Raw genomic sequence first — 56,165 nt, 5'->3', positions numbered from 1 at the left:
AATCCGCTGGTGGCGGCGACTGCGAAACGGCATCACGATCTGGTCAATACCTACTCGGGTCAGACATATTCTGACCTTGCCATTGCGTCAGAGGGTCTGTGGCTGCGGCAGGGCGGAACGGCGGGCCAGACAGTGATCTATGCTGCCCGTTCCAGTTCCGATCTCAGCACACTTTACGGCCCCAGCTTTTATGACTTTGCCCCCGATGGCCAACCTCTGCGCCGCATAAGCGCCAGCACCGCACGGCTTGAGACCGGGGCATGGCTGCTCGAAGATGCCAAGATTTGGGATTTGGCCGAGAACATCAATCCCGAGGCCATGGCCCGCCAAGAGGCGCAGTTGAGCGTGCCCTCTGATCTGACCCAGGATCGAATTCTCGACAGTTTCGGCAGCCCGGAGTACATCCCGATTTGGGAGTTGCCCAAGTTCATTGATCAATTGGAAGAGGCTGGGTTTTCTGCGCGACGTTACGCCATATGGTTCCAGAGCGAATTGGCGCAGCCGGTCTTTCTGGTGGCGCTTGTGTTGATTTCGGCGGCACTGACCATGGGGCACACGCGCGGTGCCAATGTCGGGCTTTCGGTATTGACGGCAGTTCTTTTGGGGTTCGGCCTGCATTATGTGCGCAATTTCGCGCATATCTTGGGTGAGAATGGTCAATTGCCGATCTTGCTGGCGGCTTGGGCTCCGCCCGTTGCCTCGCTGTTTATCGGTCTCGGCATCCTTCTGCATCTGGAGGATGGATGATCCGCCAAATACGCCTCTTTCTTGTTCTGCTGCTTTCGCTCGCAAGCCCGCTGACCGCGCAGGATGCCCCCTCTGATCCGGCGGTGTTGGTCGCAGATGACGTGCGCCTCACGGCGGACAACCGCCTGATTGCAACGGGCAATGTCGAGGCGCTCTATCAGGGGCGCCGTCTGACTGCGCGCGAAATCACTTATGACCATGGCACCGGCCAGTTGGCGATCACCGGACCGTTGACGCTCACGGATGTCGAAGGCGCGTTGGTCGTGGCCGACAGCGCCGAGCTGGACCGCGACCTGACCAATGGCATCCTGCGTGGGGCGCGGATCGTCATGCAGGATCAGTTGCAATTGGCGGCCGTGGAGATGCGCCGCACCGATGCGCGCTTTAATCAGCTTTACAAGACTGCCGTGACCTCTTGCCGGGTTTGCGACAACGGCCGCCCGCCGCTGTGGCAGATCCGGGCGCAGCGGGTGATCCATGATGAGCAAGAACGTCAGCTCTATTTTGACAACGCGCAGTTCCGCATCCTGAACACCACCGTGCTCTATCTGCCGCGTCTTCGCTTGCCGGACCCGACGCTTGATCGCGCGCGTGGGTTTCTGACCCCGTCGCTTGTCAATTCTTCGCTTTTGGGCACGGGCATCCGCGTTCCCTATTTCATCCCCATTGGCGATAGCCGCGACCTGACGCTGGCGCCGTTCCTTGCGACCAATTCCAAGCGGCTGGAATTCCGCTATCGTCAGGCGTTTCGCCAGGGTGAAATTGAATTCAACGGTGCCGTGGCCGAGGATGATTTCAGCCCCGACCCAACCCGTGGATATCTGTTTGGTACGGGTCGGTTCGAACTGCCGCGCGATTTCATCCTGCGGTTCAATGTCGAGCTGTCCAGCGACGATACGTTTCTGTTGGACCATGGATTTTCCGACAAGGACCGCCTGATCAATGAGGTGTCGGTCGAGCGTGCGCGCCGGGATGAGTATATCCGTGGCGCGATCACGCATTTTCAATCGCGACGGGTGGGCGAGAGCAACGCAACCCTGCCCACGTTGGCGGGCAATGCCGAATATGAGCGCCGGTTCTTTCCCACACGGATTGGGGGCGAATTGCGCTTTGGCGCGGCACTGCACAGCCATTACCGCAGCTCGGATTCCACGCTGGCCACGCTCGACCGCTTTGCGGACGGGCGCGATGTAACGCGGCTGACCACCCGGCTGGACTGGTATCGCGGTTGGACGCTGCCAGCAGGCGTGCTTGCCAGTTTCCAAACCGGCCTCATCCTGGATCATTTCGAGATTTCGCAGGCGGGGATTACGGCCGCCTCGCAGGCAACCGAACTGACCCCCACACTCGCGCTTGAACTTCGGTGGCCGCTGCTCAAATCCACGCGTCATGCCGTCACCCATGTGATCGAGCCTGTGGCGCAATTGTCGTGGAGCGGTGGATCGAACCCCGATATTCCCCTCGACGAGGCGACGCTGATCGAGTTTGACGAAGGCAACCTTTTCAATCCCTCGCGGTTCAATTCCCCTGACCGGCGCGAACGTGGGTATAGTGCCGCCTATGGGGTAAGCTATACCCGGTTTGATCCGGCGGGCTGGCAAGGAAGCCTTGCTCTCGGGCAGGTCTGGCGCGAAGAGCGTTTGCTGGAGAGGGATGGCCTGACCCCAAGCTTTGCCAAATCCTCGGGGTTGCGCGCCCGTGCCTCGGACTTGCTGATTGCGGGACAGTTCCGCAATGCCACTGGTTTGACCGTGACGGCGCGGGGCCTGTTTGATTCCATGTTCGACACGACCAAGGCAGAGGCCCGCGCCAGTTGGCGCAACGATGATACCAATATTGCGGCTACTTATGTCTGGCTCTCGGCTGATCCGGCTGAAAATCGACCGGCGAAAGTGTCCGAATGGGCGATTGATGGCAGCTATCGCTTTGCTCAGCATTGGACTGGCCATGCCGAGTGGCGGTTTGACGCGGCGGCAGAGCGCAGCGTGCGTGCAGGGGCGGGGCTGACATATTCCAACGAATGCGTGGACATCACGCTTTCGGTCTCGCGCCGGTTTACCTCTTCGACTATCCTTGAACCGGAAACCAACTTCGGCTTTACGGTAGGGTTTACGGGGTTCTCGTCCGCGACCCGTGACCGAAGCTTTACCCGGACCTGCAGGAACTGACCAGAATGACACCGATCTTTCGCCGCCTGATTGCCGCCCTGACCCTCGCCGTGACGGGCTTGCTGGTGTGGCCCCTGAGCGGGGGTATGGCGCAGGCGCAAAACCTGTTCTCGCCGCAAATCTATGTGAACGATCAGGCTATCACCGGCTACGAGTTGCAACAACGCGCGCGCCTTCTGACGCTGTTTCGCGCGCCCGGCGACCCGCAGCGACTGGCCCGGGAGCAGCTGATCGAGGAGCGTATCAAGATTGACGCCGCCAGAGCCTCGGGTCTTGTGCTTGAAGAGGATTTGGTGCGGGACGGGATGGAGGAATTTGCCGGTCGGGCAAATATGACCGCTGATCAGCTTATCGCGGCATTGGGAGATTCGGGCGTGTCGCAAGAATCCTTCCGAGAGTTTGTTCGCGCCGGGATCACATGGCGCGAGCTGACGCGCGCGCGGTTTGCTGCGCGTGTGTCGGTAAGCGAAGATGATCTGGAACGTGCAACGCGCGCCCTGACCGGGGGCGCTGCAGTGCGCGTTCTTTTGTCAGAAATCATCCTGCCGGTGACCAGTCTTGAGGATGCAGAGGCCAAGCAGGCCTTGGCCGCGTCTATTGCAGAATCCACCAGCGAAGGCGCATTCGCAGAGGCCGCGCGCCGTCACTCCGCGGCACCCTCGTCCTCGCGTGGGGGACGCATGGATTGGGTTGCGTTGTCTGAATTGCCCGCAGGGTTGCGGCCAATCGTGCTGGGGCTTGCCCCGGGCGAGGTGTCCGATCCGTTGCCTCTAGAAGGTGCTCTGGCGCTCTTTTACATGCGGGATATCGAGGAAATGACAGTGCCCTCTCCGGAATATGCCGCCATCGAATATGCCGCCTACTATATCCCCGGCGGGCGGAGTGAGGCGGCGTTGCAGCGTGCGGCACAGGTGCGCGCAGCGGTTGATACCTGCGATGACCTTTACGGCGTGGCGCATGGCCAGCCGCCTGAAGTGTTGGAGCGCGGGTCGAAGGCCCCAGAGGAAATTCCGCAGGATATCGCCATCGCGCTCGCCTCGCTTGATCCCGGCGAAACTTCGACCAGCTTGACGCGCGCCAATGGGCAAACACTGGTGTTCCTGATGCTCTGTGGTCGCTCGCCGAAACTTGACGGAGAGGCACCTTCGGTTGAGGATCTGTCGAATTTCATCCGCAACCAGCGGATCGAGTCCTTTGCCAATGGGTATCTCGAACAGTTACGCGCCGAGGCGCGGATCGTCGAGAAGTGAGCGCGCCCATCGCGCTCAGCTGTGGCGAGCCGGCTGGCATCGGTCCGGAAATTGCCGCCGCCGCATGGGACCGTCTGCGGGGTGCCCTGCCGTTCTTCTTGATTGGTGATCCGGCGCATCTGCCACCCGGAACACCTATCGCGCAAATTACAGATCCTGCCGAGGCATCCGCCGCCTGTGCCACTGCGCTGCCGGTTCTGGCGCATGCGTTTGATGGGCCGCTGACGCTTGGCACGCCCAACCCTGCTCATGCGCGTGGCGTGATCGACGTGATCGCGCGCGGTGTCGATCTGGTGCAATCCGGCGCGGCGTCGGCGCTCTGCACCGCGCCAATACACAAACAGGCGCTACAGGACGGGGCAGGTTTTGCCTTTCCGGGTCATACCGAGTTTCTTGCGCATCTGGCGGGTGTCGGGCGTGTGGTGATGATGCTGGCCTCGGATCAGTTGCGCGTCGTGCCCACGACCATCCACATACCGCTCAAGGACGTGCCGCAGGCGCTCTCGCCCGGTCTGCTGGAAGAGACGATCCGCATCACCCATGCCGCGCTGATCCGTGATTTCGGCCTGAGTGCCCCGCGATTGGCCATTGCAGGTCTCAATCCGCATGCTGGTGAGGGTGGCAAAATGGGGCGCGAGGAAATCGAGGTTATTGCCCCAGTGATCAGCCGCCTTCGCGCCCAGGGGTTTGATCTGCGCGGGCCGCTCTCAGCGGATACGATGTTTCACGCCTCCGCCCGCGCGACGTATGATGCTGCAGTCTGTATGTATCACGATCAGGCGCTCATTCCGATCAAAACGCTGGATTTCGACCGGGGCGTGAATGTTACGCTTGGCCTGCCGTTTATCCGCACCTCGCCGGATCACGGCACAGCACTGGACATTGCGGGGCAGGGGCGGGCCAATCCCACCTCGTTGATTGAGGCCCTTAAGCTCGCGCAGACCATGGGCGAGGCGCGCCGCGCATGAGAGCGCTTGAAGACCTTCCTCCACTGGCCAAGGTTATCGCGGCACATGGTCTTTCCGCCCGCAAATCCTTGGGTCAGAATTTCCTGCTCGATCTGAACCTCACCTCGAAAATTGCGCGGCAGGCGGGGGACCTTGGCGGTTGCGACGTGCTGGAGATTGGCCCCGGACCCGGCGGATTGACTCGCGGGCTTTTGATGGAGGGGGCGCGACATGTGCTGGCGATCGAAAAGGACTCGAGGTGCCTGCCCGCTTTGCAAGAGATTGCCGAGGCCGCACCGGGCCGCCTGGCGGTTCTAAATGCTGACGCGCTTGATCTTGATCCTCTGGCACATCTGACGCCGCCTATTCGCGTGGTGTCGAACCTGCCCTATAATGTGGGCACGGAGTTGTTGATTCGCTGGCTGACGCCGCCCGAATGGCCGCCCTTTTGGGAATCGCTTACCTTGATGTTTCAGCGCGAAGTCGCAGAGCGCATCGTGGCGCAGCCGGGGGGCAAGGCCTATGGGCGTCTGGCCCTTTTGGCGCAATGGCGCGCTGTGCCGCGCATCGTGATGCACCTGCCGCCGGGGGCCTTTACCCCACCACCCAAGGTGTCGAGCGCCGTGGTGCATCTGACCGCGTTGCCCGAGCCACGCTATCCCGCGGACCCCAAGATATTGGAGCGCGTGGTCGCCCGCGCCTTCAACCAGCGCCGCAAAATGCTGCGCGCAGCGCTCAAGGGGGCGGCACCCGATATCGAGGATCGGTTGCTCTCTGCGGGGATTAAACCCACGGATCGCGCTGAGACTGTGAGTTTAGAGCAGTTTTGCGCGCTTGCGCGCCGAATGCCGGGCGGAGTTGAGGCCTGAGGCTTTTGTTGTTTTGCTGGATGAGGGTGTCCGTGCTGCGGCATTTGGGCAGGGGTGTGCTGCACGACTTACTCTAGGTAAAATTCCCTCTCGCAACCGCGACGCGATTGGTGTATGAAATAGTTTAATGCTAAACTATATTCGCCAGCAAGGAGTCGCCATCCCATGGTTGCCCGGAAAAGCACTAAGAAATCCAACGTCTCAGCCGAAGATCTCAAGCAGTATTATCGCGATATGCTGCTCATTCGACGATTCGAGGAAAAGGCGGGCCAGCTTTATGGCATGGGTCTGATCGGCGGTTTCTGCCATCTCTACATCGGACAAGAGGCGGTTGTCGTCGGACTTGAGGCCGCCGCAGAAGAGGGCGACCGCCGCATCACCACATACCGCGATCATGGGCACATGCTGGCCTGCGGGATGGACCCCAACGGTGTGATGGCCGAACTCACCGGGCGTGAGGGGGGCTATAGTCGCGGCAAGGGCGGCTCGATGCATATGTTTTCGACCGAAAAGCGGTTCTATGGGGGCCATGGCATCGTGGGTGCCAACGTGCCGCTCGGGGCCGGTCTGGCCTTTGCCGACAAATACCTTGGAAATGATCGTGTGACCTTCACGTATTTCGGAGATGGTGCCGCCAATCAGGGACAGGTCTATGAGACCTTCAACATGGCCGCCCTTTGGCAATTGCCAGTGATCTTCGTGATCGAAAACAACCAATACGCCATGGGCACATCGCAGAAACGATCAACCTCTAGCCCTGACATCTACACGCGCGGGCAGGCCTTTGGCATTCCCGGCGAAGCGGTCGACGGGATGGACGTGCTGGCCGTGAAAGAGGCGGGCGACAAGGCCGTTGCGCACTGCCGCTCGGGCGCGGGCCCCTACATTCTAGAAATCAAGACCTACCGCTATCGTGGCCATTCCATGTCTGACCCGGCCAAATACCGCACCCGCGAAGAGGTGCAGAAAATGCGCGAGGAGAAAGACGCCATCGAGCACGTGCGCGACCTGCTGGTGTCGGGGGGCCATGCCACCGAAGAGGACCTCAAGGCGATCGACAAAGAGATCAAGGATGTGGTGAACGCCAGTGCCGAATTCGCCAAGGAAAGCCCCGAGCCCGCGCTTGATGAGCTTTGGACCGATATTATTGCCGACGCGGCACCGCAGAACACGTGAAGAGGAGAGACGACAATGGCAACCGAAATCCTGATGCCCGCCCTCTCTCCGACCATGGAAGAAGGCACACTGGCCAAATGGCTGGTTAAAGAAGGCGATACCGTCAAAGCTGGTGATATCCTCGCCGAGATTGAAACTGACAAGGCCACGATGGAATTCGAGGCGGTCGATGAGGGCGTGATGGGCAAAATCCTGATCGCCGAGGGCAGCGAAGGCGTCAAGGTCAACACCCCCATCGCCGTGATGCTGGAGGATGGCGAGAGCGCCGAAGACGTGGCAAGTGCCCCCGCCGCCAAGGCACCCGAGGCCGCCCCCGCGCCGAAAGCTGCCCCTGCTACTGCCAAGGCTCCCGAGGCACCGAAAGCGAATACCAGCCCCGATTGGCCTGAAGGCACCGAAATGCAGACCATGACAGTGCGCGAAGCGCTGAACACTGCCATGGCCGAGGAAATGCGCCGTGACGACACCGTGTTTGTCATGGGGGAAGAGGTTGCCGAATATCAGGGGGCCTATAAGATCACCCAGAACTTGCTCGAGGAATTCGGTGCCAAGCGCGTGATTGACACGCCGATCACCGAGCATGGCTTTGCCGGGATAGGTGTTGGCGCGTCTTGGGGGGGCTTGCGGCCCATCGTCGAATTCATGACGTGGAACTTTGCCATGCAGGCGATTGACCAGATCATCAACTCTGCGGCCAAAACGCTTTATATGTCTGGTGGTCAGATGGGCAGCCCGATCGTGTTCCGTGGTCCCAACGGGGCAGCCGCGCGCGTCGGCGCGCAGCACAGCCAGGATTACGCGGCGTGGTACGCCCAAGTGCCCGGTTTGCGCGTGGTGCAGCCTTATTCGGCGGCGGATGCTAAGGGCCTGTTGAAAACCGCCATTCGCGATCCCAACCCGGTGGTGTTCCTGGAGAACGAGATCCTCTATGGCCGCTCGTTCGAGGTGCCCAAGCTGGACGATTTCACCATCCCCTTTGGCAAGGCCAAGATCTGGCGCAAGGGCACGGATGTGACCATCGTCAGCTTTGGCATTGGCATGACCTATGCTTTGGAGGCGGCGGACAAGCTGGCCGAGGATGGGATCAGCGCCGAGGTGATCGACCTGCGCACGCTGCGCCCGATGGATACGGATACGGTCATCGCCTCTGTGATGAAAACCAATCGTTGCGTGACGGTGGAAGAAGGCTGGCCGGTGGCCTCAATCGGCAACCATATCTCGGCCGTGCTGATGCAAAAGGCGTTCGACTATCTCGATGCGCCGGTCATCAATTGCACGGGTAAGGATGTGCCGATGCCCTATGCCGCCAATCTGGAAAAGCTGGCGCTGACCTCTACCCAAGAGGTGATCGACGCCGTTCGCCAAGTGACCTATCGCTGAGGGAGACCCTAAGATGGCAACCGAAATTCTGATGCCCGCCCTCTCGCCCACGATGGAAGAGGGCACGCTGGCCAAATGGCTGGTCAAAGAGGGGGATACCGTTTCTGCGGGCGATCTCTTGGCCGAGATTGAGACTGACAAGGCCACGATGGAATTCGAGGCAGTGGAAGAGGGCGTTGTTGGCAAGATCCTGGTGGCCGAAGGCACCGAAGGGGTCAAGGTCAACACCCCCATCGCGGTGATGCTGGATGAGGGCGAAAGCGCTGCGGATATATCCAGTGCCCCTGCCAAGGCCGAGGCTCCGGTAGCCAAACAGGCCGAGGCCACGCCACAAGCCGAAGCTGCGGCCAAACCTGCCCCCGCTGCGCCGAAAACGGGCGATGGGGATCGCATTTTCGCCTCGCCGCTTGCGCGTCGCATCGCGGCAGACAAGGGGATTGATCTGGCAGGCATCACCGGTTCGGGCCCGCATGGCCGGATCGTCAAGGCGGATGTGGAAGGGGCCAAGGCTGGCGCTGCCCCCGTTGCAAGCGCTGCCGAGGCTCCGGCAAGTAAGGCTGCAACCCCGGCACCTGCTGCAGCCCCTTCTGGTCCGTCGTCGGATGCCGTGGTTGCCATGTATCAGGGCCGCGCCTATGAAGAGGTCAAGCTCGACGGCATGCGCAAGACCATTGCTGCGCGCCTGACCGAGGCCAAGCAAACCGTGCCGCATTTCTACCTGCGGCGTGAAATCCGCCTTGATGCACTGATGAAATTCCGCGCGGAGTTGAACAAACAGTTGGAGCCACGGGGCGTCAAGCTGTCGGTCAATGACTTTATCATCAAGGCCTGTGCGCTCGCCCTTCAGGCGGTGCCGGATGCCAATGCCGTCTGGGCCGGTGACAAGGTGCTGCGCCTGAAACCCTCTGACGTGGCGGTGGCGGTGGCCATTGAAGGTGGGCTCTTTACGCCGGTTCTAAAGGACGCCGAGATGAAATCTCTTTCGGCGCTATCGGCAGAGATGAAAGACCTCGCCAAACGCGCCCGTGACCGCAAGTTGGCACCACAGGAATATCAGGGCGGCACCTTTGCGATTTCCAACCTTGGCATGTTCGGGATCGAGAATTTCGATGCCGTCATCAACCCGCCGCATGGTGCGATCCTTGCCGTTGGCGCAGGGCTGAAAAAGCCGGTGGTGGGCAAGGATGGCGAATTGACCGTGGCCACGGTCATGTCGGTGACGCTCTCGGTGGATCACCGTGTGATCGACGGCGCACTTGGTGCGGAGCTCTTGACGAAAATCGTCGAGAACCTTGAAAATCCGATGGTCATGTTGGCCTAAAGATCAGCGCCCCGGCTCTTAGTCGGGGCGTTACACCTTGCTCAGCGGGTCAGCACAAGACGCCCGCCAGTGATCTCGATGCTGGAAAAGCGTTGCAGATACTCCATCCCCAACAGGGATTGGCCCATTTCGCCCTGATTGACCACGGCCCGCAGGTTTTCATGCCGCACCGGCCCAACCGCGAGGCTTTCAAGACGCACCGGCGCTGTGCGCACCTCGCCATTGGCGGTATAGGCGCGGCCCAGATAGGCCAAACTCTTGGTATCAAGCCCGATCCGTTCCGCGTCACTCTGGCTGAGCACGATCTGACTGGCCCCAGTATCGACGACAAACCGCACAGGCACGCCCTCGATCTCGACAGTTAGGTAGTAATGCCCGTCCGGCGCGCGCGGCACTTCGATCCGGTCGCCCGCGACGACGCTTTGCATTGGGCGCACCGTCTGGCGAATATCCTCCCAGAGGCCCACCGCCGCCAAGGCACCAACAAAGATAAGACCCCAGATCAACGCCTGCTGCGCCAATTTGCCCAAGGACGCGCGGTTCTGAGCCACAAACCAAACCAAAAGCACTGATCCAAGGATCATAAGATAGGTCAGTCGGGCGAAATCAAAATCCTGCATGGCCGCTATATAGGCGCTCAGCCAGCCAAACCAAAGCCGCGCAAGCCATCAAGCACGAATTGTACGGCAAGCGCCGCCAGCAGCATGCCCAAAAGCCGTGTCACCACGTTGATCCCTACCTTGCCAAGGGCGCGCTCTAAAAGACCAGAGGTCAGAAACATCACGAAAACCAAAGCGATGACCGACAGCATAACACCGATGACCCAGAGCAGCCCCTCTGCCCCCGGCTTTTGCCCAGCCAATAGGATCACCGTTGCAATCGACCCCGGCCCGGCAATGAGCGGGATCGCGATGGGAAAAATCGACGGATCGTCGCTGTCGTCTTCTTCGGCCGCGTCGGCCTGTCCCTTGCGCCGCTGTCCGCGCCGTTCAAAAAGCATGTCGAGCGCCGTGAGAAACAGCAGCAAACCACCTGCAATGCGAAAGGCAGGCATCGAAATGCCGATAAAGCCCAACACCGCCTCGCCGAGCGCAGCAAACAGGATGAGCAACAGCGCAGAGGTGACGCAGGCCCGAATGGCAATCGCGCGCCGTCGCGCCGTGCTCATCCCTTGGGTCAGCGCCACAAAGAGCGGTGTCATCCCGATAGGATCAATGATCACGAAGAGCGTGACAAAGGCCGTGATGAGAAACGCAGTATCCATAAGGGTCTTGCACCATTTTCAGGCTGAAATGCCAAGGGTAAAGTCCCCTGATCCAAAAACCTGAGTGCCCGCAAAGGTAGATGCTCGTAAGGGCGATCAGCGCTCTGCCGTTTCCAGCCGCTCCAATGCCTCCATCCAGAGGGTCTCAGCCAAAGACAGGCCATCCTCGATCTCGGCGTATTTCTTTTGCCATTGGGTCAGCCCGTGGATGTCATCGTAGATCGCGGGATCGGCCAATTTCGCGGCGACCTTGCTCTCCATGTCCTGCAGCTTGGCGATGCGCTCTTCGCAGCGTTTCACATCTTGTCGCAGCTTGAGGATCGCATCGCGCGAGGGCTTTTTGACCTTGATTTCCTTGGGTTTTTCACTTGGCTTTTCGGTGTCCGAGCCGCTGAGCAGCATGGCGCGATAGCTTTCCAGATCACCCTCATAGGGGGCCACAGCACCGTCCCGTACCAGCCACAGGCGATCCGCCACCAGCCCCAGCAGGTGCATATCATGGCTGACCAGAATGATCGCGCCGGAATAGGCGGTCAGCGCCTCAACAAGGGCCTCACGGCTTTCGATATCGAGGTGGTTGGTCGGTTCATCGAGAATCAGCATATGCGGCGCATCGAGCGTGGCCAGCATCAGCGATAGCCGCGCCTTTTGCCCGCCCGAAAGCTTGCCGACCAGCGTTTCGGCCTGTTCGGCCCCGATTCCAAATCCGCCCAAACGCGCCCGCAGTTTCGCGGGCGCCTCTTCCGGGCGCAGGCGGCGGATGTGGTCAATGGGGGTTTCATCAAGGTGCAATTCCTCGACCTGATGCTGCGCAAAATAGCCGACGCGCAGCTTTGAGGCTTTGTGAATCTGGCCTTCAATTGGGTCAAGTTTGCCTGCCAAGAGCTTGGAAAGAGTGGATTTCCCTTCACCATTGCGCCCCAAGAGTGCGATCCGGTCATCTTGGTCGATCCGCAGGTTCAGCCGCCGCAGTACCGGCACGCCATCATACCCAACCGATCCGCTCTCGATCCGCAGGATGGGCGGTGACAGCTCTTCGGGCGTGGGAAAGGTAAAGCGTTTGAGTGCGGCCTCTTGCGGTGTTGTGATCGGCTTGAGTTTGGCAATCATCTTGAGGCGGGATTGTGCCTGCACGGCCTTGCTCGCCTTGGCGCGGAAGCGGTCGACAAAGCTCTGGAGATGCGCGCGGCGGGCGTCTTGCTTTTTCGCCTCAGAGGCGGCGGCGGCAAGACGGGCGGCACGGGTTTCGGCGAAAGTCTCGTAACCGCCTTGATAAAGCGTGAGTTTTTTATCCTCAAGATGCAGGATCGAGCCCACGGCGCGGTTCAAAAGCCCGCGATCATGGCTGATGATGAGCACCGTATGGGGATAGCGCGCGAGGTAGGTTTCAAGCCACAGCGCGCCTTCAAGGTCGAGATAGTTGGTGGGTTCGTCCAGCAGCAAGAGGTCGGGTTGCGAGAAAAGCACACCTGCCAAGGCCACGCGCATCCGCCAGCCGCCAGAAAAGGCGGAGCAGGGCATAAGCTGTTCTTCGTCGGTAAACCCCAGTCCTTTGAGGATGCTAGAGGCGCGCGCCTCGGCGGACCAAGCGTCGATATCTGCGAGCCGCGTCTGGATTTCGGCGATCCGCGCGCCATCGGTCGAGTGCTCGGATTCTTCCATGAGTTCAGCACGTTCCGTGTCATAGCTCAGAACGGTGTTGACCAGTGACACCTCGTTTCCGGGCACCTCTTGGGCCACGCCGCCGATGCGCGCGCGCGACGGCAGGCTGATGCTACCACCTTCCAGTGCCAATTCGCCCCGGATCAGGCGGAATAGGGTGGTTTTGCCCGTGCCATTGCGGCCCACGATGCCAACCTTGTGGCCATCGGGGATAGAGGCAGAGGCGCTCTCGATCAGGGTTCGGCCCGCGACCGAATAGGTGATATCATCTATGTGCAACATGGCCCCCGCATGCCGTATGTGCGCGCCGCCGTCAATCGCGGCTTTTCAAGGCGCGGTGTGCATGTTATCGGACCCGCGATCAAACGCGGTCGGGCAAGGGGCCGGGCCGGTGAAACCTACGGAAAAGAGGCTGAAATGGCTGTTGAACGCACGCTGAGCATTATCAAACCCGACGCGACCAAGCGCAACCTGACCGGCAAGATCAATGCCAAGTTCGAGGATGCAGGTCTGCGCATCGTCGCGCAGAAGCGCATTCAACTGACACCGGAACAGGCGGGTGTTTTCTATGCCGTGCACAAAGAGCGCCCCTTCTACGGCGAACTGTGCGAATTCATGGCGTCTGGCCCGGTTGTGGTGCAGGTTCTGGAAGGCGAGGGCGCTGTGGCCAAGAACCGCGAAGTGATGGGCGCAACCAATCCTGCGGATGCTGCAGCGGGCACGATCCGTGCGGAATTCGCCGAGTCGGTCGGTGAAAATTCTGTCCACGGTTCGGATGCGGCAGAGACTGCAGCGGTCGAGATCGCCTATTTCTTTTCGGGTCTCGAACTGGTCGGCTGATCTTAAGGCGATAGATAAAGAAAGGGCCGTATCCTGTTGGGATGCGGCCTTTTTCTTTTATATGCTTGCGTAGTCCTGATAGACCGGCGCGGCATTTGGTTTGGGCTGCGGTCGCGCAGAGGGTTGCGGGGGCGCGGATTTGGCCCCGGATGTCGGGGGGGTGGCCTGTGGCATGGGACTGCTCCATTATGGGGTGGCAAACCTTGAACGGCTTGGCCTTTGATTATCCTTACAGGATCGGTAAGTTTCACGGCGCGGTTAGGGCGCGATTGTGGCGAAACTAAGGCGAATCAGGCGCTTAACTGGTCGACCACGGTGACGCCATAGCCCTGAAAGCCGTCCATTGCGATCAAGGCATTGTTAAGTCCCGATAATCCGATGCGTTGGGTGATCAGGCGTTCAGGGTCGAGATGCCCGGCGGAGATCATGGCGAAGAGGGGGGCGAAGCGGTCAGCCCCCATGCCACGGGTGCCGTGCAACGTGATCTGGCGAGAATAGACCAGCTCTAACAGGGGTAATTCGGGTGTGGCGTGGCGGCCAAGGGGCATGCCGATTTGAACGTGACGCCCCATTTTGCGAAGGCTTTTCAAAGAGTTGTGAAAAGTGTCCGTGATCCCGAGCGCGTCTAGAGAGACATGCGCGCCGCCGTCGGTCACGTCGCGCACGGCGGCACCGACATCTGGGGATTGGCTGGCATCAAGGGTGGCTGTCGCGCCGAGGGATTTGGCGATGCGCAGCGCCTCGGGGTTGACGTCGATGGCCAGAACACGGGCCCCGATGGCTGCGCCGATCATGATGGCCGAGAGACCGACGCCACCGCAGCCGTGGACGCTAAGCCATTCACCGGGTTGAGTTTTTGCGCGATCCACGACGGCGCGAAAGGCCGTGGTGACGCGGCATCCCATGCCAGCGGCGGCGGCATAGCCCATCGTATCGGGCAGGCGCACGAGGTTGAAATCGGCGCGCGGAATGGCGAGACGTTCCGCAAAGGCCCCCCAGCCGGTAAAGCCGATCACCTGCTGGTGATTGCAGACTGTGGGCTCTCCGCCCCGGCAATCGGGGCAGGTGCCGCACCCCAGAATGAACGGGGCCGTGACCCGGTCACCCACGGCGAAGGCCCGACATTCTGGCCCGATTTCAAGGACTTCGCCCGCGAATTCATGCCCCATGACATGCGGCAGGATGACATCGGGATCGGCGCCTTTCCACGCGTGATGATCTGAGCGACACACACCGCAGGCGCGCACAGCGATGATCGCGCCGTCGCGGGGACAGTCGGGATCGGGCACTTCGGTGATGTCGGTGGGGGTATTGTAGCGGGTCAGGAGGGCTGCGCGCATCGGGCACCTGTAGCTGGAATTGTCGGCAGCCTAGGGGCGGGGTTTGGCGGGTGCAAGCCTGTAAGGTCTGTAAGGTTCTCAAGTCGATTTTGTAAGGTCCGGCAGGGTCGGGGCCGCCACAGGGAGAAGCGGCCCCAAGGTCGGGCGGGTCAGGCGACCATCCGCGCGACCACCTCGCCAAAGGAGGAGGGGGTCGGGACGATTGTGACACCCGCCTCGGAGAGGATCTCGACCTTTTCTTGCGCCGATTCGCCGAAGGCCGACACGATCGCCCCGGCATGGCCCATGCGCCGACCTTTGGGGGCGGACAGACCGGCGATATAGGCCGCGACCGGCTTGCTCATATGGTCGCGGATGTAAGCGGCGGCTTCGGCCTCTTGCGGGCCACCGATTTCGCCGACCATGACCACGGCATCGGTGCCCTCGTCATTCTCGAACAACTCCAGAATGTCGCGAAAGGAGGAGCCGTTGATCGGGTCGCCGCCGATGCCGACGGAGGTGGACACACCGATGCCACGCTCTTTCATCTGGCTGGCGGCCTCGTATCCCAAGGTGCCCGACCGCCCGATGATGCCCACCCGGCCCGGTTTGTAGATATGCGGCGGCATGAGGCCGGCAAAGGCCTGACCGGGGGTGATGATGCCCGCGCAGTTGGGGCCGATGAGGCGCATGCGTTTTTCCGCCTTGTAGCGGCGCATGTAGCGTTTGACCTTGATCATGTCGCTGGCGGGGATGCCATCGGCGATGCAGACGCAGGTGGTGATGCCTGCATCCGCCGCTTCCATGATGCTGTCGGCGGCAAAGGGGGGCGGGACGAAGCAGATCACGAGATCGGCGCCGGTTTCGGCGACGGCCCCTTTGACCGTGTTGAACACGGGCAGGCCGTTATGTTTGGTGCCGCCCTTGCCCGGTGTCACGCCGCCCACGACGTTGGTGCCGTGGTTGATCATGTCCTGCGTATGAAAGCTGCCGATGCGACCGGTGAGGCCGGTCACGAGCACGCGACTGTTCTTGTCGATGATAATGGCCATCATGCGGCTCCCTTGACGGTGTTTTTGGTGTCGGACCAGGCGCGGACCACCAGATCGGCGGCTTCGGCCAGGGTTTCGGCGGTCAGGATCGGCAGGCCGCTGTCGGCGATGAGGCGGCGACCCTCTTCGACATTGGTGCCCGAGAGGCGCACGACGAGGGGCAGGGTGAGGTTCAATTCGCGCACCGCGCGGATCACGCCCTCGGCGATCCAGTCGCAGCGGTTGATGCCTGCGAAGATATTGACCAATATCGCCTCGACGTTGCGGTCGTTGAGCACGGCGTTGAAGGACATCAGCACCCTATCGGGGCTGGCCCCGCCGCCCACGTCGAGAAAGTTGGCCGGTTCGCCGCCCGCCATCTTGATCATGTCGAGCGTCGCCATGGCGAGACCCGCGCCGTTGACGATACAGCCGATTTCGCCGGTCAGACCGATGTAGTTGAGGCCACGGTCAGAGGCGAAGGTTTCGCGCGAGTCCTCTTGGCTTTTGTCGCGGAGTTCCGAGATTTCGGGGCGGCGGAAAAGGGCGTTGTCATCAAAGCTGACCTTGGCGTCGAGCGCCATGATCTCGCCCGAGGTGGTGACGACGAGCGGGTTGATTTCCACCATATTGGCGTCGGTTTCCTCCATCATGCGGTAACAGCCGATGATGGTCTTGACCGCCTGCGGGATGAGGGCGGCATCAAGGCCCAGGGAAAAGGCAATCTCGCGGGCCTGAAACGCCTGCATGCCCACGGCTGGATCGACCACGGAGCGGATGATCGATTCGGGCTCTTGCGCGGAAATCTCTTCGATCTCCATGCCGCCTTGGCCTGAGGCCACGACGACAACGCGCTCTTCTTTACGGTCCATCACGAAGGCCAGATAGATTTCCTGCGCGATGCTGGTGGCCTCTTCGATATAGAGGCGGCTGACGAGTTTCCCTTGGGGGCCGGTCTGATGGGTGACGAGCATGCGCCCGAGCATCCATTGTGCGGCCTCGGAAATCTCGGTCTCGTTTTTGCAGATGCGCACGCCGCCTGCCTTGCCGCGCGCGCCGGAGTGGATCTGGGCCTTGACCACCCAACGGTCGCCGGACAATTCCGAGGCGCGGTAGACCGCCTGTTCGGGGCTATAGGCGATGCCGCCGCGCGGCACCTGCACGCCAAAGCGTTTCAAGAGTTCCTTGGCTTGGAATTCGTGGATATCCATTTGGTAGTCCTCCCTATCGTGGTTGGCCTTTTGGGTTGGCCCTCAGCCTTTGGCGGCGATGGCGTCGGCGACGCTGATGACGTTGTTGGCCATACGCTCGGATGCGGCGTCGATCATCTTGCCATCAAGGCTCGCGGCCCCTTTGCCTTGGGCCTCGGCCTTGCGCAGTTCTTCGATGATTCGGCGGGCGCGGGTGACTTCGGCCTCGGGGGGCGAGAAGACATCATTGGCGAGCGCGATCTGGCTGGGGTGGATGGCCCATTTCCCCTCGATCCCCAAGGTGGCGGCGCGTTTTGCGCTGAGCGTATAGCCGTCAGGGTCGGAGAAATCGCCAAACGGGCCGTCGATGGCGCGCAGGCCGTAAGCGCGGCAGGCGACGGTCATACGGCTGAGGGCAAAATGCCACTGGTCACCGGGATAATCGGGGTTGAGGCCGCCGATGACCACGGTGCGGGCGCGGTTGGAGGCGGCATAATCGGCCACGCCAAAATGCAGCGCCTCGAGCCGTCCGGGGGCCGAGGCGATCGCCTCGACATTGGCCATGCCGAGGGCGGTTTCAATCAGCGCCTCAAGGCCGATCTGATGGGTAAAGCCCATCGCCGTCTCGATCTGGCTGACCATGGTTTCGACGGTGTAGAGATCGGCGGGCACGCCCACCTTGGGGACAAGGATGGTATCAAGGTGCTGACCTGCCTGTTCCACAATCTCGACCACGTCGCGATACATGTAATGGGTATCAAGGCCGTTGATGCGGATCGAAATGGTCTTGCCCTTGGCTTTCCAGTCGATGTCGTTGAGGGCCTGAATGATATTGGCGCGGGCCTGCACCTTGTCCGGGGGGGCGACGGCATCCTCTAGGTCAAAGAAGATGTAGTCGACATCCGAGTCCGCCGCCTTGTCGATCATCGAGGGGCTGGAGCCGGGAACGGCGAGTTCCGAGCGTTGCAGGCGTTGCTTTTTCAGCGGGTGAAGCGTGTAGCTCATAAAGATGTCCGATCAGGCGGCGCGGGCGGGTGCGACGCGCACCTGCATTGTGGGGGTGGAGGCGCGGAAATGTTCCTGAGCGGCGGCGATGCCACAGCCCGGTTCGATCACAGCCCCGGCATCGCGCAGCGCCATTTCAGCCGCCGATATGGCACCGCAGAGCATCACCGGGTTGAGCGAGCCTAAGTGACCGATGCGAAAGGCGCGACCGGCCAGTTTGGCAAGGCCAGAGCCAAGTGAGGTCTGGTATTTGTGATAGGCGGTGGCGATCACGTCGCGGGCATCGACGCCCTCGGGGGCATAGATGGCCGACACGGTATCGGAGTGCCATTCCGGGCCATGCGCCACGAGGCGGCAGCCCTGCCATTCGGCAATTGCCGCACGCACGCCCGAAGCGAGGCGGTGGTGACGGTCCCAGACGCTTTCCATTCCTGCCGCCAGCAGCATATCGAGCGAGCAGCGCAATCCGCGCAGGAGTTGGGTGGCGGGAGTATAGGGGAAATAGCCGGTGTCGTTCAGCTTGATCATATCGGCAAAGCTGAAGTAGCAGCGGGGCATTTTTGCGTGCTCATGGGCGGCGAGCGCCTTGTCGCTGACGCCCAAGAGACCAAGACCGGCGGGCAGCATGAAGCCTTTTTGCGAGCCTGCGACGGCGAGGTCGACGCCCCAATCCTCCATCTCGAATTCAATCGAGCCGATGGAGCTGACGCCATCGACAAAGAGAAGTGCGGGGTGGTTGGCCGCATCCATTGCGGCGCGAATGGCGGCGATGTTGGAGGTGACGCCAGTGGCTGTCTCGTTATGGGTGGCAAAGACCGCCTTGATCTTGTGCTCTTTATCGGCGGTCAGTTTGGCGGCGTAATCCTCGACCGGCACGCCCTTGCCCCAATCCACCTCGCAGAGGTCCACGTCGAGGCCCAAACGCTCGGCCATATCAACCCAAAGCATTGAGAACTGGCCAAACCGTGACATGAGCACGCGGTCGCCGGTGTTGAGCGTGTTGGAAATCGCGGCCTCCCAAGCGCCGGTGCCGGAGGTCGGGTAGACAAAGACGCGGCCATGGGTCAGGCGGAACACCTTTTTCAGGTCCGAGAGCAGCGGAAGGATGAAATCGCCGAAATCCGGCGCGCGCATATCCTCCATCGGGATATTCATCGCGCGGCGCACCTCCTCGGGTACATTGGTGGGTCCGGGAATGAAAAGATGCGAATGGCCGTTCATGATTGTCCTCCTCTTGGCTTGGCCCTTTATGCGGGGCGGTGGCGCATGCCGTAATGCCCGCGCGCATGGAAAAACGCGGCCATGCGGGGGGCTGATTGCCCCGGCGGGTAGGGGTGCCCTACCCGATGGGGGCGCGGCGGTATGCCGTTGCATTCTGAAAAATCGTTTGATTTCAGGACGTTCCTTGGTCTTGTATAGCGGGGCCGGAGGAGGAGACTGTGCGAGATATGATTGACGCGACCGTTCAGGACGCTGCATTGGAGCTGCCCGAGGTGATCGTGGCGGACCGGCAGGCAATTGTCTGTCAGGGCCTGGGATCATTGGTGGCGCAGATCGCGGCGGTGCGGCTTGGCCCCTTTGCCACCGATCTGGCCAGCCTGCGCAAGGCGCTGGGGGAGCGGCCGGGGCGGGTGGTGCTGGTGCTGGGGGTTCGGTTGGCGGATGCGGATCTGGGCCGGGTGTTGGACATGTTGCGGCGGGATCATCCGCGCGTGATGGTGGTGGTGGTTGCCGAGGAGGCAGAGTTTGCCTTTATCCGCACGGCGGTGAAGGCGGGGGCGCATTCGGTTTGTATGATGGGGCAGGTTCTGAGCAGTCTGCCGCGGGTGTTGGGCCATCTGGTTGAAGGCCACAGCATCCTGCCCGCCGAGATTCTCAAACGGTTGATGGGCGAGCAGGGCGATAGCCTGACGCGGCGCGAGCATGAGATATTGGGGCTGTTGGTGGATGGGTTGACCAATTTCCAGATTTCAGCGCGGCTGGGCCTGTCGGAGAATACGGTCAAATATTACCTCAAGGCGATTTACCAGAAACTGGACGTGAATTCACGGGGCGGCGCCATCGCGAAATATGTGGCGGGGACGTATTGAGGGGGCTATCGCTGATGTTCACGCCGATGGCGTGCCGCGCGGTGCCCGTCCGCCGGGAGGGCGCTGAAACAGAAGTGGATGGCACTTTATGACTGCCGAATACTTCCGCGCCATCAAGAAACTGCGACGTCGCAAAAGCGCCCGCCCGAGGGGGCGGACGGGCGCTGCGCGGCGGCGCTACGCGCCTTGATTCCGCGCGGGTTAAGTGCTGCGGATGACCGAGAAAATCCCCCTCAATCCACCACCGTCACCAGATGCCAGCGCAGCGCATCGTTGGGCACCGGATCGAAATGGGTCACGCGGTTGGAGAGCACCACGAGTTGCGTGACGTGAAAGGGGATGATCGTGCCGGAATTCATCGCCAGATATTCCTGCGCCTCGATATAGAGCGCGCGGCGGCGTTTGAAATCAAGCTCGGCGCGGGCGGTTTCGAGCAGCTGGTCGAATTTGGAATTCTTATAGAAAGTCTCGTTCCATTTGGCGGTGGAGTGAAACGCCTCATTCAGCGCCTGATCGGCGGGGCGTTCGCCCCAAGAGGTGCTGAACGCGTCCTTTTTCATCCAGACATTTGACCAATAGCCATCGGCGGCGGCGTTGATCAGGTTGACGCGGATGCCCGCGCGCGCGGCCTGTTCCTGAAACGCGACACCGATCACCGGCCAGCTGGGATCAAGGGCGGAGACATGCACATCGACATCGACCCCATCGGGATAGCCTGCCTCGGCGAGCAAGTGGCGCGCACGCTCGGGGTTGGCGGGGCACTCCATCTCGGCGCGGTATTGGTCATTGGGGGCCACGGGCGTGTCGCAGGAAATCACCCCGCCGCCATCCAGCGCCAGTTGCAGCATCTCGTCGCGGTCGACGGTCAGGTGCAGCGCCTCGCGCACGCGGGGGTCATCAAAGGGTGGCACATCGGTGCGAAAGGCCAGACCCATCCAGTTGCCGGTTGGGATCTCTAGGAGTTGGTAGCGCAGCGATTTATCAAGCGCGCGGCGCATCATGGGGGCGATGCCGCGCTCCATGTCGAGCTGTCCGCCGAGGAACGCCTGAAGCCGGGCTTGGGCATCGGGCACGCCGATCACCTCGATTCGGGCGAGGGCGGGGGGGCCTTCCCAATAGTCCTCATTGGCGACCAGCGTGGTGATGCCGTCTGGGTCGAATTTCTCGACCTTGAATGGTCCGGTACCAATTCCGGAATGGTGAATGGTATCGCCCGAGCCTTCTGGGATGATCCGAAGGCGGGGGTCCATCAATTGCAGCGGCAGATCGGCAAAGGGCGCGTCAAGGCGCAGTTCCACGCTGAGCGGCCCGGTGGTGGCAATGTGGGTGATCATCTTGACGGCTGCGCGGGCGGGGCTGCCGAAATCGGGGTCAATCACCCGCTTGATCGAATAGACCACATCGCCCGCATCCAGCGCGCTGCCATCGTGAAAGCGCACACCGTCGCGAATCTGAAAGCTCCAGACGGTGCCATCTGAATTGGGGGTCCAAGAGGTGGCGAGATCGGGTGCGGGTTTGCCGCCGGGACCGGGGCGCACAAGGCGGCTCTGGATTTTCTCGATGATCTGGAGCACGCGGCCCTGCGAGGCGGGATCAAGGCTCGAATGGGCGCCGAAGCCCACGTTATGCGCATGGCGAAAGGTGCCGGTGGGGGCGGCGCCTGCCGGCGCGGCAAGCAGCAGGCACAGGATCGGCAATAGGATGGGCCGCATCGACATCTCCCCGGGCTATTGGGGCAGAGTGTGCCAAGGCGGCGCGGGGAAATCAAACTATTCGGGATGCTGCGGAGATCACGATTTGGGCGCGGGGGGATGGGCATAGGAAAGTTGAAATTTCCGCCAGCCAGCGCTTGACGGGCGCGCAGCCCCGTCATAGAAGCGCCACACGTCGGGGGTTCGCCCCTGATTGTGCTGCGGGCGGTTGTAGCTCAGTTGGTTAGAGTACCGGCCTGTCACGCCGGGGGTCGCGGGTTCGAGCCCCGTCAACCGCGCCACCGCAGCCCTCAAAGGCCCTCGCCCCGGCGGGGGTTTTTGCGTTTTTGGGGGCTGGGTCTGAGGGCCTATCTGCCAATGCTTTCGATTCACGATTTTGGGATTGACGGGCGCGCGGGGGGCGCTTATGCAGCCTCCCACGCGCGGTTGTAGCTCAGTTGGTTAGAGTACCGGCCTGTCACGCCGGGGGTCGCGGGTTCGAGCCCCGTCAACCGCGCCACTTTCCCCTTAATGCCTGACAGACCAGCCTTGGCGGATCACTCTGCTGCGGCGATGGTTTGCTCGGCGAACTGCGGCATCACCTTGTCGATGAAGAGTTGCAGCGAGCGTTTTTGGCGATCCATATCGAGGCCCATGGATGCGTAGTAGATGAAGGCATCGACGCCCAAAGCCTCGTATTGGCGCACTTTGTCGGCCACGGTCTCGGGGCTGCCGAAGGCCAGATTTTCCTCGAGCATGGCGGGATCGGTGCGGGCGTTGCCCTCGAGTTCCGCGAGGGGGACGGGATCGGGGAAGCCATTGACCACTTCGCCGCGTTTCATCATCAGGTTGCCGAATTGGCCCAACACGCGGCGCAGGGCTGCCAAGGCGGCTTGCCGGTCGTCCTCGGTTTCATAGACCGCCGTGTGGCGCATGAGCGCCCAGCGTCCGTCATAGCGCCCGCCGTTCCGGGCAATCGCGGCGTCGAGCCGGGCGCGGTAATTCTCGGCCTCGGAAAATGGCATCGTGAGCGGCCAGCTCATGATGTCGCAGCCATGTTCCACGGCATAGTCAAAGGTGATGGGGGCGCGGGCGGCAACCCAGATCGGCACCTCGGATTGCACCGGCTTGGGGCAAGAGGTGGCGGTGGGGAATTGCCAGTACTCGCCGTCATGGGCGTAATCGCCCGCCCAGAGGTTTTGCACCACGGGCAGCGATTCCTGCATGTAGCGCCAGCTGTCGGGTTGCGCGAGCCCAGGCATCATGCGGTCGAATTCGCGCTGATAGGCACCCGAGCCGATGCCGAATTCGAGCCGCCCGTCGCTGAGAAGATCCAGCATCGCGGCCTCGCCAGCCAGCCGGATGGGGTGCCAATAGGCGGCGTTGACCACGCCCACGCCCAAGCGGATGCGGCTGGTATGTTCGCCCCACCATGTCAGGATCTGAAACGGGTTCGGCGCGATGGTCATTTCCAGCGCGTGATGTTCGGCGGCCCAAGCGATTTCAAAGCCGCCTGCCTCGGCCATTTGGACCATTTCGAGGGTGTGGTCGCGCAGGGCCTTCATGTCGGCGCTGGGATCGAGCCGTTCGAGATTGATTGCGAGGTGGAATTTCATGCCGGTCTCCTGTGATCAGCGCATTTGAAAGGGGTTGGCCATGGGATCGTCGGACATATTCATCCAGACGGTTTTGGGCCGTGTGTAATCGTAAAGCGCCTGAAAGCCGCTTTCGCGGCCATAGCCGCTGGATTTGGTGCCGCCGAATTCGGCGATGGGGCTGATGGCGCGGTAGGTGTTGACCCAGACGATACCGGCGCGCACGGCGCGCGACATCCGCAGGGCGCGGGCGCTGTCGCGGGTAAAGATGCCTGCGGCAAGGCCATGCTCGGAGCCGTTGGCGAGGGTCAGCGCCTCGGCCTCGGTTTTGAAGCGCAGGACCGAGAGGACCGGGCCGAAAAGCTCGGTATCCACAATGCGCAGGTCGGGGGAGGGGCAATCGAGGATCGTGGGTTCAAAGAACATCTCGCCCGCCGCAGACCGTTTGCCGCCGCAGATCAGGCGCGCGCCTTGGGTCTGGGCATGGGCCACCTCGCGTTCGATGTGATCCAGTTGCGCGCGGGTGCAGAGGGGGCCCATCTGCGTGGCCTCGTCCATCGGATCGCCAATGCGGATGCGGCTGGCGATGGCGCTGAGGCGGGTGAGGAAATCGTCGGCGATATCGGCGTGAACAATCAGGCGCGAGCCTGCGACGCAGCTTTGGCCGGAGGCCCCGAAGATGCCCGCGACAGCGCCGTTCACGGCACTTTCGATATCGGCATCGTCAAAGACGACAAAGGGGGATTTGCCGCCCAATTCAAGGCTGACTTGTGCGAAATTCTGGGTGGAGTTCGTGAGCACATGGCGCGCGGCGTTCGGGCCGCCGGTAAAGCTGATCCTTGCCACAAGCGGATGCGAGGTGAGCACGCGACCGCAGGGATCGCCGTGGCCGGTGACGATATTTACGACGCCATCGGGGATGCCCGCCTGCGCAACGAGCCGCCCGAATTCGAGAATCACGGCGGGGGCGTGTTCCGAGGTTTTGAGCACGAGGGTGTTGCCTGCGGCCAAGGCCGGGCCGAGTTTGACTGCCGTGAGGAACAGCTGGGAGTTCCACGGTACGATGGCGGCCACCACGCCCAAAGGTTCGCGGTGGGTGAAGACGAACATATCCGGCTTGTCGATGGGGAGGGTTTCGCCGGTGATCTTATCGGCGGCCCCGGCGTAGAACTGCAGGAATTCGGCGATATACTTGGCCTGCCAGCGGGTTTCCTTGAACATCTTGCCGGAATCGCGGGTCTCAATCTCGCCCAAGGATTCGCTGTGTTCGGCCAGAAGATCGCCCAAGCGGCGCAGGCATTGGCCGCGTTGGGTGGGGGTCATGCGCGACCATGGGCCGTCATAGCAGGCGCGATGCGCGGCCTCGACCGCGCGGATCACGTCGGCCGCGGTCGCCTCGGGGGCGGTGGCCCAGATTTCACCGTTGGCGGGGTTGAAGCTCTCGAACCGTCCACCGTCCGAGGCATCGACCCATGCGCCGTCGATCAGCATTTGGTACTCAGTGGTCATTCTTTGCCTCTTATTCTGCGGCACAGCGGGCGGCATCCTTGGGCACGACCCGGTGATAGCCACCGTCGCGCCATGCCAGTGGCGCGGTGCCTGCGTCAAACACGCTGGTGACATAGCCTATCACGATGAGATGGCTGCCCGATGGCACGCTCTGCGCCATATCGCAGGCAAAGCCTGTGGCCCCTTCGATCAGGGGGGCGGTGCCCGGCGTGCCGTAACAGTCGATGCCGGAAAAGCGGTCTGTGATCCAGCCGTCATGCCGCCCGGCAAAGCGGTCGGCGATGTCAGTGCTGCCTTCGGGCAGGATATTGACGCAGAAGCGGCCATTGGCGGCCACTGCCTGTGCGATGCGGCTTTGGCCGTGCAGGCAGACAAGGACCGAGGGTGGATCGGCGGAAACCGAGGCAAAGGCGCTGACCGTGGCCCCGAACCGGCCCATCGGCCCATCGGTTGTCACCACCGTGACAGAGGCTGCGACCTGACGCATGGCGCTGACAAAGCTGGCTCTGTCCACGGGGGCGGGGCTGGGGTGTTGCATGGGCTGTCCTTGGGTCTGGCGGGTGGTTTTGAATGGCAGGTACAGGCTGACATGAAAGGTGAATTTTTGAAAACGAATTGTTTTGCTGTATATGTTCGAATAATCCGAATTGATGCTCTGTGCAGGGCGTTTGCACCTGCAGCATTGCGGATTCCTGCCAAGTGATTGCGCTAACTTGGAAAAACGGGCTTGTTTGCGGGTTGCGAATCCGTATGAGGCTGGACTAGCTGACAGGAATGCGCCGCCGCGGCGGTGTCGGACAGGGTAGGGCGCCCACGCCCAAAAGGGAGAAAGACATGACGGCAGGACGGGTCAATCCGCGCTTTCGGTTGGAAGATCAGGGAATTTTGGGGCTGGGCAAGGTTCATTACAACCTGATGGAGCCCGCCTTGGTTGCGGCTTCGGTGCAGCGCGGCGAGGGGGAATTGGGGCAGGGCGGCACGCTCTTGGTCAGCACGGGTGAATTCACCGGCCGGTCGCCCAAGGATAAGTTCACGGTGCGCACACCGACCACGGAAAACACGATCTGGTGGGATAACAATCTGGCGATGTCGCCAGAGCATTTTGATCAGTTGCACAAAGACATGCTGGCCTATCTGGCGGGGCGCGAAGTGTTTGTGCAGGATCTGGTGGCGGGTGCGGACTCTGAGCACAGCATCAATGTGCGGCTGGTCAATGAGCTGGCATGGCACAACCTGTTCATCCGCCACATGCTGCGCCGTCCCGAGCGTGAGGCGCTGGATCATTTCGTGGCCGATTACACGGTCATCAACTGCCCCGGTTTCAAGGCGGACGCCGCGCGGCACGGCTGCCGGTCGGAGACGGTGATCGCGGTCAATATCGACGCCAAGCTGATCCTCATCGGCAATACCGAATATGCCGGGGAAAACAAGAAATCCATCTTTGGCCTGATGAATTACCTTCTGCCCGAAAAGGGCGTGATGCCAATGCATTGCTCGGCCAACCATGCCAAGGATGATCCCGAGGATGCGGCGGTGTTCTTTGGTCTGTCGGGCACCGGCAAGACCACACTGTCGGCTGATCCCAACCGGACCCTGCTGGGCGATGACGAGCATGGCTGGTCGGACACAGGCACGTTCAATTTCGAGGGTGGCTGCTATGCCAAGACGATCCATCTGAGTGCGGAAGCCGAGCCGGAAATCTATGCCACCTGCTCGATGTTCGGCACGGTGATCGAGAACATGGTCTATGACGCAGAGACGCGCGAACTGGACTATGAGGATTCGAGCCTTACAGAGAATATGCGCTGCGCCTATCCGCTGAACTATATCCCCAATGCGTCGGCCACCGGGCTGGCGGGACATCCGCGCAATGTGGTGATGCTGACCTGTGATGCGTTCGGCGTGCTGCCCCCGATTGCGCGTCTGACGCCGGCGCAGGCGATGTATCACTTCCTGTCCGGGTTCACCGCCAAGATGGCCGGGACCGAGCGGGGCCTGACCGAGCCGCAGCCGGTGTTTTCCACCTGTTTCGGCGCGCCCTTCATGCCGCGTCGCCCAGAGGTGTACGGCAATCTGCTGCGCGCCAAGATCGAGAGCCAAGGCGCGTCGTGCTGGCTGGTCAATTCGGGTTGGACGGGCGGGGCCTATGGCACCGGATCGCGGATGCCGATCAAGGCGACCCGTGCGCTTTTGACCGCAGCCCTTGATGGGTCGCTCAACGGGGTCGAGTTCCGCAAGGATGCGAATTTCGGCTTTGACGTGCCTGTGGCCGTTCCCGGCGTGGCGGATGTGCTGCTTGATCCGCGCCGCACATGGCATGATCCGGCGGCCTATGACGCGCAAGCGGCCAAGCTGGTGCGCATGTTTGCGGATAATTTTGCGCAATATCTGCCGCATGTCGATGAAGACCTGCGCGCGGTGGCGCTGGGCTAGGAGGCCTTGGCCGCCCTTTGAACCCGCGCGTGCGGTGTGCGACGGGCGGTCAAAACATGCCAAAGGCGTTTTGCACCGCAAATTAATGTGCTAGGACCGGGGCGACGCGGGCGTTACGACCCGCGCATCGCAACTGAGAGTGAGATCGCGCATGAAAATCGGCACGTCCCGAGCCAGGCTATTGGGTGCCCTTGCTGTGGCCATGGTCATAGCGGGCTGTGGTGAGAGAGAAAGCGTCGAGCGCGGCAACGTCAATTATGAGAATTACACCGCGCAGCAAATTTTCGAGCGGGGTGAGTACGATCTGGCGCAGCGCGATCCCGATTTGGCAGCCAAAAGCTTTGCCGAGGTCGAGCGGCTTTATCCCTATTCGGATCTTGCGAAGCGGGCGGTGATAATGCAGGCCTTTGCCCATCATCAGGACAAGGCCTATGAGGAAAGCCGCGCCGCGGCCCAACGCTTTATCGACTTTTACCCGACCGATGAGGACGCGGCCTATGCGCAGTATCTTCTGGCGCTGAGCTATTATGATCAGATCGACGAGGTCGGACGCGATCAGGGGCTGACCTTTCAGGCGTTGCAATCGCTGCGCGAAGTGATCGAGCGCTACCCCGACAGCGAATATGCCAATTCCGCGATCCTGAAATTCGATCTGGCCTTTGACCATCTGGCCTCGAAGGAAATGGAGATCGGGCGCTATTATCTCAAGCGCGATAATTTCGCCGCTGCTGCCAACCGGTTCCGGGTTGTGGTTGAGGATTTCCAGACCACGACGCATACCGCCGAGGCGCTGCACCGGCTGGTGGAATCCTATCTGTCGCTGGGGCTGGTGAACGAGGCGCGCACGGCGGGGGCCATTCTGGGCCACAATTTCCAAGGCACCGATTGGTATGAGGACAGCTACAAGCTCTTGACCGGGCGGGGCTATACGCTGGAGGCGGCCGGAGATGGCTGGTTGCAGCAGATCTATCGGCAGACCGTTCAGGGTCGCTGGATCTAGAGGGGGCGGGGATGCCCCTGCCTGACGGGATGGCCTGATGCTGCGCGCGCTTGAGATTCGCGACATGCTGATCATTGACCGGCTGGACCTTGTGTTTCAGCCGGGTCTTAACGTGCTGACCGGCGAGACGGGGGCGGGCAAATCAATCCTTTTGGACAGCCTGGGCTTTGTGCTGGGCTGGCGCGGGCGGGCGGAATTGGTGCGCCGGGGGGCGGATCAGGGCGAGGTTGTGGCCGAGTTTGAACTGCGCCCCGATCATCCGGCGCGCGCGGTGCTGCGCGAGGCGGGATTGCCCGACGAAGACGTGCTGATCCTGCGCCGGGTCAACAGCGCGGATGGGCGCAAGACGGCCTGGGTCAATGATCGGCGGGTGTCGGGCGAGGTGCTGCGGCAGCTATCGGATGTGTTGGTAGAGTTGCACGGACAACAGGATGATCGCGGCCTGCTCGACCCCAAGGCGCATCGCGATTTGCTGGATGCTTATGGTGATCTGGGCGCGCGGCGCGAGGGCGTGCGGGCGGCGTGGCGCGATCTGGGCGCGCAGCGCAAGGCGCGCGCGGCGGCAGAGGCGGCGCAGGCGGCGTTGCGGGCCGAGGAAGAATTCCTGCGCCATGCGGTGGCGGAACTGGATGCGCTTGACCCACAGCCGGGCGAAGAGGTGGAGTTGGACGCGCGCCGTCGCATGATGCAGGGCGCGGAACGCATTCGCGAAGACATTGCCAAGGCCGCCGAGGCGCTGGGCCTTAACGGGGCCGAAGGGGCGGCGGGCGACGCGCTGCGCTGGCTTGAGGGGGCGGCAGAGCGGGCCGAGGGGCAGCTGGACGAGGCGATTGCCGCCATCGGCCGGGCGCTGGTGGAGCTGGACGAGGCCGGGCGCGGCGTGCTGCGCTGCCTTGAGGCGCTGGATTTCAACCCGGTGGAGTTGGAAGCGGTGGAAGAGCGGCTGTTTGCGATCCGGGGACTGGCGCGCAAACATGGGGTTCTGGCGGATGATCTGGCAGGCTTTGCCGAGGGGCTGCGTGGGCAATTGGCAGCGCTCGACCGGGGTGATGCGGATATGCGCGCGTTGGCGGCGGCGGTGGCCGAGGCCGAGCGCGTCTATGGCGCAGAGGCCGAAGCGCTGAGTGTGGCGCGGGCCGAGGCCGCCGCGCGGCTTGATCGGGCGGTGATGGCGGAACTGGCCCCGCTCAAGATGGAGCGGGCGGTGTTCACCACCGAGATTGGCCGGGCGGAGCCAGGAGCATCCGGGCAGGACGAGGTGGTGTTTCGGGTGGCCACCAACCCCGGTGCGCCCTCTGGTCCGCTGGCCAAGATCGCCTCGGGCGGGGAGCTGAGCCGGTTTCTGCTGGCGCTCAAGGTCTGCCTGACGGGCACGGATAGTGGTGTCACGATGATCTTTGACGAGATCGACCGGGGTGTGGGCGGGGCCACGGCGGATGCTGTGGGCCGCAGGCTGGCGCAATTGGCGGCGGGTGGTCAGGTGCTGGTGGTCACGCACTCGCCGCAGGTGGCTGCGCGCGGCGCGCATCACTGGCGGGTGGAAAAGCGGGTCGAGGGGGAGGAGACGCTCTCGACCGTGCGGGCGATGCGCGGGGGCGACCGCGTGGACGAGATCGCGCGGATGCTGTCGGGCGAGCGGATCACGCCCGAAGCCCGCGCCGCCGCCGAGGCGCTGATGGAGGGCTGAGGTTTGGGGGCGCTGCCCCCGCCGCCCGTGCCGGGCGTCCCCCCCGAGGTATTTTTTGGCCAGATGAAAGTGGGGGCACCCTGCGGCTGAAGAATGGCACGTCATAGCCAGTTGCCTGCACATGGCACGGTTGAAATGAAAGCACGTGACTTGCGCGCAGCTTGTTGAAAAGCTGGGGGTGTTGGAATCAGTGACAGAAGGGGGTGACGTTGCGGACAGGCTTGCCCGAGGGAAGTTTGGCGCGGCGTTCGTGTTGTGATGCTTAAGAGCTGTTGGATCATCTCGGTTGTAATTGGGCTTGTGGCGATTTCGGCCATTGGGTGGGGAATTTACGGAACTGGGCTTACGTTGGGTGAAGTTAAAGCCAAAAATACCTATCATACGAGCCGATATGCCATAGATGCCGTTGACCAAATTGATCGGCTCTGTCTCAAGGGTGATCCAGCCAATATTTCTGAATGTGTAGTCGAAGTGGTTAAGGCTACCAATGAGAACCAGCGCGCTCAAGATGACCTTGAAGCGCAAACCAAAATGGCCCAGTGGGCTTTTTTTTCGGTTCTGTCTTCTTGTTTTGGCCTAATTTTGCTCGGTTTTACCCTCCGATACACCAAAAAGGCCGCTGACGCTGCCGCTGAACTTTATGAATTGGAAAGTCAGCCCTTTCTTTCTCTGGAGGTCATCGACGGGGCAAATTTTCGGATCATCGATGGCAAGGCTGGTTTCGTGCGTGACGATGAATTCAAAGAGGGTCCATTGTTCTGCAAAATCATCAATGGCGGTAGGTCGTCGGCAATCGCTACAAGAATTCATAGAGAGTGGAGTTTCTGCGAAAAAGGCAGCCCACCTGCGATAACTATCGGCGATCCGGACGACAGAAAGAATCCAGTGGATAATTCTAAACGGGACTTTCTTACGTCCATCCCGGTTGGGGCACAAAGCTCGTCGCCACCCATCACTACTTTCAATGATCAGACATCTATTTGTTTGGAGCCCAAGAACGCGTATTTTCACGGCTTCGTGGAGTTCTCGGATGCGTCTGGAAGAAGACGTGGAAGGACTGGGTTTTGCTTCGTATTTCTTCCGTCAATCAGCAGCAGAGGTATGAGCGTTGGCTTCCCCGAGGATACAAAAGGTCACTGGTATTATAATAAGATCGATGACTAGCGCCGTGACCGTCGTTCATCTCCTTTCGGGGCTGGTGCGTTCGATACATAAGGCCGGGTATCTCGGGCGAACCGCCCCCCCTCCCTCAATTCCTCGGTGGGACCAGTTTGCCGGGGTTGAGGATGTTGAGCGGGTCGAGGGCGTGTTTGAGCGCGCCCATCAGCGCCCAGCCGCCTCCGTGTTCGCGCTGCATATAGTCTAGTTTTCCCACGCCGATGCCGTGTTCGCCGGTGGCGGTGCCGCCAAGGGCCAGGGCGCGCGTGACCATGCGGTCGGAGGCGGCTTTGGCGGCGGTGAGTTCGTCGGGGTTGTCGGGGTCAATGAGCAGGACCGCGTGGAAATTGCCGTCGCCGACATGGCCCAGAATGGGGCCCATCACACCCGCTTGGTCGAGATCGGCGCGGGTGTCCTCGATCGCTTCGGCCAGTTTCGAGATCGGCACGCAGATGTCTGTGACGATGGCGCGCGCGCCGGGGCGCTGTCCAAGGATCGCGTAATAGGCATTGTGGCGCATGGCCCAGAGGGCGGTGCGGGCCTCGGTCTGGGTGGCCCAGTCGAAATCCGAGCCCATGTGCTCGCGCGCCAAGGCGCCAAAGCTCTCGGCCTGTTCGGCGGTGCTGGCGGGCGTGCCGTGGAATTCGAGCAGGAGGTGGGGTTTTTCGGGCAGGGTCATCTTGGCATGGGCGTTGACCGCGCGCACGCTTTCGGTGTCCATCAGTTCGATCCGCGCGATGGGGATGCCGCATTGGATGGTGTCGATCACGGTGGCGACGGCATCGGCCACGCTGTCAAAGGCGCAGACCGCGGCCGATATCGCCTCGGGCTGGCCTGAGAGCCGCAGGGTGAGTTCGGTGATGAGACCGAGCGTGCCCTCGGCCCCGACGAATAGCCCGGTGAGGTCATAGCCTGAGGAGGATTTGCGCGCGCCGGTGCCGGTGCGGATCACCTCGCCCTTGGCGGTCACGACCTCGAGCGCCAGAACATTGTCGCGCATGGTGCCGTAGCGCACGGCGGTGGTGCCGCTGGCGCGGGTCGAGGCCATGCCGCCCAAAGAGGCATTGGCACCGGGATCGACGGGAAAGAAGAGGCCGGTCGCGCGCAGCGCGTCATTGAGCGCTTGGCGTGTCAGGCCCGGCTGCACCCGCGCGGTCATATCTGCTGTGGCCACGTCGAGCACGGCGTTCATCCGGCTGAAATCCACCACGATGCCGCCGCGAAAGGCCTGCGCCTGCCCCTCCAGAGAGGTGCCGGTGCCCCAAGCCACCACCGGCACGCGGTGGCGGGCGCAGAGGGTGACGATCTCGGCCACCTCTGCCGTCGTCTCGGGATAGGCCACGGCATCGGGGGGGCTGGGTGGAAAATGCGATTCGCTTTGGCCATGCAGGGCGAGATCGGACTTGGACAGGGTGATCCGTTGGCCTAGAGAGGATTGGAGGTCTGCGATGGCGCGGGCAATGTCCATGGATGTGCTTTCTGAGAGAGGCGATGGGCGTAGCCTAATGCATGCCGCGCTGACGGAAAAGCGCGCGCGAGGCGTGAAGGGGAGCGATGCAGGCCGAAGAGCCATCCTTTTGGGGCCAGTTGCGCCGGAGCATGGGTGACTCCCTGCGCGAAGGCTGGCGGGTGCTGCGCAAGCGGGGGCCGAGCCAGTTTCAATTCTGGCTGATCGCTCTGGGCATCGGGATTGCTGCGGGGTTCGCGGCGCTGCTGTTTCGCAAGGGCATCACCGCCTTGCAGCAGCTGGTTTATGGCACCGAGGATGTGGCGCGGCTGCATAGTTTTGCAGAGCATTTGCCGTGGTATTGGATCCTGATGTTGCCCATCGCGGGCGGGCTGGTTGTGGGGCTGATCCTGCACCGGTTCACGCCGGATGGGCGGGTGCGTTCGGTGGCGGATGTGATCGAGGGGGCCGCTCTTTATGAGGGGCGGGTCGAGCGGCGCGAAGGTCTGGCCTCGGCGGCGGCGTCGCTGATTACGCTGGGCACGGGCGGGTCTTCGGGGCGCGAAGGGCCGGTGGTGCATCTGGCGGGGGTGATTTCCTCTTGGGTGAGCGAGCGCATTCATGCTGATGGGGTGACGGGGCGCGATCTTTTGGGCTGTGCGGTGGCGGCGGCGGTTTCGGCCTCGTTCAACGCGCCCATTGCCGGGGCGCTCTTTGCGCTGGAGGTGGTGCTGAGGCATTTCGCGGTGCATGCCTTTGCCCCTATCGCCATTGCCTCGGTCGCGGGCACGGTGATTAATCGGCTGGAATTTGGCGGTGTGACCGAATTCAGCCTGCCGCAGGCGAGCGTGCTGGAATTCTATGCCGAATTGCCGGCCTTTCTGATCCTTGGGCTGATTTGCGGGGTGGTGGCGGCGGCGCTGATGCGGGCGATCTTTTTGGCTGAGGATGTGGCGGGGCATGTGCAGGCGCGGATGGGCCTGCCGCGCTGGCTGCGGCCTGTTGGGGCGGGGGCGCTGCTGGGTCTTATGGCGATCTGGTTTCCGCATATCATCGGCGTGGGATATGAGACCACCTCGGCGGCGCTCACGGGCAAGCTTTTGTGGCATGAGGCGGCGGTGTTTGCCGTGCTCAAGGTGGTGGCGGTGGCGATCACCATTGGCGGGCGCATGGGCGGAGGCGTGTTTTCACCTTCGCTGATGGTGGGCGCGCTGACGGGGCTGGCCTTTGGCCATGTGGCGACCGCACTGTTGCCCGAGGTTTCGGGCGCGCACACGCTCTATGCATTGGCGGGCATGGGCGCGGTGGCGGCGGCAGTTCTTGGCGCGCCCATATCGACCACGCTGATTGTGTTCGAGTTGACCGGCGACTGGCAGACGGGGCTGGCGGTGATGGTGGCGGTCTCGACCTCGACGGCGCTGGGATCACGGCTGGTGCGGCGGTCGTTCTTTCTGGCACAGTTGATGCGGCGGGGCATCCGGCTTGCGGCGGGACCGCAGGATTATCTGCTGGGGATGTTCCGGGTGTCCAAGGTGATGCGTGCGCCCGATGACGCGCGCGCAGCGGATGAGGCGCAATGCTGGTCATTGATCGAGCAGGGCGTGTATCTGGACGTGACCGCCACGCTGGAGCAGGCGATGCCGCTTTTCGAGCGGGCAAATGTGCCCTTTGTGCCGGTGGTCACGCTGTCGGGGGGGGATCAGCCGCCCGAATTGTCGGGCGCGCTGTTTCATGTGGATGCGCTCAAGGCCTATAACCGCGCCTTGGCGGCGGTGTCAGAGGAAGAGCACAGCTAAAGCCGGTCAGACCCGTTCGACGGTCACAGAGTCGGTTGCGTAGAAGGCAATGTGATCCTTGATCTCTGCCACCTCGGGTTTGGGCGATTCATAGCTCCAGGCGGCATTCTCGAGGGTTTGGCTTTTGGTGATGATCGAGTAATAGCGCGCGTCGCCCTTGTAGGGGCAATGGCTGAATTGTTCGGTTTCATCGAGAAAGGCCATGGCGATATCCGCACGCGGGAAATAGATCACGAACGGATAGTCCCCTTCGGTCAGTTCCAGTGCATTGCGGCTCTCGCCCAGAACGGCGCCACCAGCGCGGACCGTCCAGGTGCCTTCGGCCTTGCGAATCGTGATACGTGCCATTGTCCATCCCCTTGTTCTTTGATCTTGATTTTTTGGTGTGACGCAGGAACCTAACAGGAATATGTCAGCTTGTCTGCGTTACTTTCTCCAACCATAGCCGCGCTTGGGGCGAAAGCAGAGGGCCAATCTTGTCGCGGCAGGCCCTATGATAGGTATTCAGCCAGTCGCGTTCCGCTATGGAGAGCATATCGCGGTCGATGAGGCGGGTATCGAGGGGTGTATAGGTCAGGGTTTCGAACCCAAGCTGCGTTGCGCCGTCGCCGTCGGGCAGCGGGTTGAGCGCCGTCACGACGATAAGATTCTCGATTCGGATGCCAAAAGCGCCCTCGCGGTAATAGCCGGGCTCATTGGAGAGAATCATGCCTGGCTCAAGCGGCACCTCGGAGAGGCGCGAGAGGCGTTGTGGGCCTTCGTGGACGCAAAGATACACGCCAACCCCGTGGCCGGTGCCATGGGCGTAATCCTGATCGGCCAGCCAGAGGGGGGTGCGCGCGATGGCGTCAAGGTCTCGGCCTGCGAGGCCGCGTGGGAAGCGCAGCCGCGAGATGGCGATCATGCCCTGCAACACGCGGGTAAAGGCCGCGCGCTCGGCGGCACCGGGGGTGCCGATGGGCAGGGTCCGGGTGATGTCGGTGGTTCCGTCGAGATATTGCCCGCCACTGTCGAGCACGAGCAGGTCGCCATCAAGCAGGCGGCGGTTGCTGGCCTCGGTCACGCGGTAATGCGGCAGCGCGCCGTTGGGGCCGGAGCCAGCGATGGTGTCAAAGCTGATGTCGAGGAGTTGCCCGGTGGCGGTGCGGGCCTGCTCAAGCTGGCGCACCACGTCGATTTCGGTGAGCGTGCCGGGGGATTGCGCGTCGAACCACGCCAGAAACTCGCACATTGCCGCCCCGTCGCGCAGATGCGCGCTGCGGGTGGCGGCAATCTCGGCGGGGGTCTTGCGCGCCTTGGGCAGGATGCAGGGATCGGCCCCCCAGACATGGGGCACGCCTGCCGCGTCAAGCACTTGCACCACACGCAGCGGCACATGGGCGCGGTCAAGGCGCACCGGACCGGGGAGGGCGGCAAGGGCGGTCTCGAAGGCCTCGGGGGGGCTGAGGGTGATCTCGGGCCCAAGATGCGCGCGGGCGGCGGCATCGAGCTTGGCGGGGTCGGTGAAGAGGGTGGCGCGCCCGTCATCGCGCAGGATGGCAAAGCCCTGTGCGACCGGGTTGCGGGGAATATCACGGCCCCGGATATTGAAGAGCCATGCAAGTGAGTCGGTGAGGGTGAGGACCGCTGCTGTCTGGCCTGCGGCGCGCAGGGTTTCCGCCAAGGCGGCGCGTTTTTCGGCGTGGCTGGTTCCGGCGAGGGTGTCGGGCCATGGGGTGATGGCCCCCTGCGGCGGGGCGGGGCGGTCAGGCCAGATGCTGTCGATCAGATTGGTGTGGGGTTTGAGGTGGATGGCGGTGCCCGAGAGCGCCTCGGTCAGGGCGTCGATCTGTTCGGGGGTGTAGAGCCAGGGATCAAAGCCCACGGTGCCGCCCTCTGGCAGATGTTCGCGCAGCCATGGGCCAAGGCGGGTGTCGGGCCAATCAACGGGGGTGAAATGCGGGATGGCGACCTGTGCGCGAACCTGCACGCGGTAGCGCCCATCGGTAAACACGCCCGCCACATCCGGCAGCACCGCGCAGAACCCGGCAGAGCCGGTAAAGCCGGTGAGCCATGCCAGACGATCATCGCAGGCGGCGACATATTCGCCCTGATGCGCGTCAGCGCGGGGCACGAGCCACCCCGCAAGCCCGGCCTCGGCCATGGCGCGGCGCAAATTGGCCAGACGAGGCGGGCCCTGATCGGGGCGGGCGGATTGGGTGAAGGACTGGAACATGCGGTCTCCTGCGGGGCGGTCGGGGTTTGGGGGCGCTGCCCCCGTCCCGGATTTCATCCGGGCCTCCCCCGAGGGATTGAGAGCCAGATGAAACCGGCCAGAGGACACCGGGGCATCAGCCCGCGCGGCGGATGCCCATGACGCGGGCGCGGGCGCGCGGATCGCTGTCAAAGAGCGCGGCCAATTGTTCGGTCATGGCCCCTGCCAGTTGGTCGGCATCGGTGATGGTCACGGCGCGCTGATAATAGCGGGTGACGTCATGGCCGATGCCGATGGCCAAAAGCTCGACCTGTTTGCGACGCTCGACCATGGCGATCACATCGCGCAGGTGTTTTTCCAAATAATTGGCGGGGTTGACCGACAGGGTGCTGTCATCGACCGGCGCGCCATCGGAGATCACCATCAGGATCTTGCGCGCCTCTTTGCGCTGGATCATGCGGCGATGCGCCCATTCGAGCGCCTCGCCGTCGATGTTTTCCTTCAAGAGCCCCTCTTTCATCATCAGCCCGAGATTGTCGCGGGTGCGGCGCATGGGGGCGTCGGCGGATTTGTAGATGATGTGGCGCAGATCATTGAGGCGACCGGGCAGTTGCGGGCGCCCCTCGGCCAGCCATTTTTCGCGGCTCTGGCCGCCTTTCCACGCGCGGGTGGTGAATCCGAGGATCTCGACCTTGACCGAGCAGCGTTCGAGCGTGCGCGCCAGAACATCGGCGCAGATGGCGGCGATGGAAATGGGGCGGCCGCGCATTGAGCCGGAATTGTCCAGAAGCAGCGTCACCATCGTGTCGCGGAACTCGGTATCCTTTTCCACCTTAAAGCTGAGCGGTGTGGTCGGGTTGGCCACCACTCGGGCCAAGCGGCCTGCGTCCAAGATGCCCTCTTCGCGGTCGAATTCCCAAGACCGGCTTTGCTGCGCCTGAAGGCGGCGTTGCAGTTTGTTGGCAAGGCGGCTGACAGCACCTTTGAGCGGTTCCAACTGTTGATCGAGATAGGCGCGCAGGCGTTCCAACTCGACCGGGTCGGCGAGGTCTTCGGCGCGGATTTCTTCGTCAAAGGCGGTGTTGTAGACGGCGTAATGTGGATCGGCGTCGGAGATGGGCGCAGGTGCGGGCGGCTCGAGCGGGGCTTCGCCCTCGGGCAGCTCGGTTTCATCCTGCATCTCGTCGTCAGCCAGCTCCTCCATGCTGACCTGTGCCTGCGCCGCGTCCTGCTGTTCGTCCTGAGAGCGTTCGGGATCGGCTTCGGCTTCGGTTTCGTCGCTGTCGTCCTGACCGGTGCTGTCGGGCTCTTCTTGTTCTTCGCCGCTTTCTTCGGCCTCGTCCTGCTGGTCGTCATCCATGCTGTCGGGGTCATCGCCCAACTGGTCGCCGTAGCCGAGATCTTCGATCATGCGGCGGGCGAATTTGGCGAAGGCGGTCTGATCGGCGAGAATATCCTGAAGCGCGCCGAGCGTGCCGCCAGCCTGTTCCTCGATAAAGCCGCGCCAGAGGTTCATGACGTTTTGCGCGCCTGCGGGCATATCGCGGCCCGTGGCGAGGTGGCGGATCAGGTATCCGGCGGCGGCGGGCAGGGGGGCATCGGCGGTGGAGGTGATCCGCTCGAACCCCAGACGGTTTGCATCCTGCGCGATCTTGGCGTCGATATTGGTGGCGGTGCCGGGCATGTCGCGGGCGCCCACCGCCTCGCACCGGGCGGTTTCCATCGCCTCGTAGAGGTCGCGCGCCATGTCGCCGGGGGGGGCGTAGCGGGCATGGGTGCTCGCGTCGTGGAATTTATGGCGCAGCGCCAGCGCATCGGCGGTTCCGCGCGCCAAGAGCACCTCTTCGCGGCTCATGCGGCGGGAGACCTGCGGCAAGCGCATGGCATCGCCGGAGATACCGCTGGGGTCCACCGAATAGCTGACGGTCAGTTCAGAATCGTCGGCCATCACCTTGGTGGCGTTGGCGAGCGCCTTTTTGAACGGATCGGCGGGGTTGTCGGTGGGTTTGTTCATTGCGTCGCTTTCGTTGGCAGGGCAACGTTTTCCCGAATATGTGGAAACTCGGACTCCATCATTAGCATCTGAACTGCGATTTGAAATCGCCTATTCTGAAGCTCAAGGCGTCGGGCAGTAAGTATCAGCAATACGGATAACAAGGCTGACCAAACATTTCCGAATGCCAAGTAAGCCAAAAGCGCTACCGCAGCGCTAAACACGATTATAGTGACATTTATAATCCGCTTCGCGCTTTCCCTAGCATGCTCAGCAGCAAGATACTGATATTTTGCCACAAGACTTTCAATATACCAATCTGGGTGTCCACTTTTTGCGTGGATTGCCATTACCGCACTTTCACATTCGCGGCACTCTCGGGCAGTTCCTCGTCAAAGCAGCGCTGGTAGAATTCGGCGACGGTCTGACGCTCCAATTCATCGCATTTGTTGAGGAAGGTGAGGCGGAAGGCGTAGCCCACGTTGCGGAAGATGGTGGCGTTTTGCGCCCATGCGATCACGGTGCGGGGGCTCATGACGGTTGAAAGCTCGCCATTCATGAAGGCCGTGCGCGAGAGGTCTGCGACTGTGACCATGCGGCTGATGGTCTTGCGCCCCTCGGCGGTGTTGTAGAGGGGGTTCTTGGCGATCACGATAGCGGTTTCAGCGTCATGGCTGAGATAGTTCAGCGTGGCCACGAGCGACCAACGGTCCATCTGGCCCTGGTTAATCTGCTGGGTGCCGTGATAAAGCCCGGTGGTGTCGCCGAGACCCACGGTGTTGGCGGTGGCGAAGAGGCGGAAATAGGGGTTGGGCGAAATCACCTCGTTCTGGTCCAGAAGCGTGAGTTTGCCATCCGCCTCGAGCACGCGCTGGATCACGAACATCACATCGGCGCGACCGGCATCGTATTCGTCGAACACAATGGCGGTGGGGTTGCGCAGCGCCCAAGGCAGGATGCCTTCGTGGAATTCCGTGACCTGCACGCCGTCGCGCAGTTTGATCGCATCCTTGCCGATCAGGTCGATCCGGCTGATGTGGCTGTCAAGGTTGACGCGCACGCAGGGCCAGTTGAGACGCGCGGAGACCTGTTCGATATGGGTGGATTTGCCGGTGCCGTGATAGCCTTGGATCATGACGCGGCGATTGTGGGAAAACCCGGCGAGGATCGCGAGCGTGGTGTCGGGATCGAATTTATAGGTCGAGTCGAATTCCGGCACGCGCTCGGTCCGGGTGGCGAAGCCTTTGACGATCATATCGGTGTCGATACCGAATGTCTCGCGGACCGAGATTTCCTCGGTCGGTTTCGCGTTGATGTCCATCATTCCGTCAGCCATTCCGCCGGTCCTTTAATCGGGTCGTTTCTCAGATCTCGTCGTGCAACATATCGCAGCAGAGGGCAAGGGGAAGGGGCAAGATTGCGCTGGCCTTATGAGGGTTGCGCGATTGGCCTCATGGGCGGTCATTCGGTGCTTTGGGCGATCTCGGACAGGGTTTCGGCGTCGAGAATATGGACCATCCCGCGCTCTATCGTCACGATGCCCCTCCGCGCCAGCGCATCAAGGCGGCGCGAGACCACTTCGCGGGCGGAGCCGATCATCACGGCTATTTCAGCATGGGTGGCGCGCAGGATGCCATTCTCGGCGCGGTCGAGCAGGCATTGCGCAAGCCGGGTTTCGATCCGCTGAAAGGCCACGCGGTCGAGCAGGTGCATCATGGATTGCAGGCGTTGCGCGAAGGCGGCGAAGACGAAATGCCGAAAGCTGTCGGAGAGGTCCATCAGGTGCAGGAACGTATCGCGGGGGACGAGTACGAGTTCGGAGGGGGCGCGGGTGATCGCCTCGCCGGAATAGGCGTCACCGCCCATCAGGCCAAGGGTGGATTGCACGCAGCTTTGGCCCGGCTCGACGGCGTAGAGCAGCAGCTCTCGCCCCGACGCGCCGGTCAGATAGACCTCGACCCGACCCGAGAGCATGATGACAAAGCCCTTGACCGTATCGCCGGGGTGAAAAAGCACGGTGCCCGCTGGCGCGATCATCGGCGTCAGGCGGTCGAGAATGGCGCGCGCCTCTGGCTCGAGCACGGGCAGGCCGGGTGCGCGCGCCACCCACGCCATCAGCCGCGCCCGCGTTTCTCGAACCGGGGCAGCATGGCCGAGAAATCGCGGCCCTTGCCATCTTCGGCTTCCACGAATTGCGCGTAAAGATCGCAGGCAGCGCGGCCCATGGGGGTGTCGGCATCAGCCGCCTCTGCCGCCTGTTGCGAGAGGCGCAGATCCTTGAGCATGAGATCGGCGGCAAAGCCCGGTTTGTACTCATTGTCGGCGGGCGATTTGGGGCCAACGCCGGGGGCCGGGCAATAGGCATTCATCGACCATGAGTAGCCCGAGGACGTTGAGACCACATCAAACATCGCCTGCCGGTCGAGGCCCAGTTTATCGGCCAAGGCAAAAGCCTCGCAGGTGGCGATCATGGTCACGCCAAGGATCATGTTGTTGCAGATTTTGGCGGCCTGCCCATTGCCGGAGGGGCCACAATGCACCGCTTTTTGCCCCATGATGTCAAAGAGTTCGCGGGCGATGTTAAAGCCTGTTTCGTCGCCGCCCACCATGAAGGTGAGCGTGCCGGCGGTGGCCCCGCCGACGCCGCCCGACACGGGCGCATCAAGCGCGGAGAGGCCCGCCGCCTGCGCCTCTGCCGCGACATCGCGGGCGCTGGCGACATCGACGGTCGAGCAGTCAAGCAGCACTGCGCCAGTATCCATGGCCGGGATCACCTCGGACGCGACCTTGCGCAGGATGGAGCCGTTGGGCAGCATGGTGATGACCACGTCCGCACCGCGCGCGGCCTCGGTGGCGCTGGCGGCCATGGTGACGCCGTCGATCTGCACCGCTGCCATGTCATAACCGGTGACGTCATGCCCGGCCTTGGCGAGATTGGCCGCCATCGGCGCGCCCATATTGCCCAGCCCGATAAACCCGATTTTCATGTCTTTGCCTCCTCCAGCGTCAGGGCGTCTTTGCCCAAGGGTTGCAGCATCTGCGCCACGGCACTGCCCGGCAAGCTGTCAAGCCCATGTTTCCAATGTGGTTTTCTGTCCTTGTCGATGATCGCGGCGCGGATGCCTTCTAGGAAATCGCCCTGTTCCATGGCACGATAGGTGAAACGGTATTCAAGGCCAAGGGCGCGCCCGATATCGGCCGCGGGGCCGCGCAGACGGTGGATCATCTCGATGGTGCAGGCCATCGAGAGGGGGGAATTGCGGCTGAGGGATTTTACCGTGTCGCGGGCAAAATCGCTGTCCTCGGCGCGTAGTGCGTTGAGGATGTCGCGCAGCGTCTCGCCGCTGAAATGCTGGGTGATCTGCGGGGTGAGGGCGCGCAGAGGGCCGGGGGGCGGCGTTTGCGCATGGTCGGTGATGAGGCTTGGATCACCGGTCTCGATCAGTTTTGCGATGAGGGTGGGCCACATGAGCTGTGGCACGTAAGTATCAGCGAAGCCTGCGTAAATCGCGTCATCCGGCCCCATGCGTGTGCCGGTGGTGCCAAGGTATTCGCCCATGCGCCCCGGCGCGCGGGCCAGGATCAGCGAGCCGCCGACATCGGGCACAAGGCCGATGCCGCATTCGGGCATGGCGATTTGCGTGCTTTCGCAAGTGATGCGGTGTGACCCGTGACAGGAAATGCCCACGCCGCCGCCCATGACAAACCCCTGCATGAACGCGATATAGGGTTTGGGATAGCCTGCGATCTTGGCATTCAGGCGGTATTCATCGGCCCAGAAGCGACGGCCATAATCGTAATCGCCCGCGCGCCCGGTGTCATAAAGCTGCTGAATGTCGCCGCCGGCGCAAAACGCCTTGTCCCCTGCGGCGTCGATCAGGATCAGGGCCACGTCATCGTCGGTGCGCCAGTCCTCCAGCGCCGCTTCGATGGCCATGGCCATCTCGTAACTCAGCGCATTCAGCGCCTTGGGGCGGGTGAGGGTGATGCGCCCGGCGCGCCCTTCTTTGCGGATGTGGATATCGGCGGTCATTGGCCCGCCAGCATCTGCCGCGCCACGATCAGGCGCATGATCTCGTTGGTGCCTTCAAGGATTTCATGCACGCGCAGGTCACGGACCAGTTTTTCGATCCCGTAATCGGCGAGATAGCCGTAGCCGCCATGCAGTTGCAGGCATTGGTTGACCACGCGGCTGCCGGTTTCAGTGACGAATTTCTTGGCCATGGCGCAGAATTTCGTGGCATCGGGGGCGTCATTGTCAAGCTTCCACGCCGCCTGACGGAGGAAGGTGCGGGCAGCCTGAAGCTCGATTTCCATATCGGCAAGGCGGAATTGCAGCGCTTGAAACTGGTCGATCGGTTTGCCGAAGGCGCGGCGCTCGGCCATATAGGCGAGGGTTTGGGTGAGGCCCTGCTGCGCTGCGCCCAAGGAACAGGCGGCGATGTTGAGGCGGCCACCGTCAAGGCCATTCATCGCATAAGTGAAACCTTTCCCGTCTTCACCCACCAAATTCTCGGCAGAAATGTTGCAATTGTCAAACTGCACCTGCCGGGTGGGTTGGCTGCGCCAGCCCATTTTATCCTCGAGCCCGCCATAGCTGAGGCCCTCTGTGCCCGCCTCGACATAGACGGTCGAGATGCCCTTGGGACCATCGCCGCCGGTGCGGACCATGACGATATAGGCGTCGGAATAACCGCCGCCCGAGATGAACGCCTTGGTGCCGTTGAGGGTGTAGCCCGTGTTGGTGCGCTCGGCGCGGGTCTTGAGGGCGGCGGCGTCAGAGCCGGAACCGGGCTCGGTCAGGCAATAGGACAGCACGGTTTCCATGGTCAGGGCGCGGGGCAGAACGCGCGCCTTCATTGCGTCAGAGCCGAATTTGTCGATCATCTTGGCGCACATATTGTGGATCGACAGGAAGGCCGCGACCGAAGGGCAGGCCATCGAGAGCGCCTCGAACACCAGCGTTGCCTCAAGGCGCGTAAGGCCCGAGCCGCCCGCCTCCTCGCTCACATAGAGGCCGCCAAAGCCAAGGGCGGCGATTTCCGGCCAAAGCTCCTTGGGGATGGTGCCCGCCCGCTCCCAGTCGCGGGCATGGGGCGCGATGCGGTCCTGTCCAAAGGCGTGCGCCATGTCGAAAATGGCGGTCTGTTCCTCGGTAAGGGCGAAATCCATCGGCGGCTCCTCTGCGCTGAAATGAACGGCTGTTTAATTAACAACTATTTCAGAACTATTGCAAAGGCCAGTGTTGCGTGACGGTTGTAGCTGTAGCTGTTGTAGCGTGACAGCGAAGTTTGCAGTGAATTACAGTGAAGTTTACAGCAACGGGGTTTTCAAAGAGGGCGAGCTGCGGTCCCTTGTCGAATGTCTTTTGCACCTCGGGCATGTGAACCGTTCATCCATGTGCAAACGTAACTCGCCACAGCCATGTAACCTGTATGATCGTTGTCGTCTGCCTGAGGTAATGTAATGCGGCAAGTTCCCGCATCCGTCACTTCGCTTCCAGCCTCAACACGGGAACGAGCGCATCCTCAATGAGCTTGACTTGCTCCTCGATCAGCACGTTCATCTTGTTGGGGCGGTCGCTTGCGCTTGAGCTACTGAGGTCTTCGCGGATCATACGGGCAAACACTTGGTCGTTTCCATCGTCGCTATTCGAATCAACTGCGATGCTTACAATGTGGAATTGGCGGTTCAGCAACTCCAACGCCTTCTCGACCGGTTCGCCGAATAACGCACGCGCCATTGGAAGGCATTCCTCTAATGCCCGACGCTCATCCAGAACAGCGTTCAGACGGTTGTAGTGTGCCTGTGCAATGATCAGCTTTTGTTTTCTGCCGGCTGAGGCCCAGCCGTCTTGCTGTTCGAGGTGCTTTTCTGCCGCGTTCAGTTCGTGGGCAAGAACCAAGGGGCTTCGGACATACCCGAGCGCACGACGTGCCTTGTATGCGGCGGTCAGGATGCGCTCTGCCTGTTCTATGTGTCGCTCCGACAACTTCTGCCGCCGCCACCCGTCAAAGGTGTTGGAGGCGAACCAAGCTGCACCGATTACGGCCAGCGCCCCGATGACGGTTCCCGTTCCTGAAAGTACCGCTCCCAATGCCGTCCACTCGGTTGCTGTCCACCCTGCTTCCGTCATTGCGCCCCCCAGTCTACGTCAGCCGAATATGGCGAGGTTGGTCGCTCGCCGCCAGTACTTCTTGCCTAATTGACCTTGGGGCTTGTCTCCTCGGAGGTAGCCAGCCATTTTGCATGAGCCAAAGGAGGGTCGTTTAATGGGTGAAGCAAAGCGCAAGTTGGAGGCTGTTCGGGCAGAGTTTCTCGCTGAGTTGGACAGGTGGTCTTTTCTTCCTAATGATTGGGAGGCAACGACAGTCGCAGAGATTAAACTGCTTCCTGTAGTCAAGGTCACCCGGGGCCGCGATGTGGAATTGGAATGGATGCGAATGAAGCCCCGTCAGTGCCATGCGAATGCCCGTTTCATGGAAGAAAAAGACCCGGAGCAACGCTCGAAGCAGATCACCGGCTGGTGGCCACAAGACGGGAATTACGTCCTTCATTCTATCGTCGATCAATATGGACAGCTCGTGTGTGTAACTCCAGCACCTTTGCATCGGGAGAACCCTTTCGCCTTTATTCCGGATCCCAAAATTGAATGGCGCGAAGTAGGTGACTATCGCGAAGCGTATCGGGACGGGGTTAAGATTGGTCCCGGTGTCAGAATTAACCCTGCTGGCACACTTGCGGAAATTGACATCATCCGTCGGCGCTTGCTGTCAGGGATGAACCCATACAAGGCTGTGCAGCGCGACCAACCGTCTACACTTTGAGCCGGTCTGGCGCGATGCGACTGCTGCCGTAATGCGCTGCCATAAGTCGGCTTTCCGCCTAGCTTGCCTATACTTCGTTATGTAGCTTTGGCTGCGAGTCGCGCCCGCTTCAGGCTGGGATCGATCCTTGAGCAGGAACGCGAACAGCAGGTTTAGCGCCCCTTCAACACCCCCTTCACTCCACATACTGAAACCCCTGCACTGCGCGGAAGTGCCAGCCGTAGCCGGCCCCGGCGGCTGTGACGTTCGGCGCGGCGAGATGATTTGTTTGCGGTTGCTGAGGTTGATCTTGTGGCGCTCACAAGGGCCATGGCCGGCGTCGCGATTGGATGTGGGCGCGCCGTGCTGCGGCCCGGCCTTTCTTTCGGGGTGATCGCCAACACCACGGCCTTCCTCAAAGCTGAACGAGCCACGACTGTCTTCGCCGCAATTCGTGCCGCAATCTCGGACCTGTCGAAATGAGCCGGTCCCGTCGCACATGACGATGAGCGGGTACGCACAGGCTCACATGTCAACAGGCCGTGGACCAACGGCCATCCTGAGAAGAAAGGCACTTTCGATGCAATTCATGTTACAGTTCCGCGAGACCGCCGAGGAATGGGGCAAACACAAAGACCCCACTCAGCACGCGGCCTATTTTGGTGTCTGGAACAGCTTTATCGGCGCGCTCGCCCAATCCGGGGCGATGGTGGGCGGCAACGGGCTGCTTCCGCCGGACACTGCGACAACGCTGCGGGTCGAGAACGGCACGCGGCACGTCTTTGATGGCCCGTTTGCCGACACCAAAGAGACGCTGGGCGGCTATGTTATCCTTGACGTGCCTGATCTAGACGCCGCCCTTGAATGGGCTGCAAAAGCGCCATGCGTGACAGCGGGGTCGGTCGAGATCCGCCCGGTGCTGCCGCCGCCCTCCAACGGCTAATGGACTCGCAGCGCAGGCCGGGCTGCCTGCGCTGCATGAAGCCCCTGCACCCAGAGGGAGCCGTTGCGCATTGCGTGTAGAACGACGTGGACTGGAGCTTTGCTCCCTTTCCGGGCTTTGCCTTGCTGCGCTTCGGTGATGAAGACGCGAACCCATAGACAGGGCATGACCCCGCGGGCATGCTGAGAAAAAAGGAAATTCCAATGCACTATATGATGCAGTTCTACGAGAGCCCGGAAGAACGGCGCAAACCTACCGATCCCGCGCAGGCCGGGGCCTATTGGGGGAGCTGGCAGGCCTATATTGGCGCGCTCGCACAATCCGGGGCAATGGTCAGCGGCAATGTGTTGCGCCCGCCCGAGGCTGCAACGACGCTGCGGGTCGAGAACGGCACGCGGCACGTTGTAGATGGCCCCTTCGCCGACACCAAGGAGATGCTCGGGGGCTATGTTATCCTTGACGTGCCTGATCTCGACGCCGCCCTTGAATGGGCCGCAAAGGCGCCATGCGTGACGGGCGGGTCGGTCGAGATCCGCCCGGTGCTGCCGCCGCCCGGTGCCTGATGGAGGACGCGTGCCGCGATGCCGCCGCGCGGGCGACGCTCGCGGCGCGCGACTCCTACGGCAAGCTGCTTGCGATCCTTGCCGCGCGTACCCGCGATGTCGCCGCCGCCGAGGATGCGCTGGCCGACGCCTTCGCCGCCGCGATTGCGCAGTGGCCGAAGGACGGCGTGCCATCTAATCCGGTTGGCTGGCTATTGACCGTTGCGCGGCGCAGTGCGGGCCATGCCGCAGCACGGCGTCAGACCGCCGACCGTGGCGCGGCGATGGTGCAAATGCTGGATGATGAACGCAATGATCCTGCTTCGGACGGTTTTGGCGATGACCGGCTGAAGCTGATGTTCGCCTGCACCCATCCGGCGATTGCAGTGGATGCGCAAGCGCCGCTGATGTTGCAGACGGTCCTGGGCCTTGATGCCGCGCGGATCGCCGCGAGCTTTCTGGTGGCACCCACCTCGATGGGTCAGCGGCTGGTGCGCGCCAAGCGCCGCATCCGCGATGCCGGTATCGCCTTTGCAATCCCCGAGGCGGAAGATATCCCCGCGCGGCTGTCGGCGGTGCTGTCCGCGATCTATGCGGCCTATGGCACGGCCTGGGACGATGTGGCCGGTGCCGATCCGCGGTTGGCGGGCCTTGCCGATGAGGCGATCTGGCTTGCGCGGCTGACGGTGCAGCTTGTGCCCGACCAGCCAGAGGCGCTTGGCCTGCTTGCCATGATGCTTCACTGCGAGGCGCGGCGGGCGGCGCGGCGTGGGCCCGATGGTGCCTTTATTGCGCTGCGCGACCAAGACGTTGCCCTATGGTCCCGCGACATGATGGCCGAAGCCGAAGCCGCCCTGCGCGCCGCCGCCCGTCTGGGTCAGCCGGGGCGGTTCCAGACCGAGGCGGCGATCCAGTCGCTTCATGCGCAAAGCCGCATGACCGGCGAGCGCCTGCACGGCCCGCTCATGCAGCTTTACAACGGGCTGGCGCGGTTCGCGCCCACCACCGGCGTGCTGGTGGCGCGGGCGGTGGCGCTTGCGGAGAATGGCGAGGCTGACGCGGCATTGTCTCAGCTTGATGCGATCACGGGTGCAGAGACCTATCAGCCATGGTGGGCGGCGCGCGCCCGCATCCTGTGGCTATACGGTCAGGAGGAAGCCGCCCGCGACGCCGCATCCCGCGCCGCCGGTCTGAGCAGCGACCCCGGCATCCGGCGCTTTCTGTTGGCGGGGGGGTATCGGGACGGCCCGCGATAACAAATCCGCCAAGCCCATAGCGAAGGCGGGGGAGACCGTCGTTGCGCAACGCGCAGCCTTGGGTGAAACGGGCGCAAGCCGGGCAGTCGAGGGCAGGTCGGACCCGCTTCGCACTGGCAGCGAAAGCTGTCGCGCGATTTCGAAAAGGGTTCCGGATGCGGAGGCGGAAAAGGGCCTTCACTAGCGTTTTTTGCACCCATCCAAAAGGTGCTTGGACCGTTGGGTTTTGGGGTTTGGTAGCGTGCGCCACGTCTGCGCCTCTGCTCTGGTCAACGTGCTCGTTTTCGCCCTATTGGCGCTGTTTTGCCGCTCTAGAGCAAACTTTGCACTCGCGCGTCCCTGTGGCCTCTTGGTCTTCCAGCCTCGTCCCGGGTTATCCGGCATCGCTGTAAACGAAGGTGTGGGCCTACAAGCATCCTGCTTCAGGTCTCCCCTTCAGATCCAGAGCATGCGTGGAAAACCCTCAAATTGACTATTGCCGGACAATGTTTGATTAAGTGTAAGCCATTGCGAATAGGAAATTTCCCGATGACCAAGCTCGCCGAAATCCGAACCTATGCGCTTTCGAAATTGGGTAAGCTGGACAAGGTGACGCCGTATCCGGCGGACAGTTTGGCGGCCCTACAGGGCAGAGTGCCGGGCAGCATGATCGACATGCTTCACACCTTGGGCCTTGGCACCTGGGGCAAAGGCAAGTGGCAAACGGTAGAGCCACAGAGCTATGATGGTTTGTTGCAGCAGACCTTGCGTGGCGATCCTGATTTTTCCGCTGGGGATTGCACGGCCTTTGCGATCCTTGGCTTCGGCGATCTGACGTGTTGGCATCGAAGGTTTGGAATTGTGAACATTCGTGTTTTGCCCAACACCCTGTCTGCCCCGTCGTTTTATGAGAATGGGCCAGAAGACACCGAACAGGCGGCGCTTATGAACTTTATGTCCATTCACCTGACTGCTGGTCAGTACTACGACAAATACGCAGGCGATGGAAAAGGCCTGTTCGAGCGGCTTGTCAAAGTGCATGGCCCGCTTGCGCCCGGCCAAATCTTTGCCCCCAGACTACATCCGGCGATCGGGGGCGCGGTGACGGTTGAGAACTTCCGCCCTGCTTCGGCCCCTGAGGCCACGGCCCTTCTGCATCAGATGGAACCCTTTGTGTTCATGGACCACCGCAAACCACGCGCAGTTGAGGTGCGGATGATCGGGCGGCAGTGATGACTATGCGCAAGCCACTCGCATTAACGCTCTTGCAACACTTGACTGTCCACGCTGCCCCCGTCACCGCCCCCCCCCCTTCAACGCACAGAAATGGCCGCCGAAGTTTCTCCGGCGGCCTGTTGGGATGGGTTTGCGTGACGGTTGGGGCCCCGGTGGGTGCTCAGAGCAGCAGGACCTGTGTGCCGACCTCGACCTTGGCGAAGAGTTCCTCGATATGCTCGTTATAGAGGCCGATGCAGCCTGAGGAGGATTGCCGCCCGATCTTGCGGGTGTCGTGGGTGCCGTGCACGAGATAGGCGGGCCAGCTGAGGTAGAGCGCATGGGTGCCCAGCGGGTTGCCGGGGCCGGGGGGCATATAGGCGGGCAGGGTGGGATCGCGCTCGCGCATGGATTGGGTGGGGGTCCAGTCGGGGCCGACGCGCTTGCGCACGATCTGGGTATAGCCGCGGCGGGTGAGATCCTCGGTCATCGGCACGGAGGAGGGGTAGAGCGCATAGGTCTCGCCGTCCGGGCCCCAGTAATGCAGCGCGCGGCTGTCGATATCGGCCAGAATAGCGCCCTTGCCCAAGCTGTCGAAATGATCGCGCCAGTCGCGGGTGATAAAGGCGGACGCATTGCGCCGGTTGGTCACGTCTGCCGAAGGTTCTGCGCGCAGGATACCGGGGGTTGCAAGGGCGGCAAGGCCGGTGGCCATGGCATGGCGGCGGGTCAAAAGGCCGGGTTTCACGGGAATTCATCCTCTTTGTCGTGGCTGCTGCGCCCTATTTAGGGAAAGGGACGGGCGAAGCGAAGGGCAGGACGGGCAGAAACCTGCGTCACCTCACGAGATTGTCATCGCGAAGAGGCCGTGTGGTGGCAACGCCCCGCTCGCGTCAAGATTGCGAGAGGGGCGCGTTTGTGGTCTTTTGTCGGAATAAGACCTGTTGATTTCAGCACAGATATTTTGAGGGGGCAGTGCGATGCCAGAAGAACACCGGGTTGCCGTGGCGGTCATTCACGGCATGGGCAGCCAAGGCGACCGGCCACAGGCCGCGAATGCCGTCAGCTTTTCGCGGGATCTTTACACGGCCTTGCGCAAGCGGATGGGGGCGGCGCGGTTTGATACGCTGGTTGGCTGGCGCGAGATTTTCTGGTCGGACATCCTGCAAGAGCGGCAACAGAGCTATATGGACCGCGCGCTGAAAGGGCAGGCCAATTGGATGGGAGCACGGGATTTCGTGATGCACCGTCTGGCCGATGCCGCCGCTTACCGTTGGGAAAAGGGCGATCATGCCTATGTCTATCCGCAGGTCCATGCCCGCGTGTCCAACGCCATTGCGCATCTGGAGGGTGTGACAGGCGGCCGCGCGCCGCTGATCGTGCTGGCGCATTCGCTGGGCGGGCAGATCATCTCGAACCATATCTGGGATCTACAAAGGAAATACACCACCGCGCCCACGCCGTTTCAGCGGTTCGAGACGATGGCGGGGATGATCACCTTTGGCTGCAATATCCCGGTCTTTACCTTTAGCTGCAAGCCCGACGATGTGAAGGCGATTGAGCGCCCCGGCACCGCCATTCCGGTGGGCAAGAGGTTCAATCCGTGGTGGGTCAATCTGAACAGCCGCAATGACATTCTGGGGATGCCGCTGGCAGAGGTGGGCGACGGGTATGCAGCGTTGGCGGATCGAGAAGAGTTGCGGGATCGCTGGATCAGTGCGGGCAATGTGCTGACCGCGTGGAATCCGTTGTCGCATAATGCCTATTGGGCGGATTCGGATGTGCATGGGTCGGTCGTGGCAATGATCGAAAAGTCGATGCAGATCGGGCCGGTGGGGTGATACGAAAAGGCCCCGGTGAAACACCGGGGCCTTTGGTCGTGAGTGATGGGTGAAGATTAATCCATCGGTTTGAAATTGAATTCCCCGCCTTCCTTGATCCCGGACGGCCAACGGGCGGTCACGGTCTTGGTGCGGGTGTAGAATTTGAATGAATCCGGGCCATGTTGGTTGAGATCGCCAAAGCCGGATTTCTTCCAGCCGCCAAAGGTATGATAGGCGAGCGGCACCGGGATCGGCACGTTGATGCCGACCATGCCGATATTGACACGCGCGGCGAAATCGCGGGCGGCGTCGCCATCGCGGGTAAAGATCGCGGTGCCGTTCCCGTATTCGTGATCCATCGCCAGTTTCAGGGCCTCTTCGTAAGAGCCTGCGCGCACGGTTGCGAGCACGGGGCCAAAGATTTCCTGCGTGTAGATGTCCATATCCGGGGTCACGCGGTCAAAGAGATGCGGACCGACAAAGAAGCCATCCTCATAGCCCTGCAATTTGAAATCACGCCCATCGACCACCAGTTCGGCCCCCTGCGCGATACCGCTTTCGACCAGCCCAAGGATGCGTTGCTTGGCCTCTGCGGTAACAACGGGGCCGTAATCCACGTCATTGCCTGCGGTGTAGGGCCCAACTTTCAGCTTTTCGATGCGCGGCACCAGTTTTTCAATCAGGCGGTCGGCGGTTTCATCGCCCACCGGAACCGCCACGGAAATGGCCATGCAGCGTTCGCCCGCCGCGCCATAGCCCGCGCCCACCAGCGCATCCGCGGCCTGATCCATATCGGCATCGGGCATGATGATCATGTGGTTCTTGGCCCCGCCAAAGCACTGCACGCGCTTGCCGTTGGAACAGCCACGACCGTAGATATATTGCGCGATGGGTGTCGAGCCGACAAAGCCGATGGACTGAATGACCTCGTGGTCGAGGATCGCATCCACGGCCACCTTGTCGCCGTTGACGACCTGAAGGATGCCTTTGGGCAATCCGGCCTCTTCCATCAGTTCGGCCAGCATGAGCGGCACGGAGGGGTCACGCTCGGACGGTTTGAGGATGAAGGCGTTGCCGCAGGCGAGCGCCGGGGCGAACATCCACATCGGGATCATGGCAGGAAAGTTGAACGGCGTGATGCCCGCCGTCACGCCGAGCGGTTGGCGCATGGAATAGATGTCGATACCGGGGCCCGCGCCATCAGTAAACTCGCCTTTGAGCATTTGCGGCGCACCGATGCAGTATTCCACCACTTCGAGACCGCGCTGGATGTCGCCCTTGGCATCGGGGAAGGTCTTGCCATGCTCGCGGCTCAGCGCCTCGGCCAGCTTGTCCATGTCGCGGTTCAGCAGGCGGACGAATTCCATCATCACCCGTGCCCGGCGTTGGGGATTGGTGGCGGCCCAAGCGGGCTGTGCGGCCTGTGCGGCGGCGACAGCGGCATCCATTTCTTCGACGCTGGCGAGCGGGCATTTGGCCTGCACTTCGCCGGTGGCGGGGTTGAACACATCTGCAAAGCGCCCGGAGGTGCCTTTGACATGTTGACCGTTGATGTAATGGGTAAGCTCTTGCATTGGGAATCCTCCTAATCCGTTGGCGGCAGGGTAGTCTTGCAAATCCTCTGCGGAAAGAGGCAATATTCCAAAAGTGATTTGCATTTCTGCAAAGGGGGCCGGGAATGACGCCGCATTGGGACGATATCCGCATATTCCTGGCTGTTGCCCGGTCTGAGAGCCTGTCGGGGGCAGGGCGTATCCTGCGGATTGATCCGGCGACGGTGGGGCGGCGTATCGCGCGGCTGGAAGAAGAGTTGGGCGCGCCGCTTTTTGCCAAATCGCCCACGGGATATGTATTGAGCGAGGCGGGGCAACGCCTGATGGGGCCGGCGCTGCGCGCGGAAACCGCCATGCAGGAAGCCACCGAGGAAATGGCCGGACAAGCCGGGGGGCTGAGCGGGCAAATCCGCATCGGCGCGCCGGATGGCTGCGCCAATTTCCTGTTGCCGCAGGTCTGCGCCGCGATTGGCGCGGAAAATCCCGATCTGGAAATTCAGATCGTGGCGCTGCCGCGTGTGTTCAACCTGACGCGGCGCGAGGCGGATATGGTGATCGCGGTGAGCCCGCCCACGGCTGGGCGGCTGACGGTGCAGAAGATCACCGATTACCGTCTGCATCTGGCGGCGACAGTGCGCTATCTGCGTTCGCATCCCCCGATTGCAACGCTGGCGGACCTGCGCGCGCATCGGATGGTGGGCTATATTCCCGATATGATCTTTGACAAGGAACTGGACTATCTCAGCGAGGCGGGGATCGAGCGCGTCAGCCTTGCGTCGAACTCGGTGTCGGTGCAGCTCAATTGGGTGCGGCAGGGCGGTGGCATCGGGGTATTGCATGATTTTTCACTGCCTTGGGCGCGGGGGCTGCAAAAGGTGCTGCCCGACCAATTTTCGCTTACCCGCAGCTTTTATCTGGTGCGCCATGCGGATGACCGGCGGCTGGAACGGCAGAACCGGTTTGCTACCGCGCTGGTCGAGAGGCTTCGGCAAGAGGTGCAGAGCCTGGAGGCGCGCACTTGACAGAAATTTTATTATAGATCACGCTGATTTGACAGACATATTCTTGCGGAGGGTCGTGTCATGCTGGTGCAGCAAATCCTGAAATCCAAGGGCGATAGCGCGGTGATCACGATCTCGCCTCAGACAAAGGTTTCGGAGGCGGCGCAGACCCTTGCAGAGCGCCGGATCGGCGGGCTTGTGGTGTCACGGGATGGCGAGACGGTGGAGGGGATCATCTCAGAGCGCGATATCGTGCGCAGTCTGGCCGTGCGCGGCGTGGTCTGCATGACCGAAACCGTGTCTGAAATGATGACCCGTAATCCGGTTTGCTGTTCGCGGCAGGATACATCTGATGCGGTGTTGGCGCGTATGACCGATGGCCGGTTCCGTCACATGCCGGTGGTGGAGGCGGGCAAGCTGGTGGGGATCGTGACCATCGGCGACGTGGTCAAGGCGCGGCTGGAAGAGCTGGCGATGGAGAAGACAGCCCTTGAAGGGATGATCATGGGCTACTAAGCGCTTGCATCGCCTTGCATAGTATTGTTGCGTGAGCGGCGATTGCAGCAAAGGAGGGCCGCATGCGCATTGGTCTTTATCCCGGCACGTTCGACCCTATTACCTTGGGCCATATTGATATTATCCGCCGGGCAGCCGTGCTGGTGGATCGGCTGGTTCTGGGGGTTGCGATCAACCGGGACAAGGGGCCGCTGTTTTCGCTGGAAGAGCGGGTCGAGATGATCGAGGCGGAATGTGCCAAGCTCAGCGCGCAGACCGGCACCGAAATCGTGGCGCATCCGTTCGAGAACCTGCTGATCAATTGCGCCCATGATGTGGGCGCGCAGGTGATAGTGCGCGGTCTGCGCGCGGTGGCGGATTTCGAATATGAATTCCAGATGGTCGGGATGAACCGGGCGCTGGATAATTCGGTCGAGACCGTCTTTCTTATGGCGGATGCCAATCATCAGGCGATTGCCAGCAAACTGGTCAAGGAAATCGCCCGGCTGGGCGGGGATGTGACCAAGTTTGTCACCCCCCCGGTCCGCGAAGCGCTGCTGGCCAAGTTTTCCTAAGGCTGCTCAGGTCGGTTCCATCACCCGTGTGTGGTGCGGGACGGGGCCGCGCCCGGTTTCGAGGTGGCGGCCCATTTCGGCGGCGACATCGAGCATGCGGTTGGAAAAACCCCATTCGTTGTCATACCAACTGAGCACGCGGCAAAGCCGTCCTTCCATCACCCGTGTCTGATCGGTGGCAAAGATCGAGCTGTGGGGATCGTGGTTAAAGTCCGAGGAGACAAGCGGGCGGCTGGTAACATCGAGCACGCCCAAAAGCGCGCCGTTGGCGGCACCGCTGACGGCGGCGTTGATCTCGTCCACGCTGGTGTCGCGCGCGGCCTCGAATGTCAGGTCCACGACGCTGACATTGGGGGTGGGCACGCGGATGGCGGTGCCGTCGAGCCGCCCGGCGAGGGCGGGCAACACGAGGCCCACGGCACGGGCAGCGCCGGTGGTGGTGGGGATGATGTTGAGCCCCGCCGCGCGGGCGCGGTAGAGGTCCTTGTGCATGGTGTCGAGCGTTGGCTGGTCGCCGGTGTAGCTATGGATCGTGGTCATGAAACCGCGGGTGATGCCGACGCTTTCATGCAGCACCTTGGCCAAGGGGGCGAGGCAATTGGTGGTGCAAGAGGCGTTGGAAACGATCACATCCTTGGCGGTCAGGTCCGTGTGGTTGACGCCGTAGACCACGGTGCGATCGGCCCCGGCTGAGGGGGCCGAGACCAGAACGCGCCGCGCGCCGTTCTTGAGGTGGCGGGCGGCGGCGTCGCGGTCTGTAAAGATGCCGGTGCATTCCAGCACGATATCGACATCACCCCATGGCAGCGCTTCGGGGTCGCGCAGGGCGGTCACGCGCATCGGCCCGCGGCCTGCGTCAATCGTGTCGGCGGTGGTGGTGATCTGACCCCGAAAGCGGCCATGCACGCTGTCGAATTCGAGCAGATGGGCGTTTGTTTCGACCGGGGCCAGATCGTTGATGGCCACGACTTTGATGTCTTGGCGATCCGAGTCGAGCAAAGCGCGCAGCACGTTGCGTCCGATACGACCAAATCCGTTTATGGCAAGTTTCAGGGGCATGGCATCCTCCGAGAGTTATGTTAGCGCTAACAATTGACGGCGAACATAAACGAATTTCGAAACGAGTCAATGCGGAGGAGTGTCAGTTGCGTTATCGCCAAAAGGCGACATATTCGATCAGATCAATCAGCTTGCGCCCGAGGAACAGGGTGGATT

Annotated in this window: 52 protein-coding genes and 2 tRNA genes (2 of these 54 only partly in view); 27 read left to right on the top strand and 27 right to left on the bottom strand. The window is 62.0% G+C overall.

Going from position 1 to position 56,165, the window contains the following annotated elements; all coding sequences use genetic code 11:
- The 8 genes from lptG to GC127_RS14880 all read left to right on the top strand — a co-directional run.
- Positions 1-747, top strand: the 3' portion of a protein-coding gene (lptG, locus tag GC127_RS14915; protein ID WP_037297185.1) for an LPS export ABC transporter permease LptG. It extends 345 nt beyond the left edge of the window; 747 of the gene's 1,092 nt are visible here — the last part of the coding sequence; its start codon lies off the left edge, out of view; it ends in the stop codon at positions 745-747.
- Positions 744-2,915, top strand: coding sequence for an LPS-assembly protein LptD (gene lptD, locus GC127_RS14910; protein ID WP_151978863.1), 2,172 nt, complete (start codon positions 744-746; stop codon positions 2,913-2,915). Before lptG ends, lptD begins: the two co-directional genes overlap by 4 nt.
- A 5-nt stretch (positions 2,916-2,920) precedes the next feature.
- A complete protein-coding gene (locus tag GC127_RS14905; protein WP_151978862.1) occupies positions 2,921-4,165 on the top strand; it encodes a peptidylprolyl isomerase in 1,245 nt (414 codons plus the stop codon).
- Positions 4,162-5,133: a 4-hydroxythreonine-4-phosphate dehydrogenase PdxA gene (gene pdxA, locus GC127_RS14900; RefSeq protein WP_081508089.1), complete on the top strand. Its 972-nt coding sequence runs from the start codon at positions 4,162-4,164 to the stop codon at positions 5,131-5,133. Before GC127_RS14905 ends, pdxA begins: the two co-directional genes overlap by 4 nt.
- Positions 5,130-5,981 (top strand): 16S rRNA (adenine(1518)-N(6)/adenine(1519)-N(6))-dimethyltransferase RsmA, encoded by an 852-nt coding sequence (rsmA, locus tag GC127_RS14895; protein WP_151978861.1) that lies wholly within the window; start codon positions 5,130-5,132, stop codon positions 5,979-5,981. The genes pdxA and rsmA overlap by 4 nt, the downstream gene beginning before the upstream one ends.
- Positions 5,982-6,146: 165 nt before the next feature.
- Positions 6,147-7,157, top strand: coding sequence for a pyruvate dehydrogenase (acetyl-transferring) E1 component subunit alpha (pdhA, locus tag GC127_RS14890; RefSeq protein WP_151978860.1), 1,011 nt, complete (start codon positions 6,147-6,149; stop codon positions 7,155-7,157).
- A 15-nt stretch (positions 7,158-7,172) separates the two neighbouring features.
- On the top strand, positions 7,173-8,537 hold the full coding sequence (locus GC127_RS14885) for a pyruvate dehydrogenase complex E1 component subunit beta (protein ID WP_151978859.1): 1,365 nt from the start codon (positions 7,173-7,175) through the stop codon (positions 8,535-8,537).
- Between the two features lie 13 nt (positions 8,538-8,550).
- On the top strand, positions 8,551-9,858 hold the full coding sequence (locus GC127_RS14880) for a pyruvate dehydrogenase complex dihydrolipoamide acetyltransferase (RefSeq protein ID WP_151978858.1): 1,308 nt from the start codon (positions 8,551-8,553) through the stop codon (positions 9,856-9,858).
- Positions 9,859-9,899: 41 nt separating this feature from the next.
- Here the strand turns inward: GC127_RS14880 and GC127_RS14875 are convergent, their stop codons facing one another.
- The 3 genes from GC127_RS14875 to GC127_RS14865 all read right to left on the bottom strand — a co-directional run bounded on the left by GC127_RS14875 (position 9,900) and on the right by GC127_RS14865 (position 13,066).
- On the bottom strand, positions 9,900-10,478 hold the full coding sequence (locus GC127_RS14875; protein ID WP_151978857.1) for a TIGR02281 family clan AA aspartic protease: 579 nt from the start codon (positions 10,476-10,478) through the stop codon (positions 9,900-9,902).
- Between the two features lie 17 nt (positions 10,479-10,495).
- A complete protein-coding gene (locus tag GC127_RS14870) occupies positions 10,496-11,122 on the bottom strand; it encodes a MarC family protein (RefSeq protein WP_008280151.1) in 627 nt (208 codons plus the stop codon).
- Positions 11,123-11,218: 96 nt separating this feature from the next.
- Positions 11,219-13,066, bottom strand: a complete 1,848-nt coding sequence (locus GC127_RS14865; RefSeq protein WP_151978856.1) for an ABC-F family ATP-binding cassette domain-containing protein — start codon at positions 13,064-13,066, stop codon at positions 11,219-11,221.
- A gap of 135 nt (positions 13,067-13,201) precedes the next feature.
- Between GC127_RS14865 and ndk the strand changes: the two genes are divergently transcribed.
- Positions 13,202-13,624, top strand: coding sequence for a nucleoside-diphosphate kinase (ndk, locus tag GC127_RS14860; RefSeq protein WP_008280153.1), 423 nt, complete (start codon positions 13,202-13,204; stop codon positions 13,622-13,624).
- A gap of 290 nt (positions 13,625-13,914) precedes the next feature.
- On the opposite strand, the gene GC127_RS14855 is transcribed toward ndk, so the two are convergent.
- From GC127_RS14855 to GC127_RS14835, 5 genes are all read right to left on the bottom strand, one after another.
- Entirely contained in the window at positions 13,915-14,964 is a 1,050-nt protein-coding gene (locus GC127_RS14855) for a zinc-dependent alcohol dehydrogenase family protein (RefSeq protein ID WP_151978855.1), read from the bottom strand.
- A gap of 149 nt (positions 14,965-15,113) precedes the next feature.
- Positions 15,114-15,995 (bottom strand): succinate--CoA ligase subunit alpha, encoded by an 882-nt coding sequence (sucD, locus tag GC127_RS14850; RefSeq protein ID WP_198133574.1) that lies wholly within the window; start codon positions 15,993-15,995, stop codon positions 15,114-15,116.
- Positions 15,995-17,185, bottom strand: a complete 1,191-nt coding sequence (locus GC127_RS14845) for a malate--CoA ligase subunit beta (RefSeq protein ID WP_008280156.1) — start codon at positions 17,183-17,185, stop codon at positions 15,995-15,997. The genes sucD and GC127_RS14845 overlap by 1 nt, the downstream gene beginning before the upstream one ends.
- Positions 17,186-17,227: 42 nt before the next feature.
- Positions 17,228-18,169, bottom strand: a complete 942-nt coding sequence (locus tag GC127_RS14840; protein ID WP_008280157.1) for a CoA ester lyase — start codon at positions 18,167-18,169, stop codon at positions 17,228-17,230.
- Positions 18,170-18,181: 12 nt separating this feature from the next.
- Positions 18,182-19,390, bottom strand: a complete 1,209-nt coding sequence (locus GC127_RS14835; protein WP_008280158.1) for an alanine--glyoxylate aminotransferase family protein — start codon at positions 19,388-19,390, stop codon at positions 18,182-18,184.
- Between the two features lie 227 nt (positions 19,391-19,617).
- Here GC127_RS14835 and GC127_RS14830 point away from each other — a divergent pair, with 227 nt between their 5' ends.
- A complete protein-coding gene (locus tag GC127_RS14830) occupies positions 19,618-20,259 on the top strand; it encodes a response regulator transcription factor (protein WP_008280159.1) in 642 nt (213 codons plus the stop codon).
- A gap of 233 nt (positions 20,260-20,492) precedes the next feature.
- On the opposite strand, the gene GC127_RS14825 is transcribed toward GC127_RS14830, so the two are convergent.
- Positions 20,493-21,971, bottom strand: coding sequence for an ABC transporter substrate-binding protein (locus GC127_RS14825; protein WP_254700127.1), 1,479 nt, complete (start codon positions 21,969-21,971; stop codon positions 20,493-20,495).
- A gap of 204 nt (positions 21,972-22,175) precedes the next feature.
- Between GC127_RS14825 and GC127_RS14820 the strand changes: the two genes are divergently transcribed.
- Positions 22,176-22,252, top strand: a tRNA-Asp gene (locus tag GC127_RS14820).
- A gap of 141 nt (positions 22,253-22,393) precedes the next feature.
- A tRNA-Asp gene (locus GC127_RS14815) sits at positions 22,394-22,470 on the top strand.
- 37 nt (positions 22,471-22,507) lie between these two features.
- Here GC127_RS14815 and GC127_RS14810 read toward each other — a convergent pair.
- The 3 genes from GC127_RS14810 to GC127_RS14800 are packed head-to-tail and all read right to left on the bottom strand — an operon-like array spanning position 22,508 to position 25,592.
- Positions 22,508-23,566, bottom strand: coding sequence for an LLM class flavin-dependent oxidoreductase (locus GC127_RS14810; RefSeq protein ID WP_151978853.1), 1,059 nt, complete (start codon positions 23,564-23,566; stop codon positions 22,508-22,510).
- A 15-nt stretch (positions 23,567-23,581) separates the two neighbouring features.
- Positions 23,582-25,054 (bottom strand): aldehyde dehydrogenase, encoded by a 1,473-nt coding sequence (locus GC127_RS14805; protein WP_151978852.1) that lies wholly within the window; start codon positions 25,052-25,054, stop codon positions 23,582-23,584.
- Between the two features lie 10 nt (positions 25,055-25,064).
- Positions 25,065-25,592: a flavin reductase family protein gene (locus GC127_RS14800; protein WP_037297193.1), complete on the bottom strand. Its 528-nt coding sequence runs from the start codon at positions 25,590-25,592 to the stop codon at positions 25,065-25,067.
- A 296-nt stretch (positions 25,593-25,888) separates the two neighbouring features.
- Here GC127_RS14800 and GC127_RS14795 point away from each other — a divergent pair, with 296 nt between their 5' ends.
- The 4 genes from GC127_RS14795 (at position 25,889) to GC127_RS14780 (ending at position 31,338) form a co-directional block, all read left to right on the top strand.
- The gene (locus GC127_RS14795; protein ID WP_037297196.1) at positions 25,889-27,487 is read left to right on the top strand and encodes a phosphoenolpyruvate carboxykinase; all 1,599 of its coding nucleotides are present in this window, start codon (positions 25,889-25,891) and stop codon (positions 27,485-27,487) included.
- 151 nt (positions 27,488-27,638) lie between these two features.
- Positions 27,639-28,487: an outer membrane protein assembly factor BamD gene (locus GC127_RS14790; protein WP_037297199.1), complete on the top strand. Its 849-nt coding sequence runs from the start codon at positions 27,639-27,641 to the stop codon at positions 28,485-28,487.
- Between the two features lie 37 nt (positions 28,488-28,524).
- Positions 28,525-30,174: a DNA repair protein RecN gene (gene recN / locus GC127_RS14785; protein ID WP_151978851.1), complete on the top strand. Its 1,650-nt coding sequence runs from the start codon at positions 28,525-28,527 to the stop codon at positions 30,172-30,174.
- Positions 30,175-30,429: 255 nt separating this feature from the next.
- Positions 30,430-31,338, top strand: a complete 909-nt coding sequence (locus tag GC127_RS14780) for a hypothetical protein (protein WP_151978850.1) — start codon at positions 30,430-30,432, stop codon at positions 31,336-31,338.
- A gap of 85 nt (positions 31,339-31,423) precedes the next feature.
- Here the strand turns inward: GC127_RS14780 and GC127_RS14775 are convergent, their stop codons facing one another.
- Positions 31,424-32,800, bottom strand: coding sequence for an FAD-binding oxidoreductase (locus tag GC127_RS14775; protein WP_151978849.1), 1,377 nt, complete (start codon positions 32,798-32,800; stop codon positions 31,424-31,426).
- Positions 32,801-32,931: 131 nt separating this feature from the next.
- On the opposite strand from GC127_RS14775, the gene GC127_RS14770 reads away from it, so the two are divergent.
- Positions 32,932-34,575, top strand: a complete 1,644-nt coding sequence (locus GC127_RS14770; protein WP_254700125.1) for a chloride channel protein — start codon at positions 32,932-32,934, stop codon at positions 34,573-34,575.
- A gap of 6 nt (positions 34,576-34,581) precedes the next feature.
- Here the strand turns inward: GC127_RS14770 and GC127_RS14765 are convergent, their stop codons facing one another.
- The 10 genes from GC127_RS14765 to GC127_RS14720 form a co-directional block, all read right to left on the bottom strand.
- Positions 34,582-34,923, bottom strand: coding sequence for a DUF427 domain-containing protein (locus tag GC127_RS14765; protein WP_008280170.1), 342 nt, complete (start codon positions 34,921-34,923; stop codon positions 34,582-34,584).
- Positions 34,924-34,987: 64 nt separating this feature from the next.
- Entirely contained in the window at positions 34,988-36,790 is a 1,803-nt protein-coding gene (locus GC127_RS14760) for an aminopeptidase P family protein (protein ID WP_151978847.1), read from the bottom strand.
- Between the two features lie 115 nt (positions 36,791-36,905).
- On the bottom strand, positions 36,906-38,783 hold the full coding sequence (gene cobT / locus GC127_RS14755) for a cobaltochelatase subunit CobT (RefSeq protein ID WP_151978846.1): 1,878 nt from the start codon (positions 38,781-38,783) through the stop codon (positions 36,906-36,908).
- Positions 38,780-39,112, bottom strand: a complete 333-nt coding sequence (locus GC127_RS14750; RefSeq protein ID WP_151978845.1) for a hypothetical protein — start codon at positions 39,110-39,112, stop codon at positions 38,780-38,782. The genes cobT and GC127_RS14750 overlap by 4 nt, the downstream gene beginning before the upstream one ends.
- Positions 39,112-40,098, bottom strand: a complete 987-nt coding sequence (gene cobS / locus GC127_RS14745; RefSeq protein WP_008280174.1) for a cobaltochelatase subunit CobS — start codon at positions 40,096-40,098, stop codon at positions 39,112-39,114. Before cobS ends, GC127_RS14750 begins: the two co-directional genes overlap by 1 nt.
- Before the next feature lie 125 nt (positions 40,099-40,223).
- Positions 40,224-40,877, bottom strand: a complete 654-nt coding sequence (locus GC127_RS14740) for a Crp/Fnr family transcriptional regulator (RefSeq protein ID WP_151978844.1) — start codon at positions 40,875-40,877, stop codon at positions 40,224-40,226.
- Positions 40,877-41,749, bottom strand: a complete 873-nt coding sequence (gene mmsB, locus GC127_RS14735; RefSeq protein WP_151978843.1) for a 3-hydroxyisobutyrate dehydrogenase — start codon at positions 41,747-41,749, stop codon at positions 40,877-40,879. The genes GC127_RS14740 and mmsB overlap by 1 nt, the downstream gene beginning before the upstream one ends.
- Positions 41,746-42,795: an enoyl-CoA hydratase/isomerase family protein gene (locus GC127_RS14730; protein WP_151978842.1), complete on the bottom strand. Its 1,050-nt coding sequence runs from the start codon at positions 42,793-42,795 to the stop codon at positions 41,746-41,748. The genes mmsB and GC127_RS14730 overlap by 4 nt, the downstream gene beginning before the upstream one ends.
- Entirely contained in the window at positions 42,792-43,934 is a 1,143-nt protein-coding gene (locus GC127_RS14725) for an acyl-CoA dehydrogenase family protein (RefSeq protein WP_151978841.1), read from the bottom strand. Before GC127_RS14725 ends, GC127_RS14730 begins: the two co-directional genes overlap by 4 nt.
- A gap of 316 nt (positions 43,935-44,250) precedes the next feature.
- Positions 44,251-44,898 carry a hypothetical protein gene (locus GC127_RS14720; protein WP_151978840.1) on the bottom strand — a complete coding sequence of 216 codons (648 nt, stop codon included), beginning with the start codon at positions 44,896-44,898 and terminating at the stop codon, positions 44,251-44,253.
- Positions 44,899-45,034: 136 nt separating this feature from the next.
- On the opposite strand from GC127_RS14720, the gene GC127_RS14715 reads away from it, so the two are divergent.
- The 6 genes from GC127_RS14715 to GC127_RS14690 all read left to right on the top strand — a co-directional run bounded on the left by GC127_RS14715 (position 45,035) and on the right by GC127_RS14690 (position 49,521).
- Complete coding sequence (locus tag GC127_RS14715; protein ID WP_151978839.1) at positions 45,035-45,589, top strand: hypothetical protein; 555 nt, start codon at positions 45,035-45,037, stop codon at positions 45,587-45,589.
- A gap of 309 nt (positions 45,590-45,898) precedes the next feature.
- Positions 45,899-46,051, top strand: coding sequence for a hypothetical protein (locus GC127_RS14710; RefSeq protein WP_199861266.1), 153 nt, complete (start codon positions 45,899-45,901; stop codon positions 46,049-46,051).
- A 97-nt stretch (positions 46,052-46,148) separates the two neighbouring features.
- On the top strand, positions 46,149-46,511 hold the full coding sequence (locus GC127_RS14705; protein WP_081508211.1) for a YciI family protein: 363 nt from the start codon (positions 46,149-46,151) through the stop codon (positions 46,509-46,511).
- Between the two features lie 203 nt (positions 46,512-46,714).
- On the top strand, positions 46,715-47,074 hold the full coding sequence (locus tag GC127_RS14700) for a YciI family protein (RefSeq protein ID WP_008280239.1): 360 nt from the start codon (positions 46,715-46,717) through the stop codon (positions 47,072-47,074).
- Positions 47,017-48,309, top strand: coding sequence for an RNA polymerase sigma factor (locus GC127_RS14695; protein WP_254700123.1), 1,293 nt, complete (start codon positions 47,017-47,019; stop codon positions 48,307-48,309). The genes GC127_RS14700 and GC127_RS14695 overlap by 58 nt, the downstream gene beginning before the upstream one ends.
- Positions 48,310-48,837: 528 nt before the next feature.
- Complete coding sequence (locus GC127_RS14690; RefSeq protein WP_151978836.1) at positions 48,838-49,521, top strand: GAD-like domain-containing protein; 684 nt, start codon at positions 48,838-48,840, stop codon at positions 49,519-49,521.
- A 163-nt stretch (positions 49,522-49,684) separates the two neighbouring features.
- On the opposite strand, the gene GC127_RS14685 is transcribed toward GC127_RS14690, so the two are convergent.
- Entirely contained in the window at positions 49,685-50,218 is a 534-nt protein-coding gene (locus tag GC127_RS14685) for a L,D-transpeptidase (RefSeq protein WP_151979771.1), read from the bottom strand.
- Positions 50,219-50,483: 265 nt separating this feature from the next.
- On the opposite strand from GC127_RS14685, the gene GC127_RS14680 reads away from it, so the two are divergent.
- The gene (locus GC127_RS14680) at positions 50,484-51,344 is read left to right on the top strand and encodes a hypothetical protein (RefSeq protein ID WP_151978835.1); all 861 of its coding nucleotides are present in this window, start codon (positions 50,484-50,486) and stop codon (positions 51,342-51,344) included.
- A gap of 56 nt (positions 51,345-51,400) precedes the next feature.
- Here GC127_RS14680 and GC127_RS14675 read toward each other — a convergent pair whose 3' ends face one another.
- Positions 51,401-52,900, bottom strand: coding sequence for a CoA-acylating methylmalonate-semialdehyde dehydrogenase (locus tag GC127_RS14675; protein WP_151978834.1), 1,500 nt, complete (start codon positions 52,898-52,900; stop codon positions 51,401-51,403).
- Positions 52,901-53,004: 104 nt separating this feature from the next.
- Here GC127_RS14675 and GC127_RS14670 point away from each other — a divergent pair, with 104 nt between their 5' ends.
- From GC127_RS14670 to coaD, 3 genes are all read left to right on the top strand, one after another.
- On the top strand, positions 53,005-53,901 hold the full coding sequence (locus GC127_RS14670) for a LysR family transcriptional regulator (protein ID WP_008280245.1): 897 nt from the start codon (positions 53,005-53,007) through the stop codon (positions 53,899-53,901).
- A gap of 60 nt (positions 53,902-53,961) precedes the next feature.
- Positions 53,962-54,396 (top strand): CBS domain-containing protein, encoded by a 435-nt coding sequence (locus GC127_RS14665; protein WP_008280246.1) that lies wholly within the window; start codon positions 53,962-53,964, stop codon positions 54,394-54,396.
- A gap of 62 nt (positions 54,397-54,458) precedes the next feature.
- The gene (gene coaD, locus GC127_RS14660; protein WP_008280247.1) at positions 54,459-54,950 is read left to right on the top strand and encodes a pantetheine-phosphate adenylyltransferase; all 492 of its coding nucleotides are present in this window, start codon (positions 54,459-54,461) and stop codon (positions 54,948-54,950) included.
- Between the two features lie 6 nt (positions 54,951-54,956).
- Here the strand turns inward: coaD and gap are convergent, their stop codons facing one another.
- Both gap and GC127_RS22870 read right to left on the bottom strand, forming a co-directional pair.
- Positions 54,957-56,009, bottom strand: a complete 1,053-nt coding sequence (gap, locus tag GC127_RS14655) for a type I glyceraldehyde-3-phosphate dehydrogenase (protein WP_151978833.1) — start codon at positions 56,007-56,009, stop codon at positions 54,957-54,959.
- 91 nt (positions 56,010-56,100) lie between these two features.
- A protein-coding gene (locus tag GC127_RS22870; protein WP_199861265.1) for a hypothetical protein crosses the window boundary here: on the bottom strand, positions 56,101-56,165 show its end. It continues 79 nt past the right edge of the window; only the last 65 of its 144 coding nucleotides appear in the window; its start codon lies beyond the right edge, outside the window; the stop codon is at positions 56,101-56,103.

This window comes from Roseovarius sp. EC-HK134 (genome assembly GCF_902498815.1).
Classification (GTDB): Bacteria; Pseudomonadota; Alphaproteobacteria; order Rhodobacterales; family Rhodobacteraceae; genus Roseovarius; species Roseovarius mucosus_A.
The sequence above is the reverse complement of the archived record's forward strand: the minus strand, read 5'-3'. Positions and strand labels throughout refer to the sequence as shown.

Bases quoted from the DNA above. Each gene is read 5' to 3' on its own strand.
- lptD (WP_151978863.1), top strand. From the start codon at position 744: ATGATCCGCCAAATACGCCTCTTTCTTGTTCTGCTGCTTTCGCTCGCA.
- GC127_RS14905 (WP_151978862.1), top strand. From the start codon at position 2,921: ATGACACCGATCTTTCGCCGCCTGATTGCCGCCCTGACCCTCGCCGTG.
- rsmA (WP_151978861.1), top strand. From the start codon at position 5,130: ATGAGAGCGCTTGAAGACCTTCCTCCACTGGCCAAGGTTATCGCGGCA.
- pdhA (WP_151978860.1), top strand. From the start codon at position 6,147: ATGGTTGCCCGGAAAAGCACTAAGAAATCCAACGTCTCAGCCGAAGAT.
- GC127_RS14885 (WP_151978859.1), top strand. From the start codon at position 7,173: ATGGCAACCGAAATCCTGATGCCCGCCCTCTCTCCGACCATGGAAGAA.
- GC127_RS14880 (WP_151978858.1), top strand. From the start codon at position 8,551: ATGGCAACCGAAATTCTGATGCCCGCCCTCTCGCCCACGATGGAAGAG.
- GC127_RS14875 (WP_151978857.1), bottom strand. From the start codon at position 10,478: ATGCAGGATTTTGATTTCGCCCGACTGACCTATCTTATGATCCTTGGA.
- GC127_RS14870 (WP_008280151.1), bottom strand. From the start codon at position 11,122: ATGGATACTGCGTTTCTCATCACGGCCTTTGTCACGCTCTTCGTGATC.
- GC127_RS14865 (WP_151978856.1), bottom strand. From the start codon at position 13,066: ATGTTGCACATAGATGATATCACCTATTCGGTCGCGGGCCGAACCCTG.
- ndk (WP_008280153.1), top strand. From the start codon at position 13,202: ATGGCTGTTGAACGCACGCTGAGCATTATCAAACCCGACGCGACCAAG.
- GC127_RS14855 (WP_151978855.1), bottom strand. From the start codon at position 14,964: ATGCGCGCAGCCCTCCTGACCCGCTACAATACCCCCACCGACATCACC.
- sucD (WP_198133574.1), bottom strand. From the start codon at position 15,995: ATGGCCATTATCATCGACAAGAACAGTCGCGTGCTCGTGACCGGCCTC.
- GC127_RS14845 (WP_008280156.1), bottom strand. From the start codon at position 17,185: ATGGATATCCACGAATTCCAAGCCAAGGAACTCTTGAAACGCTTTGGC.
- GC127_RS14840 (WP_008280157.1), bottom strand. From the start codon at position 18,169: ATGAGCTACACGCTTCACCCGCTGAAAAAGCAACGCCTGCAACGCTCG.
- GC127_RS14835 (WP_008280158.1), bottom strand. From the start codon at position 19,390: ATGAACGGCCATTCGCATCTTTTCATTCCCGGACCCACCAATGTACCC.
- GC127_RS14830 (WP_008280159.1), top strand. From the start codon at position 19,618: ATGATTGACGCGACCGTTCAGGACGCTGCATTGGAGCTGCCCGAGGTG.
- GC127_RS14825 (WP_254700127.1), bottom strand. From the start codon at position 21,971: ATGCGGCCCATCCTATTGCCGATCCTGTGCCTGCTGCTTGCCGCGCCG.
- GC127_RS14810 (WP_151978853.1), bottom strand. From the start codon at position 23,566: ATGAAATTCCACCTCGCAATCAATCTCGAACGGCTCGATCCCAGCGCC.
- GC127_RS14805 (WP_151978852.1), bottom strand. From the start codon at position 25,054: ATGACCACTGAGTACCAAATGCTGATCGACGGCGCATGGGTCGATGCC.
- GC127_RS14800 (WP_037297193.1), bottom strand. From the start codon at position 25,592: ATGCAACACCCCAGCCCCGCCCCCGTGGACAGAGCCAGCTTTGTCAGC.
- GC127_RS14795 (WP_037297196.1), top strand. From the start codon at position 25,889: ATGACGGCAGGACGGGTCAATCCGCGCTTTCGGTTGGAAGATCAGGGA.
- GC127_RS14790 (WP_037297199.1), top strand. From the start codon at position 27,639: ATGAAAATCGGCACGTCCCGAGCCAGGCTATTGGGTGCCCTTGCTGTG.
- recN (WP_151978851.1), top strand. From the start codon at position 28,525: ATGCTGCGCGCGCTTGAGATTCGCGACATGCTGATCATTGACCGGCTG.
- GC127_RS14775 (WP_151978849.1), bottom strand. From the start codon at position 32,800: ATGGACATTGCCCGCGCCATCGCAGACCTCCAATCCTCTCTAGGCCAA.
- GC127_RS14770 (WP_254700125.1), top strand. From the start codon at position 32,932: ATGGGTGACTCCCTGCGCGAAGGCTGGCGGGTGCTGCGCAAGCGGGGG.
- GC127_RS14765 (WP_008280170.1), bottom strand. From the start codon at position 34,923: ATGGCACGTATCACGATTCGCAAGGCCGAAGGCACCTGGACGGTCCGC.
- GC127_RS14760 (WP_151978847.1), bottom strand. From the start codon at position 36,790: ATGTTCCAGTCCTTCACCCAATCCGCCCGCCCCGATCAGGGCCCGCCT.
- cobT (WP_151978846.1), bottom strand. From the start codon at position 38,783: ATGAACAAACCCACCGACAACCCCGCCGATCCGTTCAAAAAGGCGCTC.
- GC127_RS14750 (WP_151978845.1), bottom strand. From the start codon at position 39,112: ATGGCAATCCACGCAAAAAGTGGACACCCAGATTGGTATATTGAAAGT.
- cobS (WP_008280174.1), bottom strand. From the start codon at position 40,098: ATGGCTGACGGAATGATGGACATCAACGCGAAACCGACCGAGGAAATC.
- GC127_RS14740 (WP_151978844.1), bottom strand. From the start codon at position 40,877: ATGGCGTGGGTGGCGCGCGCACCCGGCCTGCCCGTGCTCGAGCCAGAG.
- mmsB (WP_151978843.1), bottom strand. From the start codon at position 41,749: ATGAAAATCGGGTTTATCGGGCTGGGCAATATGGGCGCGCCGATGGCG.
- GC127_RS14730 (WP_151978842.1), bottom strand. From the start codon at position 42,795: ATGACCGCCGATATCCACATCCGCAAAGAAGGGCGCGCCGGGCGCATC.
- GC127_RS14725 (WP_151978841.1), bottom strand. From the start codon at position 43,934: ATGGATTTCGCCCTTACCGAGGAACAGACCGCCATTTTCGACATGGCG.
- GC127_RS14720 (WP_151978840.1), bottom strand. From the start codon at position 44,898: ATGACGGAAGCAGGGTGGACAGCAACCGAGTGGACGGCATTGGGAGCG.
- GC127_RS14715 (WP_151978839.1), top strand. From the start codon at position 45,035: ATGGGTGAAGCAAAGCGCAAGTTGGAGGCTGTTCGGGCAGAGTTTCTC.
- GC127_RS14710 (WP_199861266.1), top strand. From the start codon at position 45,899: ATGGCCGGCGTCGCGATTGGATGTGGGCGCGCCGTGCTGCGGCCCGGC.
- GC127_RS14705 (WP_081508211.1), top strand. From the start codon at position 46,149: ATGCAATTCATGTTACAGTTCCGCGAGACCGCCGAGGAATGGGGCAAA.
- GC127_RS14700 (WP_008280239.1), top strand. From the start codon at position 46,715: ATGCACTATATGATGCAGTTCTACGAGAGCCCGGAAGAACGGCGCAAA.
- GC127_RS14695 (WP_254700123.1), top strand. From the start codon at position 47,017: ATGCGTGACGGGCGGGTCGGTCGAGATCCGCCCGGTGCTGCCGCCGCC.
- GC127_RS14690 (WP_151978836.1), top strand. From the start codon at position 48,838: ATGACCAAGCTCGCCGAAATCCGAACCTATGCGCTTTCGAAATTGGGT.
- GC127_RS14685 (WP_151979771.1), bottom strand. From the start codon at position 50,218: ATGGCCACCGGCCTTGCCGCCCTTGCAACCCCCGGTATCCTGCGCGCA.
- GC127_RS14680 (WP_151978835.1), top strand. From the start codon at position 50,484: ATGCCAGAAGAACACCGGGTTGCCGTGGCGGTCATTCACGGCATGGGC.
- GC127_RS14675 (WP_151978834.1), bottom strand. From the start codon at position 52,900: ATGCAAGAGCTTACCCATTACATCAACGGTCAACATGTCAAAGGCACC.
- GC127_RS14670 (WP_008280245.1), top strand. From the start codon at position 53,005: ATGACGCCGCATTGGGACGATATCCGCATATTCCTGGCTGTTGCCCGG.
- GC127_RS14665 (WP_008280246.1), top strand. From the start codon at position 53,962: ATGCTGGTGCAGCAAATCCTGAAATCCAAGGGCGATAGCGCGGTGATC.
- coaD (WP_008280247.1), top strand. From the start codon at position 54,459: ATGCGCATTGGTCTTTATCCCGGCACGTTCGACCCTATTACCTTGGGC.
- gap (WP_151978833.1), bottom strand. From the start codon at position 56,009: ATGCCCCTGAAACTTGCCATAAACGGATTTGGTCGTATCGGACGCAAC.